We start from the raw sequence: 57,671 nt of genomic DNA, 5'->3' as shown, positions 1-57,671 counted from the left end.
CCTACCACTGGTTTACACCTTAGGTATGTACGCGCTAGTTAAACGTGGTTGGAGCCCACTGAAACTTATCGGTATCACGGTAACACTAGGTATTGTTGGTCGCTTTATGGGCTTCCTATAACCCCTACGCTCTCCAAACTATAAAAATGAAAAACGGGGCTGATGCGTCAGCCCCAATAAGGAAACAAAAATGATTGCTGTTATTTTATCTGGTCACGGTGGCTTTGCTTCAGGTATCGCTAAAGCGATTTTTCAGGTCATTGGTGAACAACCTCAATTTAAATTTATCGACTTCCCAGAAGAGGCAACCACTCCACAGCTTGAAGCGCAAATGCGTGAAGCGATTGCAGAAATCGACTCAGGTGAAGGCATTGTCTTCTTAACAGACTTACTGGGCGGTACGCCTTTCCGTACAGCATCTCTACTTAGCCAAGAGCGCAACGATATCGAAGTTGTGACTGGCACGAACTTACAAATGGCAGCAGAAATGTTGCTAGAGCGCGATGAACTTAAGCTTGTCGAATTTCGCGACCAAGCGGTGGAATGTGGTCATCGTGGTATTACTTCACTTGCTGCTGAAATGGCAGCCAAAGCGGAACATAAAGAAGCGGTAGAAGAAGATGGCATCTAATCGACTCTCACCAACTCATCAAAGCTATCGCGCTCAACGTGTGTTGCACGGTGCGACTTGGCTAAATGATGCACTAATTACCATCGACCAAGATGGAATTATCTGTGCAATCGAGCCATTTAACGCCCAACAACACAACAACTTTATCGACCTTGGTGAAGTGAGCTTACTTCCAGGCATGATTGATAGTCATGTCCATGGCGCGCAAGGCTGCGATGTGATGGATGCCAGTCACGCTAGCTTAAATACCATGTCGCAATACTTTGCCAGCCTTGGCGTAACAAGCTTTGTGGCAACAACCGTAACAGCGCCCGTTGCCAAGATTCGCTCAGCACTACAACAAGTGGCGAAGAGTATGAAACAAGGCGTTGACGGTGCAGAAATCCTCGGCGCTTATTTAGAGGGGCCTTACTTTACCGAAAAAAACAAAGGTGCTCACCCTACCACTTGGTTTCGTGACTTATCAGTGGAAGAGCTCGATAACTGGATCTCTTACGCAGACAACCACCTGATCACTGTCGCTCTGGCACCTGAAAAAGCAGGGGCAATCGAAGCGATTCGCTACTTACGTCAGCAAGGTATCAAAGTCATGCTCGGGCATACCGATGCCAGCTATGACCAAGTTCAACAAGCATTAGACGCTGGCGCGAATGGCATTGTGCATTGTTACAACGGTATGCGTGGTCTTCATCATCGCGACCCAGGCGTGGTTGGCGCAGGTCTGCTGCATACCAACAGCTATGTCGAAATGATTGCTGACGGTCACCATGTTCACCCTGCGGCAATTGATGTCGCTCATCGCTGCTGTGGCAATCGTCTCACGCTGATTACTGATGCAATGAGTGCGACTGGTATGCCAAACGGTGAATACATCCTCGGCGAATACACAGTGCATATGAAAGATGGTGTGGTCACTACCGATGCGGGCGGTTTAGCCGGTAGCACTCTGACTTTGCCTCGTGCAGTACAAAACATTCAACAGTGGCTCAACTTGCCACTGGAGCAAGCATGGCTGATGGCGTCTTTAACCCCAGCTCAATCTTTAGGCTTGCAAGACCAATTAGGCAGCTTAGAAGTAGGCAAACGCGCTTCTATGGTTGCAATTAAATCAGATTTCTCAATTGTTAAAACTTGGGTGGATGGACGCCTTGTCTTTAAGGCGCAACAACCAAGTCAGGAGGCTTTATGTATCTAATTTCTTCTCGTGAAATGCTAAAACGTGCTCAAAAAGGCGGTTACGCGGTTCCTGCATTCAATATCCACAACCTAGAGACTGTTCAAGTTATCGTTGAAACAGCATCTGAAATGGGATCTCCTGTCATTCTAGCTGGTACGCCAGGTACTTACGATTACGCTGGTACTGATTACCTGATCAATATTTGTAAGTCAGCGGCGCAAAAACATAAGATCCCTTTGGTGCTTCATCTTGATCACCATGAAGATCAGCAAGATATCTACAATAAAGTGCACCAAGGTATCCGTTCAGTCATGATTGATGGCTCACACCATGCCTTTGACCAAAACATCGAAATCGTACGTTCAGTGGTGGATTACTGTAACCGTTTTGATGCCAGCGTTGAAGCTGAGCTGGGCCGTCTAGGTGGCCAAGAAGATGATCTTATCGTCGACAGCGCAGATGCGCTTATGACAGACCCAGCATCAGCGGCTGAGTTTGTCCGCCGCACTGGCATTGACTCGCTAGCGGTCGCTATCGGTACAGCTCACGGTCTATATAAAGCCGAACCTAAACTGGATTTCGAGCGTCTAGAAAAAATCCGTTCAGTCGTGGATATCCCACTGGTACTACACGGCGCATCAGGTGTGCCAGATGAGATGGTTCGTCGCTGTATCGACCTAGGCATCTGCAAAGTAAACGTTGCAACTGAGCTGAAAATCGCTTTCGCAGATGCAGTAAAACACTACTTTGGCGATCACCCAGACGCAAATGACCCACGTAAATACATCATTCCAGGTAAAGCGGCAATGAAAGAAGTGGTGATGAGTAAGATCCGCGTTTGTGGCAGTGAAGGTCGTATCTAGGTCACTTCAATAAGCGGTTTTAAAATCCTCAAGCTATCTCTCCTGAAAGCTGTAGGTTAACACCCTCCCCCCCCTATAGTCGGTGTTATTTAAGGGAGCCTCTAGTCAAGGCTCCCTTTTTCTGTTTTATGCTTATCAAATGCTTGCCACGATGAAGGCTCACCTTCTAGCGTTAACGGATAAACCAATTTATCTGGCTTAGCGTAGCTAAGGCGATGCAATCGCTGCGTTGAGTGATAGCTATCAAGACCCGAAATGGTAACTAAATCTAGCGCCTCGACATCGATATAACCGTCAGGCATCACTGCTTTACGTGCTAGCCAAAGACGATCAATTTCACCAATCACAAGTTCGGTCTGGTTCGCCGCAATTGTGATGCGTTCAACCAAACGCATGCCCATTTTCAAACGGCTCTGCTGCACAAACGGGGCGGGAAAATCGGTGTCGTATTGAGCACTTAGCCCAACCATATCAAATTCTGATTGGCTTTTTTCATAACGCGCAGAGGTTTGATGTGCTTGCAAGGCAATGTCGTCCGAAACGGCATTAATCGTGTAATAGCCACTACTGATAATATTCTCTAAAGTATGTCGCTCAACAGAATGTGGGCGAGAGATAAAACCAATCAAAGCGGGTGAAGAACCCAAATGAATCACGGAAGAAACAATCGAGAGATTCTCATTTCCGTTGGCATCGACAGTACCAATCAAGTTCGCGCTTTTATAGCCAACCACCGAATTGATAAGTTTAACGCGACCAAGGTGGTCCATGCCTTTAATATCGTGTTGATTAAGTTTGGTTAATGTCATCATAAACACAAGCGACTCCACTACATTTGAGCAGAGTCGTTAGTCATCCTTTTGGTTATTTTGGCATGATCACAGTATCAATCACATGAATAACACCGTTGCTCGCTTTAACATCGGTCGCCACCACATTCGCATTGTCGACCATGACTTTGCCGTCATTAACCTTGATCATTACATCCTGCCCTTGCACTGTGGTGGCTTTATCTAGCTTGACTACATCGGCTGCCATCACTTTGCCCGGTACAACATGGTAGGTCAAAATCGCTATCAGCTTGTCTTTGTTTTCTGGCTTAAGCAACATTTCCACTGTGCCTTCTGGCAATTTTGCAAACGCGTCATCCGTTGGTGCAAATACCGTAAATGGACCTTCGCCTTTCAGTGTTTCAACCAGACCAGCAGCTTTCACCGCAGCGACCAAGGTAGTAAATGAACCATTTTCAACCGCGACATCAACAATGTCTGCTTTCTTCATTCCATGATCGTGAGCTTGTGCTGATGAGAGCATAACAAGCGTAGCAAACAAAGTGGTCATAGTGACTAAGATGCGTTTTAACATAGATACTTTCCTCTGTAATGAATTTGGAAACGACTGTTTCCATCCAATCGAAGGAGTTCTACGGCAGCCAGCTTTTAAGCGATCAATTGATCGTTTCAGCTAAAGTTGAGGTATCTGTTATCAGTTTGCATACTAAGGAGCAAAAAATGGCAATGTCGCTACGTACACTCGAACTGTTCTTCTATCTCGATAAATTAGTTGTCCACTCTTTAGATATGTCGCTTTATCAAGTCTCGGTTGAGGTCGATGGAGAGGAGCATTTTATTACCGATGATAAAGGGAAAATGCTGCGAGCATTCTCAATTGTTGAACTACAAAAACAGTGTGCCAATCTTAAAGCAGACAAATGGGTATTAAGGCAACAAAGCGCTTATGATGAAATGGTTGGGTCGCCGATTCGTCAGCAAGACAATACGCTGGAGGTGCCGCTTGGCAACAATAAGCTCTACTAGCCTCAGCAAAATAGAACTATGCCAAACACACAATAAAAAACCGCACTTTTATTAGTGCGGTTTAACATAGCCTTAGTTCAAACAACCATTAAACGATTGGTCGTTGACCTCTGTCGATCAGCTTCATCAATACATTGTCAGCCGCTTCGCCCATTAGAGCCGCAAGCTTTGAAGTGATCTTTTTCTTCTCAACATAGTGAATTGCTAGCACTGTCTTATCTTTACATGCTGCAACGACGATATCGTCGGAAGTTTTAATCTCATCCACTAAACCGAGTGTCAGAGCTTGTGAACCAAACCAGTGCTCACCCGTCGCCACTTTTTCAAGGTCTAAATCTGGGCGACGTTCACGGATAAAGTCTTTAAACAGCACATGAGTCTCTTCAAGCTCTTGCTTGAACTTCTCGCGCGCTTTATCGGTGTTTTCGCCAAACATGGTTAGAGTACGCTTGTACTCACCTGCGGTTAGCTGTTCATACTCAATATCATACTTTTTCAGTACTTTATTAAAATTAGGCAACTGAGCAATAACGCCAATTGAGCCCACAATGGCAAACGGCGCAGAAACAATTTTATCTGCGATACACGCCATCATATAGCCGCCGCTTGCCGCCACTTTATCTACCGAAATAGTTAAAGGCAGACCCGCAGCTTTAAGGCGATCCAGTTGTGATGATGCCAAACCGTAGCCATGCACCATACCACCGCCAGACTCCAGACGTAGCAACACTTCGTCACCTTCGCGCGCCACAGCCAGAATCGCTGTTACTTCTTCACGCAGAGAAGCGACTTCTTTGGCATCAATGCTGCCTTTGAAATCAAGCACAAACAGGTGCGGCTCACGCTTGCTCTCAAGCTCACCCTCTTTCGCGGCTTTTTTGATTTCTTTGTCGCGCGCTTTGCTCTTCTCTTTTTCGCTCTTTTTCTCTGCCTTATCACGAGCTTTAAGGAAAGCATCGTCATGCAGATGATGTTCTAACTGCTCAACCGTGTGTTTGTGTTGCTCTGTTAGGTTGGTGATTTCCAATTCACCTTTTGCAGCACCGCTTCTGCCACCAGCACTTTTAGCAATAATTAAAATCGCTACTAATGCGACTACTACTGTCACAATCTTGGCTAAAAATAACCCGTAGTCCAACAAAAATTCCAAGCTGAATATCCTCTCAATGTGCGAATTAGTGTATTGTAACCGAAGACGAAAAGCAGTTCATAACAATAAGGAAGCATAGCGTGGATTATTCAGTTTCTGATAACGCTCTCAAGGATAAAGTCATTCTAGTTACTGGGGCTGGAGCTGGCATCGGTAAACAAGCTGCAATCAGCTTTGCCAAGCATGGTGCAACCGTGATCTTACTCGGTCGTACTGTAAAGAAGCTTGAGCAAACTTATGATGAGATTGAGAGTGCTGGCTACCCTCAACCGGCAATCATTCCACTCGATATGAAAGGGGCGACAAAACAAAACTATCTGGATATGGTCGACACCATTGAAAGCCAGTTTGGTCGTTTAGATGGCGTACTGCACAATGCCAGTATTCTCGGTGTGATCAGTCCATTTGATCAAATCGGCGAAGACAGCTTTGACGATGTGATGCAAGTAAACGTCAAAGCACAGTTCCTACTGTCACAAGCCTTATTGCCTCTACTGCGCAAATCAGACGACGCACGCATGGTCTTTACCTCATCAACCGTTGGTCATATCGGTCGAGCTTTCTGGGGCACATACGCCATGTCTAAATTTGCGACCGAAGGCATGATGCAAGTACTGGCAGATGAGTTAAGCGATACTAATATCCGAGTTAATGCGATTAACCCAGGTGGTACACGTACTGGCATGCGCGCCAAAGCGTTCCCTGCCGAAGACACCGATTTGCTCAAGACACCAGCGGATATTATGCCGCTCTATCTTTACTTGATGGCGCCAGAAGGCAAACAAGTACATGGGCAATGTATCGACGCCCAACCTAAGAAATAGTTTACTTAAAATCAACGCCTTGCAACTCAGCAAGGCGTTTTTTTATTTCCGCCCTATTGCAGTGATTGCTAGATAAATTATACTGTATAAATATACAGGTACATTTATTCAACAACTGCCTATGTCCGAACTGATTGAACATCTAAAACAGAAGCACTGGCTATGGCAAGGTAATGCCCAAAATCAGCCAACAGAAACCTATTCAACAGGTTTTGCGCTGCTCGATAGCAAGCTGGAAGGCGGCTTTCCTAAGCATGGTGTGATTGAGCTACAAAGCGACTCTGGTATCGGTGAATTACGCTTATTGCTACCTCACCTACTGGCAAGTAGCGAAGAGCGCATGAGTGTATTTATTCAGCCTCCCGGCTACTTGTGCGCCGAGATGTTAGTGGAACAAGGCTTTGACCTCAACCAAATTTTACTTATCTATCCAGAGACCCCACAACACGCCTTGTGGGCAGCCGAGCAATGTTTAAAAAGTGGCACTTGTAGCAACGTTCTACTGTGGCAATCGGAACTGGAAGTTCACCAAGCACGCCGCTTACAAGTGGCAAGTGAAACCGGTCATTGCCTTCACTTTCTGTTTAAGCAAGCCCAGCAAGATATCTTCTCTCTACCCGTCAGTTTAAGTATGCGCTTAGAGCCGCACAATCATGGCTTAACCGTCACCATTACTAAACGTAAAGGCGGCTGGTCACACGGCAGTTTTGTGCTAGATATGCGCACGCGTTGGTCCCAACTCGCAGTCACACAACCAGAACCGGTGGTGATCCCTTTCCCGTTACGCAAACAAGGTTAAACCATGCAGTTGTGGCTTTACCTTCATTTTCCAGCTTTGCAGCTGGATGCCCTGTTTGCCGAACAAAACGATCCAGCGAATGTCGATGAGCAAGCTATGGTGATCGTCGATGGGCAACGTTTTCAAATCGTGCAGGCGAATCCAATGGCGCTCGAACATGGGATTAAAATTGGCATGGGATTGGGAAGTGCCAGCGCACTTTGCCATCAGTTGCAAGTCCATCCTTATCAAGTAGAGCAAGAGCAGCAAACCTTGGTTGATATTGCCCAGTGGCTCTATCTCGTCACCTCCGATATCGTCCTCGTGCCACCGCAAGGCATACTACTCAAAGTCAGTGACATGCTCTGCCTGTATGGCGGCATTGAACGCTATTGGCAAAGTTTGTCTCAGCACCTTAATCAACTGGGTTACCGTTATAGCTATTCCACCGGATTTTCTCCCTATTCGGCGATTTTACTCGCCAAGTCAGCGAAGATGCTTATTTCTAGCGACAAAGCACAACTATTGGAATGCATTAAAACTTACCCGCTGAGTGCCACTGAACTGGCGAGCAAGCAAGTAGCTGCGCTACAACGCGTTGGGGTTAACAACTTAGCCGAGCTGCTGAGTCTGCCGATGGCGGAATTAGCACGTCGTTTTGATATCGATTTGGTCAACTACGTAGGGCGTCTACTCGGGCAATTTAAGCACCCGCTCGATTTTTATCATCCACCAGAGAAGTTTCACAGCTATCTGGAGCTTTTGTATGAAATTGAGAATATTCAGTGGCTTGAGCGCCCACTGAAAAAACTGTTAGAGCGTTTAGAACTATTTCTTACCCTGCGTAATCATGTCGCTTATGAGTTGCAACTGACGCTGCATCAGCGTGATAAACAGAGTGACACTATCCGCTTTACCTCCGCCTGTGGTGATTATATGGCAAAGCACTGGCTCAAGTTGTGCCAGCTGACTTTAGAATCATTCAAGCTCAAAGCCCCGGTGCAAGGTCTAACCTTAGCGATCTTACGTGGCGGGGCGTTAGAGGCAACCAGTCGCGATATGTTTAATGGCCCACAAGGGCAGCAAACCCCACTGGAGTTGATCGGCTTATTGCAAGCCAAACTGGGCAAAGAAAATGTGCGCAAAGTCGCGCTTAGCCATGACCCACGACCAGAGAAAGCGACTCAACTGTGTGACCCAACACTACCTATACCAAGCAAACCGCACGTGGCTCGCTGTCGACCAAGTTTTCTGCTGCCGACTCCTGAGCCACTGCAAGAAAAAGTCTCAATCGTACAAGGTCCTGAGCGCTTTGTGACTGGTTGGTGGGATGGTGATGACATCACGCGAGATTACTTTATTGCCCGTAGCAATACCGGTCGCTGGTTATGGGTGTTTCGCAATCAAGATAAACAGTGGTTTCTCCACGGACAATTTAGTTAACACGGAGTCACCTCATGTCTTATGCCGAGTTATTTTGCCAAACCAATTTCTCTTTTCTCACTGGGGCATCTCATGCAGAAGAGCTGATCTTGCAAGCCGACTTTCTACGCTATCACTCACTGGCGATCACCGATGAATGCTCCGTCGCTGGCGTGGTACGCGCCCACACCGCGATTAAAAACCACCAGCTTGGCGTAAGGCTAATCATTGGCAGTATGTTTTGGCTCAACGGCGAGTGCCAAGTGGTATTACTCTGCCCCAACCGCCAAGCCTATGCGGAGTTGTGCCGTATTATCACCAATGCTCGCCGCCGCAGTGAAAAAGGAGAATATCAACTCTCCGAATGGGATTTGATGTCGATTCGCCACTGCTTAGTGATTTGGCTCCCTACCCATCAAGAGCCGGATCGTAAATGGGGATTGTGGCTCGCTCAGCATCACTCACGCCGTTTATGGCTAGGAGTACAACGTCACTTAAGCAGTGACGACCATGTTTACCTCAGTCATTGCCAGCAGCTCGCTGCAGAGCTACAACTGCCTGTTACTGCTTGTGGTGGGGTTTTAATGCACACCGCTACTCGCTTACCACTGCAACACACTCTTACTGCCATCAAACACGGTGACAGTGTGAGTAACCTAAGCGGGCACTTACTGGTTAATACTGAGCGTTCACTACGCAGCATCGATAAGCTCAATAAGCTGTTTAAGCCAGAGTGGTTACAACAAAGTGTGCAGATAGCGAAACGCTGCACCTTCAGCCTCAGTGAGCTTAAGTATGAGTACCCAAGCGAACTGATCCCTGACGGTGAAACACCGATGAGCTACCTGCGTAAACTGGTCGCTTACGGGAAGCAATTGCGTTTTCCTCATGGCGTACCCGAAGACATTGAACAGACCATTGAGAAAGAGCTAGGGCTAATCGAAGAGCTCAACTATCCGTTTTACTTTCTCACTATTCACGACATCGTGATGTTTGCCAAACGCAGTGACATTCTCTACCAAGGGCGCGGCTCAGCCGCAAACTCGGTGGTCTGTTATTGCTTGGAAATTACCTCGGTTGATCCAAGGCAAATCTCGGTATTGTTTGAACGCTTTATCAGTAAAGAGCGCGATGAGCCGCCGGATATTGATGTCGATTTTGAACATCAGCGCCGTGAAGAAGTGATTCAATACATTTACCAAAAGTACGGTCGTGAGCGAGCCGCCCTCGCCGCGACGGTTATCTCATATCGCTTTAAGAGCGCAGTGCGTGATGTGGGCAAAGCGCTTGGCATTGAAGAAAGTCAACTCGATTACTTTATTAAAAACGTTAATCGTCGTGATCGCGCACAAGGCTGGCAAGCACAAATCGTCCAACTCGGCATTGAGCCTAGCTCGCTCAAAGGTGAGCAGTTTATCCAATTGGTGAATGAGATCATGGGCTTTCCGCGCCATTTATCCCAGCACGTTGGCGGCTTTGTTATCTCCTCTGGTCCTCTTTATGAACTGGTGCCGGTCGAGAACGCTTCCATGACCGATCGCACCGTGATCCAATGGGACAAAGACGATCTTGAAAGCCTCGCTCTGCTTAAGGTCGACGTTTTAGCATTGGGTATGCTCAGCGCCATCCGCAAATGCTTTGCGCTGGTTAAGCGTTTTCATGGTGAAAAACTGTCGATTGCTGAGATCACGCGCCGTCAAGATGATGCGAACGTTTACGGCATGATTCAACGCGCCGATACGGTCGGTGTGTTTCAAATTGAGTCTCGAGCGCAAATGAGCATGTTGCCAAGATTAAGACCGGCTTGTTATTACGATCTGGTGATTCAAATCGCTATTGTTCGTCCCGGTCCCATTCAGGGCGATATGGTGCACCCCTTTCTTAAGCGCCGCAGCGGTGAAGAGGCAATCAGTTACCCTTCAGAAGAAGTCAAACAAGTGCTAAAACGCACCATGGGCGTGCCGATTTTCCAAGAGCAAGTGATCAAACTGGCGATGGTGGCAGCGGGTTTTAGCGGTGGTGAAGCAGACCAATTGCGCCGTGCGATGGCGGCGTGGAAAAAGAATGGCGACTTAGTTAAATTCCGCACTAAGTTGATTGAAGGTATGCTCAGCCGCGGCTATCAAGCTGAATTCGCTGAACGCATCTTTGATCAAATCCTTGGCTTTGGTGAATATGGCTTCCCTGAAAGTCACTCGGCTTCGTTTGCGGTGCTCGCCTACTGCTCTGCATGGCTTAAATTCTATTATCCTGAAGCATTCTATACCTCACTGCTTAATAGCCTACCTATGGGCTTCTACAGCGCTTCACAGTTGATTCAAGATGCGAAGCGACATGGACTAACTATCCTGCCCATATGCGTTAATCATTCGCAGTATGATCATCAAGTGGTGAGCACAAGCAATGGGTTCGCGATTCGCTTAGGGTTAAGACAGATTAAAGGACTCAGCACCGAAAGTGTTGAACGCTTACTAAGTGCACGCAGCGCGCAAGGTTTTACTCACCCTAACCAACTAAAGCACATTGGTTTGAATCGCAGAGACATCGAACTGCTCGCCTCCGCAAACGCACTGCAGAGCATTGCCAATAACCGCTATCAAGCGCGCTGGACAATGATGGACTCACTCTCGGATCTGCCGCTATTTCAGCACATCAATGACGAGCAAAATTGTACGCCTATCAGTACGCCGAGCGATATGCAAACCATGCTGGAAGATTATGGGGCAACTGGAGTGTCACTGAATCAGCATCCCATTACTCTGTTAGATAAAGCCGGGGTATTAGGGCGCTTTACTCGTATGACGCAGTTAATCGACAAACCACATCAATCACTGGTGACTGTCGTTGGTGTCGTGACTGGCAGACAATCACCGGGAACCGCTGCTGGCGTGACCTTCTTCACCCTCGAAGATGATACTGGCAATATTAATGTTGTGGTTTGGCGCGCCACAGCTCGGGCACAACAAAAAGCCTATCTGACCGCTAAGGTTCTACGCGTAAAAGGCATTCTCGAACGTGAAGGCGATGTTACCCATGTAATCGCGGGCAGATTAGAAGATCTCACCGATACACTACATGGCTTGCAAACCAAATCGCGCGATTTCCATTAGACAGGCGATCAAAAAAGGGAGCCTTAGCTCCCTTCTGTGCATGCTCTTGGCTTAATCCAAGCCTAACACCGTTTTTAAACGGTCTTGCGTAACACCAACCAACAGATCCGGTTGGAATTTAGAGATAAAGCGGTCACAACCAACCTTTTTTACCATCGCATCGTTAAAGCTACCACTCAATGAGGTATTGAGCACCACGTGCAGATCTTTCATGCGCGGGTCCATGCGAACTTCATGTGTTAGCTTGTAACCGTCCATTTCTGGCATTTCTGCATCGGTGATCATCAATAGCAGCTCTTCGGCAACATTTTTGCCTTCGTCACTCCAAGATTGCAGTAAACGCAGCGCTTGCAAACCGTCACAACATTCAATGATGTTTAAACCTAGTTGAGACAGGGTACCTTTCACCTGCGCGCGAGCAGTAGATGAATCATCAACAATCAATACATTACGACCAATCATTTGCCCTGCTAGCTGCTCATCGAGCACACCTTCAGAAATCGACACATCGTAATCGATGATCTCAGCCAACACTTTTTCCACATCAATGATTTCGATGATTTGCTCACCTTCATTATCTTTGATGCGGGTAATAGCGGTTAGATAGTTAGAACGTCCCGCCGTTTTCGGTGGCGGCTGAATATCGCTCCAAGTAGTATTGACGATATTGCGCACCTGACCAACCAAGAAACCTTGCACCGTACGGTTGTACTCGGTAATGATGAGGTTTTCTTCTTGATTCTCTAAACGAGATGGCGGAAAGCCAATTGCTGCACGTAAATCGATGATTGGAACCGACACACCACGCAACGAGGCAACACCAGTAATATTGTAATGCGCACCCGGCATTTTAGTTAGAGGCGGTACTTTAATTACTTCACGTACTTTAAACACGTTGATGGCGAACATTTGGCGGCTATTTAAACTAAATAGCAATAGCTCCAAACGGTTTTCACCTACCAGCTTGGTACGTTGGTCGACGGTGTTTAATACTCCGGTCATATCGAATCTCTGCAGCAATTATCTGGATTACATTATGCTTGAACTGCTCGTTGATGAGCCGTCAGTAGATAGCCAGACAGATCAACGAGATAAATTCATTACCCTTCTATCACTTTCATAAGCAATAAGCCATCATATAGTGCCTGTTTTACGAGAGCAGCACCAGTCATAGTTGCTTGTTTATAGAAGCGTGACTCAACTAGTTCCAAATCTTGATGGTAAACGGGCAAGCTTTGCTCACGGATACACTTATGGATAGCTGGGTAGAGAATATCTTTCGCTTGGTTAATCGCCCCGCCGATCAGTACTTTTTCAGGGTTAAATAAGTTAATCACCAGCGCTGCGGCTGCTCCCAGATAAGCACCGAGCTTTTCAATTACATCAACCGCCAGTGGGTCACCATTAACGGCGGCTTCACAAATATCTTCCACGGAAACATCATCAATCGCAGCTAGCGTAGATTCTTCGCCTTTCGCGATGCGCTCTTGCACCTCTGAACGAATCGCCTGAGAGCTGGCGACAGTTTCCAAGCAACCTCGGTTACCGCAATGGCAAAGCTTACCATTAGGATCAATTTGAATATGACCTAATTCACCGATGTTGCCATGACGCCCTTGCAGCACGCGACCATCAAGAATGATGCCGGCACCCAAGCCGTGGTGAATCGAAATCAGTACTGAGTTGTTGTTTTCCTGTGAGTGACCAAATAGCTTTTCAGCCAAAGCCCACGCTCGCGTGTCGTTGGCAATAAAAACAGGAAGACCAGTCGCTTTGTAGATCTCAGGACCGAGGGCAAGGTTTTCGACATTGTAGTGCGGCATTTGCAGCACTATCCCTTGCTCTGAATTGACCAGACCCGGCAGAGTAATCGCGATACTGGTCACACGATCTAGCTGATCTGAATAGGTCTGGAAGAACTCTTCGATTTCGTGCAGTAAACGTGCAAGTACATCTTCTTGATCGATCTCGTGAATATCGATTTTAGTATCAATCAGTACATCGCCGCCAAGCTCGTGCAGAGCGATGGTCAGATACCCACGACCAAGACGCATAGAGAGAAACTGCCAACCCTCGTTATTTACTTGCAAACCAACCGCAGGGCGACCACGACTGGTTGCCTCCTGAACGGTCGTTTCATGCACCAAGTGTGCTTCGATCAATTCTCGAGTAATTTTAGTGATACTTGCAGGAGCAAGCTCGCTCTCTTTCGATAAATCGATGCGAGAAATTGGACCTTTTTGATCAATGAGTTTATATACACGGCCAGCATTGACCTGCTTGATGTGATCAATATGGCCAGGTTGAGCCATGTACATAAAAGAAACTCCGAGAATCAATAACTAATTAATTTTTTTACTTTGCGAAGTAATTGTGAAGCGCCTTGGTAGATCGCCGTGACAAGCGTCACGTATAAGACTAATTGTTTGTGTTCCCTGTCATATAGCGCAGCAATAATTTACGCCGCTCTCACGTTATTTTGCGGATCGAAAAAATAGGTTTTTTAGACTTGACGCACACATTTGAATGGTTATTAATCAATAATTCATCAGGAAACTTGCACTCGATCGGTGCCTATTTGAAATTAGAAACAAGAGGAACTTGGGTTAAATTACACTGATCAAACATTTCAACACAACGTAGACCCGCATCTAAACCGAGTTGGTAGTCATGCAATAATTCCTCTCTATCGCTCATCAAAGAGCTCGAGAGTAAAGGCTGATCCGGTTTGATCTGCACGATATAGCAGTCGTCAGGAGGGGAATGAAGGAAATCCCGGGTCAGTGAATAAGTTTGATAGTGCACCATCAGCATATCCATCAAACTAGAATCAACATTGTCTCCGATTAAATGGCTTAAACGATAGATATCATCAGCGCCAAACAACCAACGACCACCATTTAGTGAGGCGAGCATTTTAGCCTGTTTATCTTGCTTGGAACGCTGAATACGTTCACTGAAAAACGTATTCCAATCGCTCTTCCACTGCCCAAGCTTTTGCTGCCAATGCTCTTGCACCAAGTTTAACGAATCACGATACCATTCCACCTGCGACTTTTGCGTCACCAAAGGCTCAGAGTTTGGTGTTTCATCACCTTCGGTGCGGATCACTACAATGCAACGTGCCCCTTGACGCCAAGCCTCTTGAACGGGAATTGAAGCAGATACACCACCATCAATGTAACGCCCATGGCTAAACTCAACCTCTTTCTCATACAGACGAGGAATAGCACAGCTTGCAATCAGCACTTTCTGCCAATCAGGACCAAGCATAGGTAGATATCGGTCGATTAGTTGACTGGACTCTGTTACCGCAGCAAATGCTTGGCGATTATTGCCAAGCACGCGCCTACCCATATCAACATCAAGCCGATAGGGATAATCACATATCTTGTCTAACGCCCAATCCAGACCAAGGTACTGCTTACTACGGATGTAGCTAAACAAATGAAAAAACTCCGAAGAGGTAGTGAGGTCAAGAATAAATGAGCGACCTATCCCCTTCTGTCGACAAAGGAATGCCGCCAGGTTGAGTGCACCCGCTGAAGTGCCATAAAAACGGTGGAAAGGGTCAAAATCAGAAAGGAGAAACGCATCCAAAACACCAGCAGTAAAAATGCCTCGTTGCCCGCCTCCTTGGGCGACTAGCGCATTCACGCCACTGGTGTATTTGGTTAATCGATCTATATCGACCGAATGAGCAGTGTTGGTAACCACACCGCTGTTATTCATCATGAATACCTGTTAAGCCGTCGCGATAGCGACTACGCCGAAGCCAATCAGTACAGCGAAAATCGTCGCAGTGATGATCAAAGCATACTTTAGATTTAGTTCCATAAGCACCTCCATATACGCTTAACAAAAAAATAACACTCGAACAGAAACCATTCAATTTATGCGCTTTTTTTGTATCCAAATATGACGTTGGTATCACAATTAGATTAGTTTAAATGAAAGGATATGCGTATAGGTAAAGTAAAATTAAGCATTTTACTCTGACCTTCATCCAAGCTACTTAGTTAAGCTAGCAAGCATTTTTGAATCTATCCCGAAAGCGTGCCTATCTAGTAAAAAAGCGAGATTGACGCTCAAAAATCAGTCAGACACACTAGAGAATGAAATAGTTTATTATTTCGACAATACCAAATATTCATAACAAATATCTCAAAACAAGCCCAAGCAATCACCACAAAACACTCAACAAATGTTCGATAAGCAATTTATTCACCATAAGAATACTATTTATTAACAGTTACAATCTATTGCCATAACCGAATTAAATCGTTAGTCTTTACCCCACGCGTAGCTGATAGTTTCAGAATGCGCAAACACACATCGTAAAATAAAGAACAATATTCTGAGTTTTCTACAGGCTAACAAAATTTTAATTTAAACTTTTGCTAGTTCACGGATGATAGAGCAAGGGTAATTGTGTGATTTTCAGCACATGATTTGTCTCAATCCGGAATTAGGCAATTTAGCCTAAGAAAAGCTTCATATCTCAGGGAGTTGTATACAGGAGTCAACTATGAAGCGAGAACAATGGGGATCCCGTGCTGGATTTATTCTAGCCGCAGTAGGATCTGCTATCGGATTGGGTAACATCTGGCGTTTCCCATATATGGCCTATGAGAATGGCGGCGGTGCCTTCTTCATTCCTTACCTATTTGCCATGCTGACTGCTGGTATTCCATTTATGATTTTGGAATTCAGTATGGGGCAAAAATATCGTGGCAGTGCACCAAAAACCTTATCCAAGATTCATGACAAATTTGAATGGTTGGGTTGGTTCCAAGTTGGTGTAGCAGCGGTGATTGGCGTCTACTACGTTGCGGTTATCGGTTGGGCAATTTCTTACTTTGGGATGTCGTTCACCCAAAGCTGGGGAAGCGACACTAACGCATTTTTCTTTGGTGAGTACCTTCAACTCGGTGGTGACAATTCACCGACCGCACTAGGTAGCATCCAGTGGAAAATCGCAGTAGCCATGTTAATTGCTTGGGCAATTACCTATGCTGCGATAGTAAGTGGTGTAAGAGCGGGTATTGAACGTGCATCTAAAATAATGATGCCAATTTTGTTTATCATGGTCTTGCTACTGATCGGTCGTATGATTTTCCTTCCTGGTGCATTAGATGGCGTCAACTACATGTTTGAGCCTGACTTTAGCAAAATCTGGGATGTGAAGGTGTGGGCCGCTGCTTATGGTCAGATCTTCTTTACGCTAAGTATCGGTTTTGCCATCATGCTGGCTTATTCAAGCTACCTGCCTGAAAAGTCAGACATCACCAATAACGCCTTCATGACGGTATTGATCAACTGTGGTTTCTCTATTCTAGCCGGTATCATGATCTTCTCTGTATTGGGTTATATGGCTCAAGAGCAAGGCAAGCCGCTAACAGAAGTGGTTTCCGCCGGCGTTGGTTTAGCTTTTGTTACGCTACCAGCCGCAATCAACTTGCTACCAGTACCTTACATCTTAGGTCCACTATTCTTCTTAGCGCTTGTTGTTGCCGGTTTAAGCTCACATATCTCGATTATGGAAGCAGTGACCTCAGCAATCATCGACAAGCTAAAATGGAGCCGTAAGAAAGCCGCTAATGTGGTAGTGGGTATCGGTGTTGTCGTCTCAATGGCGTTTGCAACCAACGGCGGTTTGTTACTGCTCGACCTCGTTGACCACTTTGCTAACAATGTCGGCATCATGGTCGGTGCTCTGGTTGAAGTTGTTCTGATGGCGTGGATGCTAAACAAGGTACCAAGTGTACGTGAATACGTTAACGCGACTTCTGATTTCACTATCGGTCAATGGTTTGATGTATGTATGCGCTTCGTAACTCCAGTTATGCTTGCAATCATCTTAGCGACAAAAATTCAGGCGCTGTTGACTGAAGGCTATGGCGGTTACGACCTAACTCTTGGTTGGGTAGTTATTGGGGCACTGTTTGTGTTCGGCTTACTTATCAACGGCACATCACGCAAACCTCAGGAGGCATAAACATGACAACTGGTGCAATTATTATGATGATCATTGGTCTGGGTATCACTTGGGGTGGCGCAGCAATCTGTATCAAACGAGCGATGAACAAACAGTAATTCGCTCCCTAGAGAAATAAAAATGCCGGCATATGCCGGCATTTTTATTCTTAGGTAACAAACAAAACTGAATTCAAAAATGGTATTTCGCACCTAATGCGGCACCGATGCCAAGCTCCCAGCCTTTGTGCATATCAAGTTCAGGCTGAACTTGGCCATACACCTGCCAACCATCACTCACTTGGTAGTTAATTCCTAAAGGTACACGCGCGCCAAAACCATCGTCCCACTCGCCCCATGCTCCTAAACCGACATACCACTCGACAGGCTCTTGGGTATCAAACTTTCCCGTCTTGGCTATATAGTCAAAAGCAGCGCCTTGATTACCGATAATAAAACGATACTGCTCATCAAGCTCAACAACGACGCTGAGCTGTTGGTCAACAGCCAGACCTACCGCTAAGTCAGTCGGTTTATCACTGTTGGCATGTGCCATAAAAGCAGCGGCGAAAAGCAGACTACCTAAAGCCAATTTTTTGTTTGTTGCGGTCATCCCATCACCCTTTTGGAAATTGCTATCTCATTGCCGTCTATTTTGAAGGATGAGAAGTCGAGCAAGTCAGAGCAACGTTAAGTGGCGGCTAAGATAGAGAAAGGAGTCGTGTTAGTTTGATCTTACAATATGCAACGAACGAGACGTGAGTTGAGAGCGTTGAAATGCAGCCAATGAAAAAGGAGGCCGAAGCCTCCTTTGTATACCTATAGGGGAAGGTATAATCTTTTTACGAATTAGTGGTTACGAATCCACTCATCCATATCTGTTTTTAGGTTGTCAGACTTAGTACCGAAGATAGCCTGAACACCACCCGCTACCACTACAACACCTGCAGCGCCTAGCTTCTTAAGCTGGTCTTGGTCAACCGCTGCTGTATCAGCAACTGCTACACGTAGACGAGTGATACATGCGTCTAGACCAGTGATGTTTTCTTTACCGCCGAATGCTGCAACTAGTTCACCAGCCATGTCTGAGCCAGAAGTTGCTGCTGCCGCATCTTCAGATTCGTCTTCACGACCAGGAGTCTTAAGGTCAAGAGCAGTGATTACTGTGCGGAATACTACGTAGTAGATCACAGCGTACACTAGACCAACCGCTACCATTAGACCCATCTTCTGAGAGTTACCCGATAGAACTAGGAAGTCGATTAGACCGTGTGAGAATGAAGTACCGTGCACAAAACCTAGAGTGTTAGCAACAACGTATGCAGAACCAGCTAGTAGAGCGTGGATACCGTATAGGATTGGAGCAACGAATAGGAATGAGAATTCGATTGGCTCAGTAATACCTGTTAGGAATGAAGTCAGAGCTGCTGACGCCATGATACCCATTACTTTCGCGCGGTTTTCTGGTTTAGCACAGTGAGCAATAGCGATTGCTGCAGCTGGTAGACCAAACATCTTGAACATGTAACCACCAGCTAGCTGACCGAAACCGTTGCCCGCTGCGCGAGAAGCTTCGTCTGCTACTAGGTAACAAGTTAGTACGCCGTTTTGAGTTTCGCCTGCTGCGTTCACACAAGTACCAGCTTCGAAGAAGAATGGTACGTTCCATACGTGGTGTAGACCGAATGGAATTAGAGAACGCTCAACTACGCCGTAGATACCGAACGCTAGTTGTGGGTTTTGGTGTGCAGCCCAGTCAGAGAATGCAGAGATTGCACCGCCGATTGGTGGCCATACGATAGATAGAACAACACCTAGGATGATAGCAGCAAAACCAGTGATGATTGGCACTGCACGCTTACCAGCAAAGAAGCCTAGGTATTCTGGAAGTTGGATCTTGAAGAAACGGTTGAATGCCCAAGCAGCCACACCACCGACAAGGATACCACCAAGTACACCTGTGTCGATTTTCTCAACGCCCATGATGCCAGCCATAACACTTAGCGTAGCAACCATGATGCCGTAACCAACGATAGCAGCAAGACCTGCTACACCGTCGTTGTTTGTGAAACCAAGCGCAACACCCACAGCAAATAGCAGAGCCATTTGACCGAATACTGAGCCGCCTGCTTGTTCCATTAGGTTAGAAACGATTTCTGGGATGAAACTTAGGTGAGCAGCACCTACACCAAGTAGGATACCTGCAACCGGTAGCACCGATACTGGAAGCATCAGAGCTTTACCGACTTTTTGCAGGTTAGCAAAAAGGTTCTTAAACATGATTATGCTCCTGAAAGATTATTAGAGTTATCTGGGCTCTAACGGCACACCCCCGTAGCCTAAATGTTAGCACCCAATGAAAATGTAACCACTTGTAACGTTATATTTTCTGCCTCTAAATATATCTTGAGGCTTATCGCATTTGCTAGTGCGCAAGTCATTTTAATTTCAAACTAATAGATAGATCACACGCAAAAACACAAATTTATAAACACAAAATCAACTTAAATCATTGTTTTTCAAAAACTAATTTCATAAAAACATTAATTTTAGCCATCGAATAAAATAAGTCGCAATGTTATTTTTTGTCACAAATTTACAAACGCTTATTTGATGAGCATATAAGTTAACAATGGGTGCTTGTAGGCAACATAAAATCGTTTACATCAAGTTTTGCGAACAAAAAAGGGGCTTTCGCCCCTTTTTTATTACTCAACCGTTTTTTTATCTCAAAAAAAGATTACGGAAGTTTTCGCTGGTTTTTTGCCCAACTTCTGACAGTGCCACGCCTTTTAGCTGTGCAATGTATGCCGCTACCTCAACTACATAAGCGGGTTGATTCTGCTTACCACGGTGAGGGACTGGAGCTAAATAAGGCGAGTCGGTCTCAATCAAGAGACGTTCTAGCGGAAGCGCCTGCACGACTGCTTTCAATTCGGTCGCTTGTCTAAATGTTACGATGCCAGAAATTGAGATATAGAAACCAAGATCCATTGCCGCCTCAGCAAAAGCAAGATCCTCAGTAAAACAGTGAATCACACCACCACACTTTTCTGCGCCGCCATTACGTAAGATATCGAGAGTATCCTGACGAGCATTACGCGTATGAATGATAAGCGGTTTGTTAAGCTCGACGGCTAACTCCACTTGCTGTTCAAAACGCTGCTGTTGCAAAGGTTTGGTTTCTGGTTGGTAGTGGTAATCTAAGCCTGTTTCGCCAATTGCCACTACTTTAGGGTGCTGGGCGTATTGACGCATCAACTCAAACGAAAAATCGCTTTCTACATCCAGTGGATGAACACCACACGATGCATACACGTTATCGAATGGCTCAATCATTTCGATCATATTCGGAAAAGCATCAAGGGTGACGCCAACCGACAATAACTCATTAACGTTCGCGGCTTTAGCTTTCGCCACCACATCTGCGATCCCTTGATGAAGATCTTGATAATCCAATTTATCAAGATGGCAGTGAGAATCTACAAACATGTGTCCCCATTAAATTTAAATAACCAGTCCAAAATCAATAGCTCACGGTTAAGCCCCGTGTGCTGCGTCAACTGCTCAATCAACGTCTGCAATGCTTGCGTCTGTTGGTAGAGTAAATTGTATTCAATTCGCTCAGCTAAAGCTTGTGCGCCGGGCACCGCAGAAGAAAGCTGAAGACCAAAGTGAACCTTCTGCGTATCGGTTAATAAATACCACAACCAAAGCAGAGATTTTTCGATGTCACCACTTAGATCTTTTGCCAGTTTAATCGCATCACCACCCTGACTAACAATCTCTACTAGCTGCTGCTCAATGGCGAGATAGCGCTTCTGCTCATCGTCTTCAATAAATTTAAGCGTACTCAGTGGCGCATTACCATTAATATGCGCGGCATAGCTTGGCACATTTTTCTGAGTTTGCTCAGTAAGCCATGTTGTCAACTCTGCCGCTTCTGGAGGCGAAATATGCCATTGCTGGCAGCGACTGGTGATGGTCGGCAACAACTGACTTGCAGCGCTGCTCACAAGCAAAAACAGACAGCTTGGCGATGGAGTTTCTAGTGTTTTGAGCAATGCGTTAGCAGCGGATTCGTTCATCGAATCCGCCGGTTGGATCACAATCACGCGATACCCCGCCAATTGCGAAGACTCTTGCGCGAGTCGATTGCATTGGCGAATTTGGTCAACAGTGATTGCTTTGCCCTCTTTCTCTGGTTTAATCCAGTGAAAATCCGGATGGTTGTTGGACTCCATCAACTGACAACTGTGGCAAAATCCACAAGGCTCTGCTGCAAAGTTGCTGCACATCACCGCGCGGCTAAATTGAGAGACCAGTTGATCCTCTCCAAAACCAGGCTTAGCGATCAACAAAGCAGCATTAGGAAAACGATCCGCTTCTAAATGCGCCTGCCACTGCTCCCACAATGGCGTTAACCAAGGGTAAAGCTGCGCCATTACAGGTTGTCCAGCCATTGTTCTAGTGCCGCTTGAATATCCGCAGCAACCTTGTCCATAGCCTGCTCGGCATTAATCACTACAATACTCTCGTCGCTATTGGCGATTTCAAGGTAACGTTCACGGGTGCGATCGAAAAAGCTCATATCCATTTTCTCGATACGGTCCAGCTCTCCGCGTCCACGAGCACGCTCTAGCCCTACTCGCGGATCTAGATCTAGGTATAAGGTAAAGTCGGGCTTAAACTCGCCTAGAGTCGTCTCACGCAACGCCTGCATAGTTTGGCGAGGGATCTGACGACCACCACCTTGGTAGGCTTGCGATGACATATCATGACGGTCACCCACTACCCACGTACCATTTGTTAGCGCAGGTTTAATCACATTTTCGACCAGTTGCACGCGTGATGCGTACATCATCAACAGCTCAGTCATATCTTGCAGAACTTCGCCTTCGTGCTCTTGCTTAACCAATTCACGTAACTTTTCTGCCAGAACAGTACCGCCCGGCTCGCGGGTGTGTTGGATAGACTCAATACCACTACGTTTTAATACGTCTAGTACCGCATTGATAGCCGTACTTTTTCCTGCGCCCTCAAGGCCTTCTACAACGATAAATTTAGCTTGTTTCATAAAATTATTTGTTACTTCTTAAATGGCGTAAATAAGCACGAACCGCGCGGTTATGATCGGCTAAGTTCTTCGAAAAGACATGACCACCTTTACCACTGGCAACAAAATAGAAGTAGTTGCTGTCCTCAGGGTTCAGTGCCGCTTTAATCGAGGCTTCGCCCGCCATCGCAATCGGTGTTGGTGGCAGACCAAAAATGACATAGGTATTGTAAGGTGTTGGCGTACGGAGATCTTTCTTGCGAATATTGCCATCGTAGTTGTCGCCCATGCCATAGATAACGGTTGGATCAGTTTGCAAGCGCATGCGCTTGTTAAGACGGTTAACAAATACCGATGCCACTCGCTCACGTTCAGATTCCACCGCCGTCTCTTTTTCAATAATAGAGGCCAAAATTAAGGCATCATACGGTGTTTTCAACGGCAGTTTGTCTTGGCGATTTTGCCAAGCTTCATCCAATACTGACTGCAGTTTATCCGCCGAACGTTTCAGAATGTCTAAATCGGACGTGCCGTATGTGTAATTGAACGTTTCAGCCAGAAATAGCCCTTCCAATTTACTGTGTGTAAGGCCAAGCGATTTCGCGATCTCTTCTTCTGACATCTCACTGGTTTTGTGTTCAAGGTACGGCGCATTTTCTAAAATCGTGCGCCACTCACTAAAACGAGAGCCTTCAACGAAGGTAATCGAAAACTGATGTTCTTTACCGGTTTTAAATAGCTCTAGCGCCTCGGTTAGGTTCATTTGCGGCGTGATAAGATAAGTACCAGCTCGCAGCTGAGTGAGTTCAGGATGGAAATGGCGGATCACTTTCACCACTTCACTACTGGTGATCAGTTTCTGCTCGTTCAACTGAGCTAACACACGCTGAAAACTGGTACCAGGCTTAACGGTAAAGATTTGTTCTTGAGTCAACTGCAACGGCTGGGTAACAAACTGCTCAACCTGCTTAGTTAAATAGAAAAATGCGCCAGCAGCCATAGCGGCAACTAGAACTAACAATAGAGTGATCTTCTTAATCACGGGGACAACATCTCCTGAATACTTCTTGTCAGCTTTCCAATAGGGAAAGACTGTCCTGCAATCCCCGTAATTGGGGCTACGCCTAAAATAGAGTTGGTGATAAACACTTCGTCAGCTCGCAAGAGTTCCTGTAAGCCAAACTCGCCCATCAGGACATGAATCTGATTGCGCTCGGCAAGTTCCAACACCCGCCTTCTGGCAACTCCAGCTACGCCTGACATCGACAAATCTGGCGTATAAAGCACATTGTCTTTACACCAGAAAAGATTCGCCATACTGGTTTCAATCACCTGTTCGGACAAATTTAACACCACACCGTCGGTTAACTGACGTTGATCAAGCTCAGCTTTCACCAACACCTGCTCTAAACGGTTGTTGTGCTTATGCCCGGCAAGCAAAGGATTGAGCCCCAAACGAGTCTGACAAACACCTAACTCTATCCCCTCTTGTTGCCACTGATAATAGTGAGAGGGGAACGCAAAGTCGCTAATAGTAACATTAGGAGCACTGACTTGAGTAGCGCTATAACCTCTGCCCCCTTCGCCACGACTAATATGAAGTTTTAGACCAGCAAGTGCATCGTGACTGGCCGCGCGAGCTAGCCATTTCTCGACCAATTGCCAATCGGGTTGGGCGATTGCCAACGCAGTTAAACAAGCTTGCATGCGCTGCAGATGATAACTCCACCCCTCCACTACTCCATGCCTAGTCAGCATGGTCGTGAAACAGCCGTCACCATATTGAAAAGAACGATCGAGTACAGAGATCGAGTCGGTGGGTTGTCCGTTAAGCCAATACACAATTTGTCCCTACGTATGTTGCCAACCAGAATAAGTATTTGGTCTTTCTTGCAGATCTCTCATTTGCCACATTGGGCAAAAAAAAGGCCTGATAGCAAAAGCATCAGGCCGTTTTATCACAGATTCGGATCAGTTTCTTGCTTAAATTTTCTTAAATACAAGTGAACCGTTAGTACCGCCGAAACCAAAAGAGTTACAGATAGCGTATTCCATATCGACTTTTTGAGCCACATGTGGAACTAGGTCGATATCTAGACCTTCTTCTGGGTTGTCTAGGTTGATCGTTGGTGGAACGATTTGGTCAACTAGAGACAACACGGTGATGATAGCTTCAACTGAACCCGCTGCACCTAGTAGGTGACCAGTCATTGATTTCGTTGAAGATACTTTAACTTGCTTCGCACCTTCTTCACCAAGTGCACGTTTAACGCCTTTGATTTCCGCTACATCGCCTGCTGGCGTTGATGTACCGTGAGCGTTCACGTAACCAACTTGAGTACCAACGATACCCGCGTCACGCATTGCCGCTTCCATCGCTAGCGCACCACCTGAACCGTCTTCACTTGGTGAAGTCATGTGGTAAGCATCGCCAGACATACCAAAGCCAACTAGCTCTGCGTAGATCTTAGCACCACGCGCTTTCGCGTGTTCGTACTCTTCAAGTACCATCATGCCAGCACCGTCACCTAGAACGAAACCGTCACGATCTTTATCCCATGGACGAGAAGCCTTTTGTGGCTCATCGTTACGAGTTGAAAGTGCTTTAGCCGCACCGAAACCCGCCATGCCTAGTGGCGTAGAAGCTTTTTCTGAGCCACCCGCTACCATTGCATCAGCATCACCGTAAGCGATCATACGCGCAGCATGACCGATGTTATGCAGACCTGTTGTACACGCTGTTGAGATAGCGATATTAGGACCACGAAGACCACGCATGATAGATAGGTTACCTGCAACCATGTTTACGATGGTTGATGGTACGAAGAATGGGCTAACTTTACGTGGACCTTTATCAACTAGTGCTGTGTGACCAGTTTCAATTAGGTCTAGACCGCCGATGCCTGAACCGATCGCAACACCGATGCGCGCTGCGTTTTCTTCGTTAACTTGTAAGCCTGAATCGTCTAGAGCTTGGATACCAGCTGCAATGCCGTATTGGATGAATAGATCCATTTTACGAGCATCTTTTTTAGACATGTACTCTTCGCAGTTAAAATCTTTAACTAGACCTGCAAAGCGAGTAGAGAAATTAGTAGCATCAAAGTGCTCGATATTAACGATACCACTTTGACCTTCTAGCAGGGCCTTCCATGATGATTCTACAGTGTTGCCTACCGGTGACAACATACCCATGCCAGTGACAACAACACGACGCTTGGACACGATTTTATTCTCCGGAAATGAAATGATTCTATGAGAGATATAGAAGAGTTATAAAAAAACTCAGGCGGCCAGAAGGCCGCCTGGGGGGAGATATTACTGAGCGCTGTTCACGTAGTCGATTGCAGCTTGAACAGTAGTGATCTTCTCAGCTTCTTCGTCTGGAATCTCAGTGTCGAATTCTTCTTCTAGAGCCATTACTAGTTCAACAGTGTCTAGAGAATCAGCACCTAGATCGTCAACAAATGAAGCTTCGTTTTTAACTTCTGCTTCGTCTACACCTAGCTGTTCAACAATGATTTTCTTTACGCGTTCTTCGATGTTGCTCATTTTTTCTTTTCCTTTACAGATTTCGCTCAATGCGATGATTCCGTAGTTTATTAGAACTATTGAAAGTTGCAAGGGGGACCTTGCTGGTCAAACCACAATTTTAGCGATTTTAACCGAAATTCAATACATTTTTGACTTATATCATGCACAAATCTTGTGCAAGCTAATAGCAAGTTTCACAGTTTTATGGCGAGAAGCTTACATATTTCCCGCCAGTTGTGTTCAAACTTAGCTATTAAACCATATACATGCCGCCGTTAACATGCAAAGTTTCACCTGTGATGTATGCCGCTTCTGGCGATGCTAAAAATGCAACAGCCGATGCAATCTCACGAGGGTCACCTAGACGACCTGCAGGTACGTTCGCTAACGTTGCTGCACGTTGGTCATCATTTAGCGCTTTAGTCATATCTGTTTCGATAAAACCAGGCGCTACAGTGTTAACCGTTACGCCACGAGAAGCCACTTCACGTGCCATAGATTTAGTAAAACCAATCACACCCGCTTTCGCTGCAGCATAGTTAGTTTGACCTGCGTTACCCATAGTACCAACAACTGAACCCACGTTGATGATGCGACCAGCGCGTTTTTTCATCATGCCACGTAGAACCGCTTTAGACATGCGGAAGATTGGCGTTAGGTTAGTATCGATGATGTCATTCCACTCATCATCTTTCATGCGCATCAGTAGGTTATCGCGTGTGATACCTGCGTTGTTCACTAGGATATCAATCACACCAAACTCATCATTGATGGTTTTTAGTGTTGCTTCAATAGACTCAACGTCAGTTACGTTTAGAGCAAGACCTTTACCGTTCTCACCTAGGTACTCACTGATAGCAGCTGCGCCGCTTTCAGAGGTTGCCGTACCGATTACTGTTGCGCCACGCTCAACCAAAAGTTCAGCGATTGCACGACCAATACCACGGCTAGCACCAGTTACTAGGGCAATCTTGCCTTCTAGATTCATCATTTTTGCGTTCCTTATGCTTACGTCAGCTGATTATTTTGCCGCTTCTAGAGAAGCCACATCGTTTACAGCCGCTGCATCTAGCGTTTTAACGATACGTTTAGTTAGACCAGTTAACACTTTGCCTGGACCTACTTCTAGCAATTTCTCAACGCCTTGCTCGCTCATTAGCTGCACGCTCTCAGTCCAACGTACTGGGCTGTATAGCTGACGAACTAGTGCATTTTTGATCTTCGCAGGATCAGTTTCTGCCACTACATCAACGTTGTTGATAACAGGTAGCTGAGGCGTGTTGAATTCGATCTCTTCTAGTGCAACAGCAAGCTTGTCTGCTGCTGGCTTCATTAGTGCACAGTGAGATGGAACTGAAACAGGAAGTGGTAGTGCACGTTTAGCACCCGCTTCTTTACAAAGTGCGCCAGCGCGCTCTACTGCTTCTTTGCTACCAGCAATAACTACTTGACCAGGAGAGTTGAAGTTTACTGGTGAAACAACATCACCTTGAGCCGCTTCTTCACAAGCTTTAGCAATTGACTCATCATCTAGACCGATGATCGCAAACATTGCGCCCGTACCCGCAGGTACTGCTTCTTGCATTAGTTGACCACGTAGCTCAACCAATTTGATTGCTTGTTTAAAATCGATAACACCCGCACATACTAGCGCTGAGTATTCACCTAGGCTGTGACCCGCTAGGTTTACAGGCTGCTCAAGACCAAGCTCTTGCCATACACGCCAAATCGCCACTGAAGAAGCCAGCAGTGCAGGTTGTGTGCGGTGAGTTTGGTTAAGATCTTCTGCAGGACCATTTTGAACCAATGCCCATAGATCGTAACCTAGTGCATCAGACGCCTCAGCAAAAGTTTGTTTTACTACGTCATATTGTTCGCCAAGCTCAGCAAGCATACCTACAGCTTGTGAACCTTGACCTGGAAATACGATAGCAAACTTGCTCATGTTGTTTTCCTTAAAACAAAGAGAAGAAAGAAGATGCACCTAAGTGCATCTTAAATTGAAATCCTGTACTTAGAACTTAACTAGCGCTGAGCCCCAAGTAAAACCGCCACCAAACGCTTCAAGTAGAAGAGTTTGACCGCGTTTAATACGACCATCACGTACCGCTTCATCTAGTGCCGTAGGCACAGTTGCTGCTGAAGTGTTGCCGTGTTTATCAAGGGTTAGCACCACCTGATCAAGCGACATAGAAAGCTTCTTCGCTGTCGCAGAAATAATGCGGTAGTTTGCTTGGTGAGGCACCAACCAATCTAACTCAGATTTGTGCATGTTGTTGGCTTCAAGCGTGTCTTTCACTAGCTTAGAAAGCTGTGTGACTGCCACTTTGAAAACTTCGTTACCCGCCATGTGCAGCCACTTATCGGCATCTTTACCGCGTTCAGGGACAGGCAGGCTTAACAGGTCACCGAATGCACCATCAGCAAAGATGTGTGTAGAGATGATTCCTGGCTCTTCACTCGCGCCCAGTACCACTGCACCAGCTGCATCACCAAACAAAATGATGGTTGAGCGGTCAGTTGGGTCACAGGTTTTTGAAAGCGCGTCGGCACCAATCACTAGCACATTTTTACACATGCCCGTTTTAATGTGCTGGTCTGCAACTGACAGCGCATAAACAAAGCCTGAACAAGCCGCTGCCAAATCGAATGCTGGGCAACCTTTAATATCCAGTTGCGCTTGAACCTGACAGGCAGCAGAAGGGAAAGTGTGGCTACCACTGGTTGTCGCAACGATAATAAGATCGATGTCATTTTTATCGATGCCTGCCATATCAATCGCATTCACAGCAGCATGATAACCCATGTCGGCAACGGTTTCGTTTTCAGCAGCGATGCGGCGCTCTTTGATGCCCGTACGTGCAACGATCCACTCGTCGGTTGTATCTACCATTTTCTCTAAGTCTGCGTTAGTACGCACTTGAGATGGCAAGTAGCTGCCAGTACCTAAAATTTTGCTAAACATGAAGACTAATAATGCCTCTCGAGTAAAACCGCTTCCAAACGATCGCTTATACGGCTTGGTACCTGTCGTTTGACCTCGTGTAGGGCTTCGCCGATGGCATTCACGACCGCCTCTACATCTGCACTTCCGTGGCTTTTTATTACAATGCCGCGCAATCCTAGCAAACTTGCACCGTTATACTGGTCGGGGTTCAATGCTTTTAGTTCATTAATTAACCCAGAAAACAGTTTTCTTGCAATCCAACCCTTTATAGATGAGGCCATCATATAGTTTTTCAACTTATCTATAAAAAGCTGGGCTGTTCCTTCGCTGGTCTTGAGACAAATGTTGCCTACAAAGCCATCACACACTACGACATCCGCGTAATCATTAAACAACTGATTACCTTCAATATAACCAATGAAATTCACCGATTCAGTCTGTGATAACATTTCTGCACAGCGTTTGACAAGATCATTGCCTTTAATTTCTTCCGCACCAATATTTAAGATCGCCACTTTCGGTGGTCTGCCTAAATACTGCTCAGCCAAGGCACTTCCCATCACAGCAAACTGAAACAACGAGTCGGCATCACTTGATACATTCGCGCCAAGATCAAGCATCCATGTGCGATTGCCTGAAACCGTTGGCAATGCTGAAATCAACGCTGGACGTTCGATACCCGGTAACAGTTTAAGACGAAAACGCGACAGTGCCATTAACGCGCCAGTATTGCCCGCGCTAACACACGCGTCCGCCTGACCAACAGAAACGAGATCAATGGCTTTGCCCATCGAGCTATTTTGGCCGTTACGAAGTGCGAGGGAAGGTTTTTCCGAATTGGAGATCACTCGGTCACAGTGTTTAATACTCAAGCGAGTATCTGGCTGATAACCAAGAGAGGATAATTGAGTTGTGATCGAAGTCCGATCACCTAATAAGATCACTTTTAGCTCTGGGAAATGCGACAGTGCCTGCACGGCGGCAGGCACTGTTACGCGAGGACCGAAATCCCCGCCCATTGCATCAAGTGCAACGGTAATATTTTGCAAAGGTCAACCTTACTTGTTGATAACCTTCTTGCCGCGGTAGAAACCTTCAGCAGTCACGTTGTGACGTAGGTGAGTTTCACCTGAAGTTGCGTCAACTGATAGTGCAGCTGTAGTTAGCGCATCGTGTGAACGACGCATACCACGCTTAGAACGTGTTTTACGGTTTTGTTGTACGGCCATGGACCCTACTCCTATGTTAGTTCCTAAAGAATTACTTCTTTAAGCTTTTCAAAACATCGAATGGATTCGGTTTCTCTTCCACTACCTCTTCTGGAAGTTCGCCAAACACCATGTTATCTGAATCAACGCTACAGTCCGCATCATCGTGCATCGCCACTTGAGGCAAGTTTAGAATGAACTCGTCTTCAACTAACTGTATTAGGTCAATTTCACCGTACTCGTTCAGATCTACCAAATCGTACTCTTCCGGTGCGTCCTCTTCACTTTTCTCGTTATAGTAAGGAGTATAAGTGAATTGAACTTCGCACTCATGTGCGAAAACCTCATTACAGCGTTGACACTCTAAATCAACTTCGATGTTAGCTTTACCAGAGATAACAACGAGTCGCTGTTCATCTAACCCAAATGACAGTGACACTTGAGCGTCGCGTTTAACGCCTTCGACCGATTCCTCTAAGCGCTTAAAAAGACTGACCTGAATAATACCTTCATAATCTAGTCGTTTCTGAGCTGCTCGTGCCGGATCAACCGTTCGCGGTATTTTTACCTTTTGCATAGGGCGCGAATTCTATCTTCCAAATCGTTTAGAGTCAAAGAAAAAGGGTAAAAAGTTGTACTTTTTTTCCTTTCTGCTGCTAAGGCTAGGCTAACAGTCATAACTTCGATTATGCTGCTTTCCAAGCAAGGTTCGATTGTAAATTAAAATGACAAATTACCAACTAGTTTTAGCCTCCACTTCGCCATTTCGTCAGCAACTGCTCAATAAACTAGCAGTGCCATTTATCACCGCGACACCAAATTGCGATGAAACGCCACTCAATAATGAAACGCCGATTGAGCTCGTACTGCGTCTTGCCGAGGGCAAAGCGAAGTCTTGTCAGGTCGAACACGAAAGCTTAGTGATTGGCAGTGATCAAGTGTGTGTTATCGATGGTGAAATTATTGGTAAACCTCATACGCGCGGCAAAGCGATTGAGCAATTAACTCGCCAAAGTGGCAAAAGCATCACTTTTTACACCGGTCTTGCGCTGTATAACTCAAAAACCGACACAGTCACGTCTAAGCTAGACACTTTTACCGTGCACTTTCGCCAATTAACTCAACCGCAGATCGAAAATTACGTCGATAAAGAAGAGCCGTTCTTCTGTGCTGGTAGTTTTAAAAGCGAAGGGCTTGGTATTGCCCTATTCGAGCGCTTAGAAGGTAAAGACCCAAATACGTTAGTTGGGCTACCGCTGATTGATTTGATTGATATGCTTGAGGCGGAAGGTTTCAAGGTTTTGTAAAAAGAAAGGTCGCTTGATGCGACCTTTCTTTTTTTGATGAGGGAAGACAGAACGCTTCACTACGGAACACTTCGTTACGGGTAAGACGCTATCTATTCCGTTACCCGTGAGTCAGTATTATTGCTGACGTTCTGTAAACCAGCGCCAATGCGCTGAGCGTTCGCTAGTCAAGCAAGCTTTCTCAGCCCTACCAACACTTTCTCAAGCTTGTCGCCCATTGGCGCGTTGATTTCCATCTGCTCTTCGCTGCCTGGGTGAACAAACTTAATATTTGCTGCGTGCAGGAACAAACGGTTGAGACCCACTTTAGCGGTGTAGGCATCAAAGCGGCGATCGCCATAACGATCATCCCATGCAATTGGGTGACCCGCATATTGGGTGTGCACACGAATTTGGTGGGTACGACCGGTAATTGGACTTGCTTCGATCAAGGTTGCGTCAGCAAATTTTTCCAGCACTTTAAAACGGGTTTCCGACGGTTTGCCGTTCGGGTTAACACGAACAATGCTGTTGACTTCATTTTTAAGCAGCGGCGCGTTGACCACTTTACAGCTTGGCTTCCACTCGCCCATGACCAATGCAAAGTAGTACTTCTGTACCGTTTTCTCACGGAACTGTGCTTGCAGGTGACGCAGCGCTGAACGCTTTTTCGCTACCAACAAGATACCTGAGGTATCACGGTCAATACGATGCACCAACTCCAAAAAACGGGCTTGTGGGCGCAGCGCGCGCAATGCTTCAATCGCACCGAACTTCAAACCGCTACCGCCATGCACTGCAGTACCTGATGGTTTGTTAAGAATCAACATATGTTCATCTTCATAGATAATCATATGCTCTAACTCTGCCACCTTGTTTAGCTTGGTACTTGGTGCTGTTTCTTCCGCTTTTTCTTCCACAGTGACTGGTGGAATACGCACAAGATCGCCAGCTTGCAGTTTGTATTCAGCTTTGACACGTTTTTTGTTTACGCGTACTTCTCCTTTACGAAGGATGCGGTAAACCATGCTTTTTGGGATGCTTTTTAGATGATTGCGTAGAAAATTATCAATACGCTGACCAGCCATGTCAGAATCGATGTCGACAAACTGGACTTGGGTTCTTATTTCACTCATGCGGCTATTCTATCACTCAATGGTGCGCAAAATCACATTTTCTTGGCAACAAACGGTCAGTTTACTTGTTTTCGATCGAACTACGAACTGTTTTTCAGCCACCCAATTATAAAACCGATGTTATCTCAACCAAAAGCATTAAAATACAGCCAGTTAGTAAAAATAAAACCAGATTATTTAGCGATTTATTATAAAGCAGATTGCTGTGTTTAGTGGGTACTGCTATAGTTCACACCTGCATTGATTGATTTGGTTGACTTTTGTACTAACCAAACCAACAAAGCGATAAAAAGAGTAGATTGCTAATAAATAGAAAGTGCAGCAAACGGCGTAAGACCTTTCGAACATTAGCTTACTTGTTGCTCTACTCGTCACCTTTCATGTTGAGTAAATTCCGCCGATATCGCGGCTCACAAGCAGAGTTTGTGAGAACTGGAGTGCCCCAGAGCATCCCTCCAGCCGGGAGGCTGCACCGTTCAAACCATGGGATCTGGCACCGTGAAAGAGAAAGCTAAGCAACAAGCACATAAAAAATGACAACGAGATTTTTAAATGAAAAGAATGCTAATCAACGCAACTCAAAAAGAAGAGTTGCGCGTTGCTTTAGTGGATGGTCAACGCCTATTCGATCTTGATATCGAAAGCCCTGGTCATGAATCCAAAAAAGCAAACATCTACAAAGGACGTATCACTCGAATCGAACCTAGTCTTGAAGCTGCCTTCGTAGACTACGGCGCAGAAAGACACGGTTTCCTCCCTCTCAAAGAAATTGCTCGCGAATACTTCCCTGAAGGTTACACCTACCAAGGCCGTCCAAGCATCAAAGAAGTGCTTACTGAAGGTCAAGAAGTAATCGTACAGGTAGAGAAAGAAGAACGTGGCAGCAAAGGCGCTGCACTAACTACGTTTATCTCTCTAGCGGGTAGTTACCTTGTATTAATGCCAAATAACCCTCGCGCTGGCGGTATCTCCCGCCGTATCGAAGGTGATGAGCGCACGCAACTAAAAGCGGCACTAAGCACTCTAGAACTGCCTCAAGGCATGGGTCTTATTGTTCGTACAGCTGGCGTTGGCAAAAGTGCAGAAGAGTTAGAGTGGGACTTAAATGTTCTTCTAAACCACTGGGGCGCAATTAAACAAGCGTCTGATTCGAACCCAGCACCTTTCCTAATTCACCAAGAAAGTAACGTTATCGTTCGCGCGATCCGGGATTACTTGCGTCGTGACATCGGTGAAATCCTAATCGACAGCAACACTATGTTTGAGCGTGCGCTTGACCATATCCGTTTAGTTCGTCCAGATTTCGTTAGCCGTGTTAAGAAGTACGATGGTGAAGTGCCGCTATTTAGCCACTACCAAATCGAAAGCCAGATTGAGTCTGCGTTCCAACGCGAAGTTCGTCTGCCTTCTGGTGGCTCTATCGTAATCGACCCAACTGAAGCACTAACTTCAATCGATATCAACTCTGCTCGCGCTACTAAAGGCGGCGATATCGAAGAGACAGCGCTGAACACCAACCTAGAAGCAGCCGATGAAATTGCTCGTCAGCTACGTCTACGTGACCTTGGTGGTCTAGTGGTTATCGACTTTATCGATATGACACCAGTTCGTCACCAACGCGAAGTTGAAAACCGTCTACGTGATGCTGTTCGTATGGACCGTGCACGCGTACAGATCGGTCGCATTTCTCGCTTTGGTCTACTTGAGATGTCTCGTCAACGTCTAAGCCCTTCTCTAGCAGAAGCAAGCCACCATATCTGTCCTCGCTGTACAGGTACTGGCGTTATTCGTGACAACGAATCTCTTGCACTTTCAGTTCTTCGTCTGATTGAAGAAGAAGCACTAAAAGACAATACGTCACAAGTTCTGGCTGTTGTTCCTGTGCCAATCGCTTCTTACCTACTGAACGAAAAACGTCGCTCGGTAAACCATATCGAACGTAACCAAGAAGTGAAAATTACGGTTGTTCCTAACTCTGATATGGAAACACCGCACTTTGAAGTGATTCGTGTTCGTGAAGGCGAAGAAGTTGATCTACTTTCTTACCTACTTCCTAAAAAGCTTGAAGCAATGAAGGAAGCAGAAGGTAAAGAAACACCTGACACAGAATACAAACCGAAGAAGATTGAAGAGCCAGCACTGAAAGGTTTTGCAGCTCCTGCTCAATCTGCGCCAGCGCCAGCACCAGTCGCAAAAGCTCCAGCAGCCAAAGCACCGGTGCAACAGGCAGAAGCTAAAGATGAGCAACCTGGTCTATTCGGACGTTTCTTTAAAGCTCTAGGTGACTTCCTATTTGGTTCTAACAAAACAGAAGAGCCGAAGAAAGAAGAAACGACTGAGAAAGAAAAACCAAATCGCAATAACCGCAATCGTCGCAACAACCGCAATGAGCGTGGTGATCAGCGCCGTCGCAACAACCGTGATGGTAACCGCGACTCTAATCGTGACAGCAACCGCGACAACCGTGAAGACAAACGCGATAACAAGCGTAAGCCAGCACGCGATGAAGCAAACACTGAGCAGAAACAAACTGAACGTAAACAGCAAAACCGTAAGCCTAAGCAAGAGCGTCGTAACAAGCGTGAAGATGCTAAGCCAAGCAAAGTTGCTGAAGAAGGTCTAAAACTTGCTGCTGAAGCGCAAGTTGAAAAGCCTGAAGCTCGCGTTGAAGAGAAAGCTGCGAAAGTAAAAGAGCGTCGCCAACGTCGTAAGCTTAACAAGCAAGTACGCGTTAAAGACCAACAAGCCGCAGCGGAACAAGTGGAAGAAACTCCAGTTGAGCAAGTAGTTGAAACGGCAGCGTTTGAAGCAACTCAAGCACCAGTGAAAGCTGAGCCAGTTGTTGAAGCAAACGACAACGACAATGAAGCACAAGAAGGCAAACAACGTCGTAACCGTCGTTCTCCACGTCACCTACGTGCAAGTGGTCAGCGCCGCCGTCGTGGTCGTGATCGTCGCCCTAACCCATTCCGCCTGCGTAAAGGTGGTGTAGCCTCTCCTGAGATGGCTATGGGTAAAGTAATGCCACGTTACGATCTAGCAAAACCAGCACCTCGCTCTCAACAACATAAAGAGCAGCCTGTTGTAGCCGCTGAAGTGGCAACAACTGAAGTGACCGCAGTTGCAAACGTCGCGACGCTAGGTGGCTTCGCGTGTCCTGAAATGGCAATGGGTAAAGTTATTATCCGTCGTGAGCAACCAGTGGTTGAAGCAGTGGTAGAAACGCCAGTTGAAGCTGTTGTTGAAACCGTCGTTGAGCCAATCGTTGCTGAGGTTTTAGAAACAGCACCAGTGGTTGAAGCGCCAGTTGTAGAAGCAGTAGAAGAAGTAGCTCCAGCAGTAGAAGAAGTTGTGACTTCTGAAGCAGTCGTTGAGCCAGCAGCAGAAACTGTCGCGCCGCAAGCAGTAGTTGAAGAAGTTGTTGAAACTCCGGCTGTCGCTGAAGCAGCAGTTAAAGCGCCGCTAGCACAAACTGTGAAAGCTCACGCAAGTGCACCAATGGCAAAAGCGCCAGGTACTCAAGAGCTTAAAGAAATCACTATCAATGCAGCGCCGTTACGCACTGAACGCTACCAGCCAAAAGGCGCAGGTAGCCAAGTAGCCAAAGCGCAAGCAGGTGCGGGAATGACGAAACCAGCAGGTTTCTAATCTCACAGCCCACTCTGAAAGGCTGCTAGCAATAGCAGCCTTTTCTTTTACTTAAAAATTCTCTTTATCGATAACAAATATTTAGCATTTTTATCGGTTTACATCTGGTTTATTCTTGAACTTAATCACAGTTTTCGGTAGCATGCGCCGACTCGAACTGAATTATGATTTAGTCACTCTGCTCTTTTAACTTCCATTTTGCTTCAGTGACTTATCTAGAATAAATTCACCCTATAACCGAGTAGTATCTCGATACTTGGATATAGTAATAAACACTTAGCCTAACTGAGCAAATATGTTTGAATTTCCACAATTTTCAAAACACTCTGTAAAAAACGACGTGTTGTCAGGCTTAACGGTTGCACTCGCTTTAGTTCCTGAAGCAGTAGCCTTTGCCTTTGTTGCTGGCGTTGACCCAATGGTTGGTCTTTACGCGGCATTTATCGTAGGTTTAGTTACCTCAATCTTTGGTGGTCGCCCAGGTATGATTTCTGGTGCAACAGGCGCGATGGCTGTTGTAATGGTTAGCCTAGTGGCAACGCATGGTGTGCAATACCTTTTTGCCGCGATCCTACTGGCAGGTATTCTGCAAATCACTGCTGGTCTGTTTAAGCTGGGTAAATTTATCCGTATGGTGCCGCATCCAGTAATGATCGGTTTCGTAAACGGCTTGGCGATTGTTATTTTCTTAGCTCAGCTTGGTCAGTTTAAAGCACCCGATCTCAGTGGCGCACTTACCTGGCTACCAGGCGACCAAATGGCGCTTATGCTAGGTCTGGTTGCGCTAACCATGGCAATTATCCACTTCTTGCCAAAACTGACTACTGCTGTACCGTCATCGCTGGTTGCGATCGTAACTGTTACTGCGCTCGTAGTTGGCTTGGATCTAGAAACGCGCACCGTGGTCGACTTCCTACGCACTATGTCTGGTGATGAGGCAGCGACGCTGGCTGGCACACTACCAACCTTCTCTATCCCAGAAGTACCGCTAACGCTTGAAACGCTGCAAATCATTCTGCCATACGCGATTATTCTTGCGGCAATCGGTCTAATAGAGTCACTACTGACACTGACCGTATTAGATGAGATGACCAACACACGTGGTCAATCGAACCGCGAATGTATGGGTCAAGGCCTTGCGAACATCACTTGTTCGGTATTCGGTGCGATGGGTGGTTGTGCAATGATCGGTCAATCGATGATCAACGTAAACTCGGGTGGTCGTGGTCGTCTATCCGGTATTGTTGCTGCGGTAATGCTACTGGTGTTTATCCTGTTTGCCTCGTCACTGATTGAAATGATCCCACTAGCAGCGCTGGTTGGCGTGATGTTTATGGTGGTAATCGGTACCTTTGAATGGGCAACCTTCAAGCTTGCGCGTCGCGTACCAAAACAAGACTTCTTTGTTATCGTACTAGTAACGGTAGTAACTGTACTGACTGACCTTGCGGTAGCTGTGGCAGTAGGTGTGATTGCTTCAGCACTGATGTTCGCTTGGGAACACGCGAAACACATTTACGCTTCAAGCAAAATCAACGAAGACGGTTCAAAAGAGTACAAAGTTCATGGTCCTATCTTCTTTGGTAGTGCGGCGAACTTCCTAGAACTGTTTGACGCGAAAAATGACCCAAGTGATGTGATTGTCGACTTCGCGAATTCGCGCGTCACCGACCACTCTGCAATCGAAGCAATTGAGACACTGGCAGAACGCTATGCTGCGGTAGGTAAAACGCTGCACTTGCGCCACCTAAGCCAAGATTGTCGTGCCCTGCTACATAAAGCAGGTAGCCTAGTGGAAATCAACGTTAAAGAAGACCCAAGCTACAAAGTCGCGACCGATGTTTTAGCAGGTTAACGGCTTCGCTCAAATTTAAAAGGCTTCCCTCGGGAAGCCTTTTTTGTGCATGTTGATTTAGCAAACCATTTGATCGACTACAGTTAGTGAGTAGCTCACAAATATAAGGATGGTCATAATGAAGGCAATGGTGCTTAATCAATACGGTGATGAAGCTCAATTTGAGTTAGCAGAGATAAAAACGCCAGATGTTTCTTCAGGACAAGTATTAATCCAAGTCGCCGCAAGTAGCGTCAATACGGTCGATACTATGATCAAACAATTGGGGGAAAACCTGCCCTTCTCGCCCCAATTACCTGCTCTTCTCGGTATGGATGTTGCTGGCACAGTAGCCGCTGTTGCTGATGATGTGACTAACTTTAAAGTCGGAGATGAAGTCTATGGCTGTGCAGGCGGACTAGCTAGCTTATCTGGCTCCCTTGCTGATTTCATGCCGGCGGATACTCGCCTCATTGCCCATAAGCCAAAAAATCTAAGCATGGCGCAAGCTGCTGCTTTACCTTTGGTCGGAATTACCGCTTTTGAAGGGTTACATCGTGCCGGAATAGCGCAAGGACAAAAAGTGCTTGTCCATGGCGGAGCAGGCGGTGTGGGTCATATCGCGGTACAACTCGCCAGATATTTTGGTGCTGATGTCTACACCACGATAGGTCGAGATGAACATGTCGCTTTAGTTGAAAATTTGGGTGCCACCGCGATTAATTATCGTAGTAGTGCCGTTGAGGAGTATGTTGATCAATACACAGGCGGTGAAGGATTTGATGTGATATTTGACTCCGTCGGTGGTGCCAATATGAGTAACTCCTTTCTCGCCGCCAAGTTAAACGGTCAAATTGCCTCAACCGTTGCGTTGTTAGAAATGGATTTATCGCTAGTACATATGAAAGGCTTATCGCTGCATATCGTCTTTATGTTGATTCAAATGATTCATAACGTAAGACGTGAAGAGCATGCGCATATTTTAACTGAACTAGCCAAGATTGCCGAAGCAGGACACCTGACACCAATCCTCGATGATAGCAACTATACTCTCGAGCAAGTAAACCAAGCCTACGCCAGACTTTCAAGCGGTCAGGCGACAGGTAAAGTTGTCATCATCAATGACTAACAAACAAAAAGCCCTGTTATAAAACAGGGCTTTCTCAATAAAGGTTTGTCGCTAATAGTTAGCCGCGATTTGCGCTTGCTGGGCGCGGCTTGCGGTTTTGTGCTGGCTTACGCGCTGCCTGACCATTGGGTTTGCCGCCATTGCGTGAGCGGTTACCACCATTGTTATCAGACGATTTCGCTCGGTTAGCTTGCCCGTTATTATTGCTTTTACCTTGCGTATTACTTTGACCAGCTTTGCTAGCAGGTTTGCCCTGACCTTTTGCTTTAGGCTTACCACCATTTGCATTTGGCTTTTTACCTTCGCTAGGTTTATCACCAAAATGGCGCTTATTCTTACCGGCTGGTTTATGACCGCGAGCATTGTCACCAGAGCGTTGACCATCAGCATGATCAGTCTTTGGCTTCTTCGGTTTTTTCGCTTTGATTGGACGCGTATCAAGTACCGACTCAGGCAGCTCATTCACCGCCTTATAGCCTTCTAACTCAAGGCGAGGCAACACTTGTTGAATCAAACGTTCAATACCAAATAGCTCAGCAACTTCTTCATTACACACCAATGAAATTGCCTTACCCACTTCGCCAGCACGACCCGTACGACCAATGCGGTGTACATAGTCTTCAGAGACATTTGGCAGTTCAAAGTTCACCACTTGTGGCAACTGAGGAATATCGATACCACGTGCAGCAATATCTGTTGCCACTAACACTCGCACTTCGCCTGATTTAAAATCAGCCAGCGCTCGAGTACGCGCACCTTGGCTCTTGTTACCATGAATTGGTGCTGCGGTAATGCCTTCACCGTTAAGATAGAACGCAAGACGGTTTGCCCCATGTTTAGTGCGGCAGAACACCAGAGTTTGGCGCCAATCACCATCTTTAATCAGCTTCACCAACATCGGCGCTTTCTTGCGCTTGTCTGCTGGGTAGATAAATTGCTCGATAGTTTTTGCTGTTGAGTTAGCTGGGTTGACTGAAATCTCAACTGGATTGTTCACTAACCCCTTAGCTAGCTCACGAATTTCGTTAGAGAAGGTCGCCGAAAACAGTAAGTTTTGGCGATCTTTTGGCAACAGATCGAGGATTTTACGAATATCGCGAATAAAGCCCATATCGAGCATACGGTCAGCTTCATCCAATACCAACACTTCTAGCTGGTCAAATTTAACCGCTTTTTGGTTGTAGAGATCCATTAGACGACCCGGCGTTGCCACCAGCACATCCACACCACGCGTCAGTTTTAACATCTGTGGGTTGATTTTAACCCCGCCGAATACAACGGCAGAGCTTAGATCTAGATAGCGGCTGTAGTTGTGTACATTCTCATGCACCTGCGCTGCCAATTCACGAGTTGGGGTTAAGATCAGTGCACGAATGTGATTGTTCTTCACACGTGGACCGTTATTAAGGCGCTCAAGAATTGGAAGCGTAAAGCCTGCTGTTTTACCTGTCCCGGTCTGAGCTGCTGCCATGACGTCGTTGCCTTCAAGAATAGCCGGAATCGCCTTAGCTTGAATAGGCGAAGGAGTATCGTAGCCTTGTTCTTTAATGGCTTTAAGAATTGCAGTAGAAAGAGCGAGTGAGGTAAAACCCATAAATTAGTTTCTCAATATAAAGTGGTTCATACCAAGCCAGATTGGTTAAATCTAGCTCAGGTTGAAAAGTGCGACATTCTGAGACTTTTGCCTGCATGCCGCAACCATTGTTTTGACTCGTCATTGCGAATCAACAGCATAAAAAATAAAAGGCTGGGTGTTTTGCCCAGCCTTTCCTTATGCAGAGTTTATTAAACAGTTCGTAGTGTGATTTACTTGATAAGCTTATCGAGTTTTTGACCAAGTAATTCTAGACGCCAGCCTTGCATCACATCTGGCAGTTTGTTCTCGTCACGATTGCGTTTCCATACCCAACTAATCACGCTGTTAAGCTGCTTTTTCGATGCCAAAAATTCGCTGGCTAAACCGCTGCTATCCGATGCTTTCTTCACTTCATCTTTCAGCACTTTAAATAGCTGTTTATAGCCCGGTTTATCCATCAAACGAACAATCTTCTCAGGATATTGATCCGCTGGGGTTGTTTTCGCCGCTTTGACTAGCGAGATAATACGCGCACTGTGTCGCTGCACAGAGCGAGGATCCATACCCTCTTGTTCCATCTGGTAGCGGTTAGTTAACCCTAAGCGAGCAATGGTCAACAAGTCGTTTTCTTTGAACACAAAGTTCAGCGCTAAGTCACGACGTAAGGCTTCTTTATAGCGCCATGTTGCCAAAGGCTTCAGGATCGCCAGTTCGCGCGGTTTAAGCTGCCACGCGCCTTTGATATCGAGGTAAGCGTTGTCAGCGTCAACCGTCTTAATACGTTTAGCCGCGATCAGTTCACACTCTTGTTTAGCCGCTTGCCACCAGCCTGCTTGCTCAACTTCAGCAAGTAACTTCTCATAAAGCGGTTTTAGGTAATAAACGTCTGCCGCCGCGTAATCAAGCTGCTTCTGAGACAGAGGACGCGCCATCCAGTCCGTACGTGATTCGCTCTTATCTAGAGCAACGCCAAGGTTAGCTTCAACTAATGCCGCAAAGCCTGTTGATAGACCATTACCAAGAAATGCCGCCATGATTTGTGTATCAACCATTGGCTGAGGCAAACACTTAAAGCTATTGAAGAATACCTCGAGGTCTTCACCACAAGCATGCAAAACCTTCATTACTGAAGTATCTTTCAGTAGCTCAACAAATGCGGTCATGTCTTCGATTTCGAGTGGGTCAATCAAAGAGAGTGTTTCACCATCAAACAACTGGATTAAGCCAAGTTGTGGGTAGTAAGTACGGGTACGAACGAACTCGGTATCGAGCATCACCGCGTCAACAGTTCGCGCTTTTTTGCACACAGCTTCTAGCTCTGCACTTTGAGTAATAATCTGATAGTTCACTTAATTCTCGCATTAAAAATGCCGGCATGGTCTGCCGGCATTCTATCATTATTTATTCAGGGGTGCTTGGCTTACTCAGCCTTCGCTTCTGCCTTCTGCGCTAAAATGGCATCGTTCTCTTCACGTAGAACGCGGCGCAGGATCTTACCAACGTTAGTTTTTGGTAGATCATCTTTAAACTCAACCAATTTAGGGATCTTGTAGCCAGTCAAATGTTGACGACAGTGAGCGATCACTTCTTCTTTGGTTAGGCTTGGGTCGCGCTTCACTACGTATAGCTTAACAATCTCACCAGAGACTTCGTGCGCTTGACCGATCGCTGCTACTTCTAGCACTTTGCCGTGTAGAGAAACCACGTCTTCGATTTCATTCGGGTATACGTTAAAGCCTGACACAAGAATCATGTCTTTCTTACGGTCAACAATATACAGCAAACCTTCATCGTCAAACTTAACGATGTCACCCGTCGATAGCCAACCATCTTCGGTCAAGACTTCTTTGGTCGCTTCGGTGCGCTGCCAGTAACCTTGCATCACTTGTGGACCACGTACTTGCAGTTCACCCACTTCAGTATTTGGCAATGGGTTACCTTCTTCATCAACAATGCGTACTTCGGTTGATGGTACAGGTAAACCAATCGCACCAGTATAGTCAGTCAAATCGTATGGGTTACCGGTTACTAGCGGTGCACACTCTGTCAGGCCATAGCCTTCAAGTAGATGCACGCCAGTGATCTTCTTCCAGCGCTCAGCAACACCACGCTGTACTGCCATACCGCCACCCACTGAAAGCTTCATTTTGCTAAAATCTAGCTCATGGAAGTCTTCATTGTTTACCAGCGCGTTAAACAAGGTATTTACCCCTGTCACAGCTGTAAATGGGTATTTTTGTAGCTCTTTGATAAAGCCAGGAATATCACGTGGGTTAGTAATAAGTAGGTTACGACCACCCATTTCAATAAACAGTAAGCAGTTCACTGTCAGTGCAAATACGTGGTAGAGCGGCAATGCCGTGACCACAAGCTCACGCCCTTCAGACAATACAGGACCATAAGCGCCCTTTGCTTGAAGAACGTTCGCCACCATGTTGCGGTGCGTTAGAATCGCGCCTTTGGCAACACCTGTGGTACCACCGGTGTACTGCAAAAATGCAATATCATCACCAGTCATAAATGGTTTCACGTATTGCAGACGACGACCTTTGTGCAGTGCTTTACGCATTGAAATTGCACCCGGTAGATCGTACTTAGGCACCATACCTTTAACGTATTTCACCACGAAATCAACAATCGTACCTTTAGCACGCGGTAGCATTTGGCCAAGACTAGTCAGAATGACGTGTTTAACTGGCGTATTCTCAACGATTTGCTCAAGCGTATTGGCAAAGTTAGACACGATAACAATTGCTTTGGCACCAGAGTCATTCAACTGGTGCTCAAGTTCACGTGGTGTGTAAAGTGGGTTGACGTTTACCGCAATAAGACCCGCTCGTAATACACCAAACAGCGCAACCGGATATTGCAGCAAGTTTGGCATCATCAGCGCAACACGGTCGCCTTTTTGTAATTTAAGATCGTTTTGTAGGTACGCGGCAAAAGCTCGGCTGCGCTCTTCCAACTTGCGGAAAGTCATGACCGAACCCATGTTCATAAATGCAGGCTGATCAGCGTATTTTTGTACTGATTGCTCGAACATTTCTACCAATGATGGATATTGGTCTGGGTTGATGTGCTCAGGCACTTCGCTTGGATAACGAGATAACCAAGGTTTATCCACGATACTACTCCTCGAATTAGACAGGTGTTGTAATACGTTACTGTGTAGCCGTAACGGTGCCGCATTTTAGATAAATTCACACGCTTTGTTGATGTGCATATCAGGTAATTACACACCGCATTACGTCGCTTTTTATGGCACGTTATTCATGCTGTATTACAACACAGGCTGAGTGTTCGAGCACCTAAAGCTCAAACACTTGTTTAAATTTTGTTAACTAAAGCAAAAATCTGTTGTGCGGCTAATGCTGGTTGCTGCAAATGGCAATGATGTCCGCCCGCAAAGTAGGCAACGTTAGCTAAGTTGTCGCTATCTTGCGCTAAGTGGGCATAGCCTTGCTCACCTAAAATTAGCTGATTGGGACAGGCTATTTGCTGGCGAATTTGCTCAGCATGCTCAAACGACATGCGATAAAGCGAGTCACTTTGCAGCTTAATATCATGCCTTAAGCGCCACCCCTTTTCGCTTGCTTCGCTACCACGCCAGACAATTGGCGCGATCTGCTCCGCTGTCACATGATTTACCGCAGCTCTGCGTTCAATGATCTCATCGATCGAAGAAAACTCTCGTGCTGGCTTATTGCGAATCCGACGGCGTTTAATCACGCCATCGCGCAACCTTTGCACGGTTTTTTCACTCGATTCAGCTAGCGGACCGTTGCCTTCAATCTGCACCAAAGCAGAGACTTGCTCAGGAAAGGCGGCACTATAGCAACTTGCAATCAAAGCACCAAGCGAATGTCCTACTAACACCAACTTGTTTGGCGAAAGATTGAGCAAAAACTGATAAAGGTCATCAATATAGTCATGAAATGGGTAGTAATTACCATCACACTTATGCTCGGACAGTCCATGACCAGGTAAGTCAATCGCGCACTGATGTATGTCAGGTGCTAGCTGGTGTAGCTCTAACATAACTGTCTCAAAGCTGGCTGCATTATCTAACCAACCATGTAAGTAAACGACCGTGAAATCCTCTTGGCTAGCTTGCCCAATTTCCCGTGCCGCGAGACGAACATCCAACAGCTGATAGTGAGTTTCTTGAAACATTATTTGACGTCTTGAATGATGCGACCTTGACGGGTGCTGTAGTTAAGATCACGACAGTAGATACCCCGACATGGGTAGAGATAACTGCCCGTCTCATTAACAATGACGCGCTCTTCGATTTTCCATAAGCGGTAACCTTGCACATTCATCACTGGGAAGTCGTAATCAAACTCGCCGACCTGCGCGACTTCACTGCCATTTGCCTCGCCTAATAGGGTGATCAAACGACCTGGAGCAAACGCGACTGGATCTTCAAAGCCTTGTAAGTAGGCGACAAAACGTCCTTTCGGTTCTTGGTCTATATCTGGCTTACCTACCGAATCAATCGGTAAGTTAACCACCTCGATGCGCGTGCGATCGACTTGGTTTTCCACACTGGCTATCACCCCACCCAAACGGACTTGATTGTTAACGGAGGCATTTTGCTGCCAAGTGGCATATTCGGTAATAACGTTGGGATTATCAGAAGCAAGCTGCTCAGGCAGTGACGAACAAGCGGTAAGAGCTAACAAAGCAACCGCACAAATGGCGGTCTTAATAAAACGCAGATTTTTCATTGGTTGGGTCTACTCATCTGGTCAGTTATCTAAAGTATAGCGAAGCGAATCATGAAGCTCGCTTACAAATCTTTATACTAATCTGGGTAGAAAACTGTTCAGGCAAGTCACCCGAACCTTATAGCGATTAGTTTATATATAGATATCGACACCCAGCATCTGAATCAGTTCATCACGCTTTGCCTGATTCATCACCCGCATGTACTCTTCCATTGCTTTACGGCTGCGACCTTCGGGAAGATCGTACTGGATTTGCGCCTTATGAATGTCAGATTCTTGTACATGTCGAATAGTATGGGCAACGGCATTAGCCACCTTGGAAGGTTGGGAAACATCTCCTTTCTGTTGGGCTTTTTTAACCTCATTCTTTTTACCGACTCGATTGGTTTTCCCCGAGCCCGGTATTGAAGGAGGCAATCCGTTAATTGACACCATACTATTCGCCTATCATCAGCAGGTTATGCGATTATTCACGACCCGGAAGCTTTTTCCATGCCACGTTATCACGTAGGTATACTGGGCTCGACTCTTCCACTGGCACTGTCTCACCTTTAGCAAACATGTGCTTGGCAACTTGCACGATATCTTGTGCATCTGGGAACAACACATCGCCCGCTGCGCGCGTTAGTGGCAATGCTGCCAACTCATCTTGGTATGCATCCCAACCTGTACCCGCTGTCGTCCATTGCTGCTCATCAGCAGCGATTTGTTCACACAGCGTTGCTGGCGGGATCACGCATTCAGCATCAACCGCTAACCACTGACCATTCTCTTGGCGGCTGTAGCGTCCCCAGTAGACTTCATTCATACGTGCATCAATAGCCGCTGCTACGTGAGTTGCGCCGTTAACGCGGAACGTGCCCTGCGCCATCGCTTCTAGTGTTGAGACACCAATCATTGGCAAATCGGCACCAAATGCCAAACCTTGCGCAATACCAATACCAATGCGCACACCAGTAAAGCTACCTGGACCACGACCAAACGCTAAAGCATCAAGCTCAGCTAGCGTTAAACCTGCTTCTTTAAGCACTTCGTCGACCATAGGTAGTACCAACTTAGTGTGGTCACGCGGAGCCACTTGGCTACGTGCATAAACTTGGTCGCCGACAAGCAGTGCAACTGAGCAGTTCTCAGTTGATGTATCTAGGGCAAGAATCTTTGCGCTCATTGAATTCTCTAATCTTGATTATTTGTTACTGAAATTTGGTGTAGAAAGTCCTCAATCACCCCTAAATCTCGGGTGCGAGGTATAGCCGGCAAACTGGCGAGAAATACTCCGCCATATTCACGTGTCACTAATCGGTTATCACAGATGATCAGCGCGCCTTTGTCTTTCTTATCACGAATTAATCGCCCCACCCCTTGCTTGAGCGTAATTACCGCATCGGGCAATTGCACTTGTGCAAACGGGTCACCACCTTTTAAGCGGCAATCCTCAATACGCGCTTTTAACAGCGGGTCATCGGGTGCGGTAAATGGTAATTTGTCGATAATAACACAGCTCAGCGTGTCACCTCTAACATCAATCCCTTCCCAGAATGCACCGGTGGCAACCAGCAGCGCATTACCCAGTTCCATAAACTCGGCAAGCGTCTTCTGTTTACTCGTTTCGCCTTGCATCAATACCGGCACGCTCAATACTTCACGAAAGCGCTCGCCTAACTCTCGCATCATGCTGTGCGACGTGCAGAGGAAGAAACAGCGTCCTTGGTTTTGTTCAATCACCGGCGCTAGCATAGTGACTAACTTATCCGCTAAGCCGGCACTGTTTGGCTCTGGCAAATAGCGCGGTACACACAAGCGAGCTTGTGTTTGATAATCAAATGGACTTGGCAGCGAAAATTGCGCTGAAGGTTTAAGCCCTAAACGGGAAGTAAAGTGACCAAAGTCATCATTAACCGCCAAGGTTGCCGACGTGAAAATCCACGTACCCTGCTTGAGTTCAATCTGCTCATGGAACTTATCGGCCACGCTAAGCGGCGTAATATGTAAACTGAAATGGCGCGGCGTGGTATCAAACCAATATGAATACCCGGTGATAGAGACATCACATACGCGATCAATACGCCCTTTGATGGTATGGGCGCGTTCAAACGCCACATCCAGCAGTTGACTACGCCCCAATGCTAACTTAAGCACTTCTATCGCAAAATCTATCGCTTCACGCACTCGCTCGACTTCGCGAGCAATCGAAGGAGAATTAATTGCTTCACGCCAGTTGCCGCGAAAGCCCGGTTCTCCCAAACAAATGCGCAAATCGCTTGCTGACTGCACCAGTTTATCTGCCACTTTTTGTAGCTGGCGCATATCTTTCGCTTCGGTGCGATAGCCAATCTCGATGTCTTTCGCCAGCTCTTGGATCTGACGGCTCGACACTGACTGACCAAAATATTGGCTGGCAATATCAGGAATTTGGTGCGCCTCATCAAAGATAAACACTTCCGCTTCAGGGATTAACTCACCAAAGCCGGTCTCTTTGATCGCCAAATCGGCCATAAACAGGTGGTGGTTAACCACCACCACGTCGGCATCTAAAGCTTTCTTGCGCGCTTTCAGGACAAAACATTCGGTATAATTGGGGCAGTCTTTACCTAAGCAGTTATCATTGGTCGAAGTGATTGTCGGAATCACTGGGCTATCTTCAGCAATCGCATCACATTCACCCAAATCTCCGGTTTTACTCTCCGATGCCCATGAACGCACTTTGACCAATTGTGTCAACAAAGTGGGATCGGTGTGCGTGCCGTGACTTTCAATCATCTGCCGACCAAGGCGCTCAATGCAAAGATAGTTTGCTCGCCCTTTCAAAAGCGCCACTTGACCATAGAAGCCCAGCGCAGAGGTCATTAGTGGAAGGTCGCGATGAAACAATTGCTCTTGGAGGTTTTTCGAACCGGTACTGATGATGGTCTTTTTGCCACTCAACAACGCAGGAACTAGGTAAGCAAAAGTTTTGCCGGTACCGGTTCCTGCCTCAATCACTAATTGGCTCTGATCTTTAATTGCTTTGCGTACAGCTTCTGCCATATCCAGCTGTGCCTGACGCGGCTGAAAGCCAGGAATTGCTTTGCCGAGCGCGCCGTCTTGTGAAAAAGTTTTTGTGATCATGGAAGTGCGAAGTTGAGCAAAAGAGTAATTATACTCTTGTTAGCGAAAAAAACGCGACTCCGAAGAGTCGCGTTAGAATTCGATTGATGAATTTAACTTAACGTTTTTGCAGATAACGAGAAAGCCATGCTGGTCCTTCAAATTCATTTTGGCTATCAATAATGGCTCTTGCCGCTTCACTCGGAGAGGCTTTTGATTCCCACTTTTCGGTCAGGATGGATTCGTCGATTTGACAGTCACCAAGTAGGCTCGTCACTCGTTCGCTGTATAGTTTACGGGCTAATAATTCTTTATCCATAACAACCACCTTAAGACGCTCAATGAGAAAAGAAACTTCAACACTAGCTAACCGACTCTGTTTTAAGTAGATTACTGGTTGAATACAATTCGATATTAGTTTAATTGTTAGCCGATTGTTGCGGGTTAAGTCACCCTTCAGAAGCCCCGAAAAATTTCAGAATACGAAAAAAATAATTCACGGAAGTAGATACGAAATGGAAAAGAAAACACTGCTGACGCACTGTAGCGACGCGCCAGGACTCATCTCAAAAATTACCAATATCTGTTACAAGCACCAACTCAACATTATCCATAACAGCGAATATGTGGATAACTCAAGTGGTCACTTTTTTATGCGTACCGAGTTGGAAGGCTATTTCAACGATCATACCTTCCTCGCTGATTTGGATCAGGCGCTACCAAGCGGTGCTCGACGTAAACTGGTTGATTCAAGCCGTAAGCGCGTGGTGATTCTCGTCACTAAAGAAGCGCACTGCTTAGGTGACATTCTGATGAAGACCTATGATGGCAGCCTTGATATTGAGATTGCAGCAGTGGTTGGCAACTACGATACGCTACAAGGTCTGACCGAGAAATTTGATATTCCTTATCACCATGTTAGCCACGAAGATTTGTCCCGTGAAGAACATGAGCAAGCCATGCTGAACGTTATCGACCAATATCAAGCGGATTATTTAGTGCTGGCAAAATATATGCGCGTGCTAACACCAGGCTTTGTTGAAAAATACCATCATAAGATCATCAATATTCACCACAGCTTCTTGCCTGCCTTCATCGGTGCAAAACCTTATCAACAAGCGTTTGATCGTGGGGTAAAAATCATTGGTGCGACCGCGCACTTTGTCACTAATGATTTAGATGAAGGACCAATCATCAAGCAAGATGTCATTCCGGTAGACCACACTTTTACTGCTAAAGACATGGCGCAAGCCGGACGTGACGTAGAGAAAAATGTTTTGAGTAAAGCGCTCAATAAAGTGGTTAACGACCACGTATTTGTCTACGGTAATAAAACCGTCATTCTTTAAGCTCAACATTCTGCTCTCTTAGCTGATTCCGATTCGGGATCAGCTTTTTTCCATCTCAAGAGAAATAATTGCATTTAGTTAGTGAAACGATTGCGTTCTGTGCCTATTATTGCCGCTCGTGATGCCAATCTCATCTGTGAGACAAACGAATCGCACGCTATATTTGCGGCGATAAACTGGCATAACTTGGCGAATAGCCAAGTTCAATTAACGACAATAACGAGCTACAAAAATGAAAAAAACATTGCTATTGGCTGCAATCTCAGCCGCGCTTTCTTTCCCAACTTTCGCATCGGCTGCCGATCCTGTTGAGTTTCAAAAAATCCCACAAATCATGCAGCAGTTTGACTCAGCTGAGCTGTACGTAAAAAAAGCGCCAACACTGGGTCGCTTGCCAAAACAAGAAGAACTGGGTCAACAATTCCCGACTTATGTTTCTGATGGTAAAGGCGGCTACTCACTAGAGACCAACAACGTCATGACAGACAATGTCGTGGTAGCGAGTATGCATAAACCAATCGTAGGCGATGTCTACAACCAATGGCTAGTGCCTAAAGATGTATGGACAGGCACTTACGGTGAGCTGCCTACATCAACTGAATTCAAACCTTTCAAACGTATCGCGACCATCAAGGCGATTAAGATCGACGCTGAAATGCTCGAACTGCTTGGCTCAACCGATGGCAAAACTGCTGTGATCAAAGTGAGCTGGGATGACAAAGGCATGAAGGTTTACAAAGATGGCTACCTTGCTGATTACGAGTACGGCATTGCGCCACAAGAGATGCAAGAAAACTACGAGCTAGCGAAATAACACTAAGCTCGCATCAAGTGTTTTGCCACACAGCAAATAGCCCGCCTTTGGAGGGCTATTAATTTTTCACTAGGCGCAGATGAGACCACTACAATTTCAATCCCAGCTCGACCCCTTGTCGAATTGCGCGTACCGCATCCAGCTCACCTGCATGATCTGCACCACCAATTACGTGTAGCTTGTCACCTAACTGTACCCATTTTTCTTCAAACGGTCGCACTGACACTTGCCCGGCACAAATCACGATACTGTCGGCATGAATGGTGGTCGACTCACCCTCATATTTGATTTGTAATCCTTCCTCTGTCACGCCTTGGTATTCCACACCGCCAAGTAGATTAACGCCGCGTTTTTCCAGTGTGCGTTTATGAATCCAACCAGTAGTCTTGCCCGGACCTTTACCTACTCGCCCTTTACGACGCTGCAGTACCCATACTTCTTTGTCACTGGCTGAATCTGGGTAAGGGTATAGACCACCGGGATGAGCAATCTCTTTATCAATGCCCCATTCATGCAGCCAATCATCAAGCTGTTGGTTTTCAGGTTCGGTGATCATGGTCGCGACATCAACGCCGATCCCACCAGCCCCAACGATCGCGACTTTATTGCCAAGGTAAGTTTTCTCTTTGATGAGCGTCTGGTAATCAATCACTTTGCTCGATTCTTCGCTCCCTTGCAGCGCGACTTTTCGCGGCTCGACACCAGATGCCATGATCACTTCGTCGTATTCACTGAGCAAATCGAAATTGGCTTCCGTCTCAAGGTGTAATTTAACGCCCGTTTCGTCAATTTGGTTGGCAAAATAACGAATCGTTTCACGAAACTCTTCTTTACCCGGAATTTGCATCGCTAAGCGGAACTGACCACCGATACGGTCGTTACGTTCAAACAGATCCACCTGATGCCCACGCCTTGCCAGTGTTGTCGCACAAGCAAGACCCGCCGGTCCTGCACCTACAACCGCAATATTTTTGCTTTGATGAGCGGGCTTTTCTAACAGTTCCGTTTCCCGACAAGCATATGGGTTAACCAAACAGCTCGCCGCTTTGCCTTTAAAGACATTATCTAAACATGCTTGATTACAACCGATACAGGTATTAATCAAACGAGACTGCTGCTTCTCTGCTTTGATCACAAAATGTGGATCAGCTAAAAATGGACGCGCCATCGACACCATATCCGCCTGCCCTGAGGCAAGGATCTGCTCTGCCTCTTCTGGCATATTGATGCGATTACAGGTGATAATTGGAATTGAGACATGTGGGCGCACTTTCTCAGTGACCCAAGTAAATGCGCCGCGCGGTACTTGCGTAGCAATGGTGGGTATCCGCGCTTCATGCCAGCCAATACCGGTGTTAATTAACGTTACGCCAACCTGCTCAAGCTGCTTTGCTAGTTCAATCACTTCATCAAAGGTGCTGCCTTGTTCAACGAGATCGAGCATAGATAGGCGGAAGATGATGATAAACTCTTCACCTACTTCTTGGCGTATTGCCTTGACTATCTCAAGTGGTAAACGAATACGATTCTGATAGCTACCACCCCACTCGTCATAACGGGTGTTGGTACGCTGACAGATAAATTGATTAATCAGATAGCCTTCCGAGCCCATGACCTCAACGCCATCATAACCAGCTTGCTGAGCGAGCGATGCGCTGTTAGAGAACGCTTTAATGGTTTTATTGATCTGTCTGACGCTCATTTCACTTGGTGCAAAGCGCGCGATGGGCGCTTTAATCGCCGAGGCACTCTGAGCAAATGGGTGCATCGCGTAGCGACCAGCATGAAGGAGTTGCAAAGCAATTTTACTGCCGTGCTCATGCACAGCTTGTGTCACCACTTTGTGCGCTGCGGCGTGTTTAGGTTTACTGAACTCAGCACTGAAAGGATGGAGACGTCCGCGCAAATTAGGCGAAAAACCCCCAGTGACAATAAGCCCAACACCGCCTTTCGCGCGCTCAGCGTAAAAAGCAGCAAGCTTATCAAGCCCCTGTTTGTCTTCTTCTAGCCCTGTATGCATTGACCCCATCAGCACACGATTCTTTAACTGGGTAAAACCTAAATCCAAAGGTTTGAGTAAGTTTGGGTACATGGCGGACATCACTCTCATTATTCTCATTGTGGTCTGACCAGATTATGCTTAGTTAACACAAAAATCAAACATGCGTTTACATAATTGCAACATCACTCACTTTATGACGTACAAAGAGCAATTCGTGCAATTGATACTGCTATTAACTAAATTTAATTGTGAATACGGACAAAGGCTCTGGTGATACCCTTTAAGATTCAGTAGGATGTGGGGCTAATCATAAGGACCTGTGGGGATCACAGCGGAGACAAGATGAAAACCATATTTAAATACATAGGACTATTTTTTAAAGGTATCTGGAAAGGAATTACCTTTATTCGCGTAGCACTGGCTAATCTGCTGTTTCTCGCTTTTATCGCCTTAATCTATTTTGCTTACACTAATGTGGAGTCTAGTGTGACCCCACCAGAGCCTAAGAAATCAGCCTTGATCGTCAATATTTCAGGTCCTATCGTAGAGCAATCCACCTACCAAAATCCGATGGATTCCTTAACCGGCTCCCTGTTTGGACAAGACCTACCGCGTGAAAACGTACTTTACGATATTGTCGCGGCGATTCGACATGCAAAAGACGACCAAAACATTACCGGCGTTGTATTAGCCCTGCGCGATATGCCAGAAACCAGCTTAACCAAGCTGCGCTATATTGCTAAAGCAATTAATGAATTTAAAGCATCGGGTAAACCAGTTTACGCGGTTGGTGATTTTTACAACCAAAGCCAGTACTACCTCGCTAGCTATGCCGACAAGATTTACCTCGCACCAGATGGCGCGGTATTGATTAAGGGCTACAGTGCGTACTCGATGTACTACAAAACCCTGCTAGAAAAACTGGATATCAACACCCATGTCTTTCGCGTCGGCACCTACAAATCTGCCATTGAGCCGTTTATTCGTAACGACATGTCTGACGAAGCGAAAGAATCTGCCTCTCGTTGGTTAGGACAGCTGTGGGGGGCTTTTGTCGATGACGTGGCAACCAACCGCTCAATCGATGCCAAGACACTTAATCCGAGCATGGATGAATTCGTTGAGTTGGTGAAAAGCGCTGACGGCGACCTAGCTCTATTGTCGAAGAAACTGGGCTTAGTAGATGAGCTCGCTACACGCCAGCAAGTTAGACAAGCCATGATCGAGGTGTTCGGTAGCGATGGCAATGATAGCTACCCTTACGTTGACTACTACGAATATCGTTCATCAATGCCAGCCAACTTTAACTTCAACGACAACGACGTCGCAATCGTGGTCGCAAGTGGCGCTATCATGGACGGTAGTCAGCCACGTGGCGCAGTTGGTGGTGACACTGTCGCGTCACTTCTACGTGAAGCTCACAATGACAACAAAGTAAAAGCAGTGGTTTTGCGCGTAGATAGCCCAGGAGGCAGCGCTTTCGCCTCTGAAGTGATCCGTAATGAAATTGAAGCGCTCAAGCAAGCCGGTAAACCGGTTGTGGTGTCGATGTCGAGCGTCGCAGCCTCTGGCGGTTACTGGATTGCGATGAGCGCGGACAAAATTGTTGCTCAGCCAACCACGATTACCGGTTCAATTGGTATCTTTAGTGTCATCACAACCTTTGAAAAAGGGCTCAACAACATTGGCGTTTATACCGATGGCATTGGTACTTCACCGCTCTCAGGCATTGGCATGACAACCGGCATTCCAGATAAAGCCGCTGATGCTATTCAGCTTGGCATTGAGCATGGTTATAACCGCTTTATTAATTTAGTCAGCAGCAATCGTGACATTCCGCTCAACAAAATGGAAGGCATTGCCGAAGGTCGCGTCTGGACAGGTCAAGATGCGATGAACTTAGGCTTAGTCGATAAAATGGGCGACTTTGACGATGCGATCGCGCTGGCAGCAGAATTGGCTGAACTTGAGAGTTACAACATCTATTGGGTGGAAGAGCCACTCACACCAGCTCAACAGTTCTTGCAAGACTTTATGAACCAAGTGCGTGTTTCGCTAGGTTTGGATATTTCAGCATTCATTCCAGCAGCATTGCAACCAGCAGCCAAACAGATCACACAAGACATGGGACTGTTAAACAGTTTCAACGATCCAAAAGGTCAGTACACCTTCTGTTTGAATTGCCAAGTGCAATAAGAATGAACGACTTAATTTAAGTTACATAGAATCATAAATCACCACTAAAGGGGCATGTCTCATCCACATGCCCCTTTTTATTGGCTAATATTTAGTTATAATCCTTCGCTCTGTTCCCCCTATAACAAAACTGGTTTCGAGCAATGGCAAGAAAACACATCTATATCGCTTACACGGGCGGCACTATTGGTATGCAAAAATCCCATGACCACGGCTACGTACCGGTTGCTGGTTTTATGGAAAAACAGCTCGCAAGCATGCCTGAATTCCACCGCTCTGAAATGCCGGAATACACCATTCACGAGTACGATCCACTGATCGACTCTTCCGATATGACACCTGCAGATTGGCAACAGATCGCCGATGATATCCGTGATAACTATGATAAATACGACGGTTTCGTGATCTTACATGGTACAGACACCATGGCGTATACCGCATCAGCGCTGTCATTTATGCTGGAAAACTTAGGTAAGCCGGTCATTATTACTGGCTCACAAATCCCACTTGCTGAGCTGCGCTCTGATGGTCAAGCTAACTTGCTTAATGCACTGCATCTTGCGGCAAACTACCCTATCAATGAAGTGACGCTATTTTTCAACAATAAGTTGATGCGCGGTAATCGCAGTACTAAATCACATGCTGACGGCTTTAATGCCTTCACCTCTCCGAACTTGCCACCTTTACTCGAAGCAGGGATCAATATTCAAGTCAGCAACCACGTAAAAGTCGGTGAAGTACCGCAAGGCGAATTTAAGGTACACGATATTACGCCGCAGCCAATTGGTGTAATTACCATGTACCCGGGCATTTCACATGAAGTGATCCGAAACACGCTGCTGCAACCAGTTAATGCAATGATTTTGCTTACCTTTGGTGTGGGCAATGCCCCGCAAAACCCTGAATTGCTTGCCCAGCTAAAAGATGCGTCTGAACGTGGCGTTATCGTGGTCAACCTCACGCAATGCTTGGCGGGTAAAGTCAATATGGGCGGCTACGCGACAGGCTGTGCGCTGGCTGAGGCTGGCGTCATCAGTGGCTACGATATGACGCCAGAAGCGGCGCTGGCAAAGCTGCATTACTTACTCAGCCAAGACCTTGGCTATGAGCAAGTAAAAGAAAAAATGCAGCAAATTCTGCGCGGTGAAATGAGTATTTAATCAAAAACCTTTTTAAGCCGATGTGAAACGTCGGCTTTATTGCCCCATAACGAACCTTCGTTCGTTAAATATATTTCTACAAAAACAGAGATAATATTTCCTTGTCGAGTCACTCATTTCGACTCATCATAACCTACTTACTACTCATTATTTTCTCATTATGCCTTTGTATCACGACTATCTGATATGGTTAGGACTCGGTATTGCTATTTGCTTTGCTTTCAACAACGAGAAAAACCTTTCATTAATAGCACTCGGTTGTAGTTTAATCGTAGCAATATTACTTGAACGACTAACTACAATTTCCGCTCTTAGTTTAGGGGCGGCATTCTTAGTTACTTGGCGACTAACTCGACTTCCTCAGCGCTACAATATAGTGGCTCATGCATTCATTATTTTACTTTGTGTAGCTTTATTCACTCACTCCGTACCAGGGATTCAAAACTTTTTGGTTCTCGACCAAGTTACTTCTGGTCCACAAAGCACTTCGTTCTCGATGTATTTAAATCTAGATAAACCTTTAGTTTTCTTCATATTGCTACTTTTTTATCCCTCCCTACTTGGAAAAAGAGGACAAATTCATTTCCAAGCAATCACTTACACTAGCTGCTATTTATTTTCGCTTCTCTTTATAGCTGTTTTCTTAGGCGCATTAAGATTTGAGTTATCATTCCCAAGTTGGTGGTGGCTATTTATATTCAACAATCTGTTTTTTACGTGTGTAGCTGAAGAGTCTCTATTTCGTGGTTACTTGCAGCAACTTCTATGTGATAAATGGGGAATCAATGCGGGCATCGGAATTGCAGCCACTCTATTTGGGCTTGCTCATATTTCCGGGGGCTTGTTATTGGTCATCTTCGCTACTCTGGCTGGTATTGGATACGGGTTAATTTTTCATTGGACTCAGCGGCTCTGGGCAGTAATCTTTGCACATTTCACGTTCAACTTTATTCACTTAGTTTTTTTCACTTACCCACTCACGTTAAATTGACTGTCTCGTCCTAAAATACGTTGACAGTTTTATGCTAAGCCAACTGCGTTAGCAGCTGGCTTTTTTCATGAACCTCATTTGGGGTTTTCATCCCGAGGCTAAGATGTGGTCTCATATTGTTATAGATACTAATAGACTCTTTTACTAGTTGGTTGAGCTCTTTGATGTCTTGACATCTATTGAGTAGGAACTCTTGTTTTAGTATCCCATTGACTCTCTCTGCTAACGCATTCTGGTAGC

Annotated in this window: 54 protein-coding genes (1 of these 54 running past the window's edge); 20 read left to right on the top strand and 34 right to left on the bottom strand. The window is 46.1% G+C overall.

Translation table 11 applies throughout. From position 1 onward, the window contains the following. The 4 genes from agaE to DPF93_RS17780 all read left to right on the top strand — a co-directional run. Positions 1–121, top strand: partial view of a PTS N-acetylgalactosamine transporter subunit IID gene (gene agaE, locus DPF93_RS17795; RefSeq protein WP_114767424.1) — the final stretch only. It extends 764 nt beyond the left edge of the window; 121 of the gene's 885 nt are visible here — the last part of the coding sequence; the start codon falls outside the window, past its left edge; its stop codon occupies positions 119–121. A 69-nt stretch (positions 122–190) separates the two neighbouring features. Beyond that, entirely contained in the window at positions 191–631 is a 441-nt protein-coding gene (agaF, locus tag DPF93_RS17790; protein ID WP_114767423.1) for a PTS galactosamine/N-acetylgalactosamine transporter subunit IIA, read from the top strand. Next, positions 621–1,826 (top strand): N-acetylglucosamine-6-phosphate deacetylase, encoded by a 1,206-nt coding sequence (gene nagA / locus DPF93_RS17785; protein WP_114767422.1) that lies wholly within the window; start codon positions 621–623, stop codon positions 1,824–1,826. Before agaF ends, nagA begins: the two co-directional genes overlap by 11 nt. Continuing rightward, on the top strand, positions 1,817–2,671 hold the full coding sequence (locus tag DPF93_RS17780; RefSeq protein WP_114767421.1) for a tagatose bisphosphate family class II aldolase: 855 nt from the start codon (positions 1,817–1,819) through the stop codon (positions 2,669–2,671). Before nagA ends, DPF93_RS17780 begins: the two co-directional genes overlap by 10 nt. 101 nt (positions 2,672–2,772) lie before the next feature. Here DPF93_RS17780 and DPF93_RS17775 read toward each other — a convergent pair whose 3' ends face one another. Beyond that, positions 2,773–3,480: a flavin reductase family protein gene (locus tag DPF93_RS17775; protein ID WP_114767444.1), complete on the bottom strand. Its 708-nt coding sequence runs from the start codon at positions 3,478–3,480 to the stop codon at positions 2,773–2,775. Positions 3,481–3,535: 55 nt separating this feature from the next. Beyond that, complete coding sequence (locus tag DPF93_RS17770) at positions 3,536–4,036, bottom strand: fasciclin domain-containing protein (RefSeq protein ID WP_114767420.1); 501 nt, start codon at positions 4,034–4,036, stop codon at positions 3,536–3,538. A 146-nt stretch (positions 4,037–4,182) separates the two neighbouring features. Here DPF93_RS17770 and DPF93_RS17765 point away from each other — a divergent pair, with 146 nt between their 5' ends. Continuing rightward, positions 4,183–4,488 (top strand): DUF6482 family protein, encoded by a 306-nt coding sequence (locus tag DPF93_RS17765; protein WP_114767443.1) that lies wholly within the window; start codon positions 4,183–4,185, stop codon positions 4,486–4,488. An 88-nt stretch (positions 4,489–4,576) separates the two neighbouring features. On the opposite strand, the gene sohB is transcribed toward DPF93_RS17765, so the two are convergent. Beyond that, on the bottom strand, positions 4,577–5,638 hold the full coding sequence (sohB, locus tag DPF93_RS17760) for a protease SohB (RefSeq protein WP_114767419.1): 1,062 nt from the start codon (positions 5,636–5,638) through the stop codon (positions 4,577–4,579). Between the two features lie 80 nt (positions 5,639–5,718). On the opposite strand from sohB, the gene DPF93_RS17755 reads away from it, so the two are divergent. The 4 genes from DPF93_RS17755 to DPF93_RS17740 all read left to right on the top strand — a co-directional run bounded on the left by DPF93_RS17755 (position 5,719) and on the right by DPF93_RS17740 (position 11,772). Then, the gene (locus DPF93_RS17755) at positions 5,719–6,462 is read left to right on the top strand and encodes a YciK family oxidoreductase (protein ID WP_114767418.1); all 744 of its coding nucleotides are present in this window, start codon (positions 5,719–5,721) and stop codon (positions 6,460–6,462) included. 121 nt (positions 6,463–6,583) lie between these two features. After that, positions 6,584–7,261 carry a translesion DNA synthesis-associated protein ImuA gene (gene imuA, locus DPF93_RS17750; RefSeq protein ID WP_114767417.1) on the top strand — a complete coding sequence of 226 codons (678 nt, stop codon included), beginning with the start codon at positions 6,584–6,586 and terminating at the stop codon, positions 7,259–7,261. A 3-nt stretch (positions 7,262–7,264) separates the two neighbouring features. Continuing rightward, positions 7,265–8,683 (top strand): Y-family DNA polymerase, encoded by a 1,419-nt coding sequence (locus DPF93_RS17745; RefSeq protein WP_114767416.1) that lies wholly within the window; start codon positions 7,265–7,267, stop codon positions 8,681–8,683. 14 nt (positions 8,684–8,697) lie between these two features. Further along, positions 8,698–11,772 carry an error-prone DNA polymerase gene (locus DPF93_RS17740; RefSeq protein ID WP_114767415.1) on the top strand — a complete coding sequence of 1,025 codons (3,075 nt, stop codon included), beginning with the start codon at positions 8,698–8,700 and terminating at the stop codon, positions 11,770–11,772. A 51-nt stretch (positions 11,773–11,823) separates the two neighbouring features. Here DPF93_RS17740 and DPF93_RS17735 read toward each other — a convergent pair whose 3' ends face one another. The 4 genes from DPF93_RS17735 to cydH all read right to left on the bottom strand — a co-directional run bounded on the left by DPF93_RS17735 (position 11,824) and on the right by cydH (position 15,609). Then, on the bottom strand, positions 11,824–12,774 hold the full coding sequence (locus tag DPF93_RS17735; RefSeq protein WP_114767414.1) for a chemotaxis protein CheV: 951 nt from the start codon (positions 12,772–12,774) through the stop codon (positions 11,824–11,826). 98 nt (positions 12,775–12,872) lie between these two features. Beyond that, positions 12,873–14,090 carry a sugar metabolism global transcriptional regulator Mlc gene (gene mlc / locus DPF93_RS17730; RefSeq protein ID WP_114767413.1) on the bottom strand — a complete coding sequence of 406 codons (1,218 nt, stop codon included), beginning with the start codon at positions 14,088–14,090 and terminating at the stop codon, positions 12,873–12,875. Positions 14,091–14,346: 256 nt separating this feature from the next. Then, on the bottom strand, positions 14,347–15,504 hold the full coding sequence (locus DPF93_RS17725) for a patatin-like phospholipase family protein (protein WP_114767412.1): 1,158 nt from the start codon (positions 15,502–15,504) through the stop codon (positions 14,347–14,349). A 12-nt stretch (positions 15,505–15,516) separates the two neighbouring features. Further along, entirely contained in the window at positions 15,517–15,609 is a 93-nt protein-coding gene (gene cydH, locus DPF93_RS17720; protein ID WP_114767411.1) for a cytochrome bd-I oxidase subunit CydH, read from the bottom strand. A gap of 691 nt (positions 15,610–16,300) precedes the next feature. On the opposite strand from cydH, the gene DPF93_RS17715 reads away from it, so the two are divergent. Beyond that, positions 16,301–17,770: a sodium-dependent transporter gene (locus DPF93_RS17715; RefSeq protein WP_114767410.1), complete on the top strand. Its 1,470-nt coding sequence runs from the start codon at positions 16,301–16,303 to the stop codon at positions 17,768–17,770. A 2-nt stretch (positions 17,771–17,772) separates the two neighbouring features. Beyond that, on the top strand, positions 17,773–17,868 hold the full coding sequence (locus DPF93_RS17710; protein ID WP_114767409.1) for a MetS family NSS transporter small subunit: 96 nt from the start codon (positions 17,773–17,775) through the stop codon (positions 17,866–17,868). 73 nt (positions 17,869–17,941) lie between these two features. On the opposite strand, the gene DPF93_RS17705 is transcribed toward DPF93_RS17710, so the two are convergent. The 15 genes from DPF93_RS17705 to yceD all read right to left on the bottom strand — a co-directional run bounded on the left by DPF93_RS17705 (position 17,942) and on the right by yceD (position 31,070). After that, entirely contained in the window at positions 17,942–18,361 is a 420-nt protein-coding gene (locus tag DPF93_RS17705) for a hypothetical protein (RefSeq protein ID WP_114767408.1), read from the bottom strand. 236 nt (positions 18,362–18,597) lie between these two features. Beyond that, positions 18,598–20,028, bottom strand: coding sequence for a PTS glucose transporter subunit IIBC (gene ptsG, locus DPF93_RS17700; protein WP_114767407.1), 1,431 nt, complete (start codon positions 20,026–20,028; stop codon positions 18,598–18,600). Between the two features lie 444 nt (positions 20,029–20,472). Next, positions 20,473–21,240, bottom strand: coding sequence for a TatD family hydrolase (locus tag DPF93_RS17695; protein WP_114767406.1), 768 nt, complete (start codon positions 21,238–21,240; stop codon positions 20,473–20,475). Next, positions 21,231–22,193, bottom strand: coding sequence for a DNA polymerase III subunit delta' (gene holB / locus DPF93_RS17690; protein ID WP_114767405.1), 963 nt, complete (start codon positions 22,191–22,193; stop codon positions 21,231–21,233). Before holB ends, DPF93_RS17695 begins: the two co-directional genes overlap by 10 nt. Then, positions 22,193–22,825, bottom strand: a complete 633-nt coding sequence (gene tmk / locus DPF93_RS17685; RefSeq protein ID WP_114767404.1) for a dTMP kinase — start codon at positions 22,823–22,825, stop codon at positions 22,193–22,195. The genes holB and tmk overlap by 1 nt, the downstream gene beginning before the upstream one ends. 4 nt (positions 22,826–22,829) lie before the next feature. Continuing rightward, complete coding sequence (gene mltG, locus DPF93_RS17680) at positions 22,830–23,846, bottom strand: endolytic transglycosylase MltG (protein ID WP_114767403.1); 1,017 nt, start codon at positions 23,844–23,846, stop codon at positions 22,830–22,832. Further along, positions 23,843–24,646 (bottom strand): aminodeoxychorismate lyase, encoded by an 804-nt coding sequence (gene pabC, locus DPF93_RS17675; RefSeq protein WP_114767402.1) that lies wholly within the window; start codon positions 24,644–24,646, stop codon positions 23,843–23,845. The genes mltG and pabC overlap by 4 nt, the downstream gene beginning before the upstream one ends. Positions 24,647–24,787: 141 nt before the next feature. Further along, a complete protein-coding gene (gene fabF / locus DPF93_RS17670; protein WP_114767401.1) occupies positions 24,788–26,029 on the bottom strand; it encodes a beta-ketoacyl-ACP synthase II in 1,242 nt (413 codons plus the stop codon). A gap of 93 nt (positions 26,030–26,122) precedes the next feature. Next, on the bottom strand, positions 26,123–26,356 hold the full coding sequence (gene acpP / locus DPF93_RS17665) for an acyl carrier protein (protein WP_004406112.1): 234 nt from the start codon (positions 26,354–26,356) through the stop codon (positions 26,123–26,125). Positions 26,357–26,591: 235 nt separating this feature from the next. After that, entirely contained in the window at positions 26,592–27,326 is a 735-nt protein-coding gene (gene fabG / locus DPF93_RS17660) for a 3-oxoacyl-ACP reductase FabG (protein WP_075648780.1), read from the bottom strand. Positions 27,327–27,359: 33 nt separating this feature from the next. Continuing rightward, on the bottom strand, positions 27,360–28,283 hold the full coding sequence (gene fabD / locus DPF93_RS17655) for an ACP S-malonyltransferase (protein ID WP_114767399.1): 924 nt from the start codon (positions 28,281–28,283) through the stop codon (positions 27,360–27,362). Between the two features lie 69 nt (positions 28,284–28,352). After that, positions 28,353–29,303 (bottom strand): beta-ketoacyl-ACP synthase III, encoded by a 951-nt coding sequence (locus DPF93_RS17650; protein ID WP_114767398.1) that lies wholly within the window; start codon positions 29,301–29,303, stop codon positions 28,353–28,355. 5 nt (positions 29,304–29,308) lie between these two features. Further along, positions 29,309–30,334, bottom strand: a complete 1,026-nt coding sequence (plsX, locus tag DPF93_RS17645; protein WP_114767397.1) for a phosphate acyltransferase PlsX — start codon at positions 30,332–30,334, stop codon at positions 29,309–29,311. A 9-nt stretch (positions 30,335–30,343) separates the two neighbouring features. Then, complete coding sequence (gene rpmF / locus DPF93_RS17640) at positions 30,344–30,514, bottom strand: 50S ribosomal protein L32 (RefSeq protein ID WP_114767396.1); 171 nt, start codon at positions 30,512–30,514, stop codon at positions 30,344–30,346. A gap of 31 nt (positions 30,515–30,545) precedes the next feature. Next, the gene (gene yceD / locus DPF93_RS17635; protein WP_114767395.1) at positions 30,546–31,070 is read right to left on the bottom strand and encodes a 23S rRNA accumulation protein YceD; all 525 of its coding nucleotides are present in this window, start codon (positions 31,068–31,070) and stop codon (positions 30,546–30,548) included. 148 nt (positions 31,071–31,218) lie between these two features. Here yceD and DPF93_RS17630 point away from each other — a divergent pair, with 148 nt between their 5' ends. Next, on the top strand, positions 31,219–31,800 hold the full coding sequence (locus tag DPF93_RS17630; protein ID WP_114767394.1) for a Maf family protein: 582 nt from the start codon (positions 31,219–31,221) through the stop codon (positions 31,798–31,800). Positions 31,801–31,967: 167 nt separating this feature from the next. Here DPF93_RS17630 and rluC read toward each other — a convergent pair whose 3' ends face one another. Then, positions 31,968–32,915: a 23S rRNA pseudouridine(955/2504/2580) synthase RluC gene (gene rluC / locus DPF93_RS17625; RefSeq protein WP_114767393.1), complete on the bottom strand. Its 948-nt coding sequence runs from the start codon at positions 32,913–32,915 to the stop codon at positions 31,968–31,970. 552 nt (positions 32,916–33,467) lie between these two features. Between rluC and rne the strand changes: the two genes are divergently transcribed. The 3 genes from rne (at position 33,468) to DPF93_RS17610 (ending at position 39,526) form a co-directional block, all read left to right on the top strand. Then, the gene (rne, locus tag DPF93_RS17620; RefSeq protein ID WP_114767392.1) at positions 33,468–36,563 is read left to right on the top strand and encodes a ribonuclease E; all 3,096 of its coding nucleotides are present in this window, start codon (positions 33,468–33,470) and stop codon (positions 36,561–36,563) included. A gap of 295 nt (positions 36,564–36,858) precedes the next feature. After that, entirely contained in the window at positions 36,859–38,418 is a 1,560-nt protein-coding gene (locus DPF93_RS17615; RefSeq protein WP_075648746.1) for a SulP family inorganic anion transporter, read from the top strand. Positions 38,419–38,536: 118 nt separating this feature from the next. Then, positions 38,537–39,526, top strand: coding sequence for a zinc-dependent alcohol dehydrogenase family protein (locus DPF93_RS17610; RefSeq protein ID WP_114767391.1), 990 nt, complete (start codon positions 38,537–38,539; stop codon positions 39,524–39,526). 58 nt (positions 39,527–39,584) lie between these two features. Here the strand turns inward: DPF93_RS17610 and DPF93_RS17605 are convergent, their stop codons facing one another. From DPF93_RS17605 to DPF93_RS17565, 9 genes are all read right to left on the bottom strand, one after another. Next, positions 39,585–41,120: a DEAD/DEAH box helicase gene (locus tag DPF93_RS17605; RefSeq protein ID WP_114767390.1), complete on the bottom strand. Its 1,536-nt coding sequence runs from the start codon at positions 41,118–41,120 to the stop codon at positions 39,585–39,587. Between the two features lie 212 nt (positions 41,121–41,332). Then, a complete protein-coding gene (gene rnd, locus DPF93_RS17600; RefSeq protein ID WP_114767389.1) occupies positions 41,333–42,451 on the bottom strand; it encodes a ribonuclease D in 1,119 nt (372 codons plus the stop codon). Positions 42,452–42,522: 71 nt separating this feature from the next. Continuing rightward, the gene (gene fadD, locus DPF93_RS17595; RefSeq protein ID WP_114767388.1) at positions 42,523–44,226 is read right to left on the bottom strand and encodes a long-chain-fatty-acid--CoA ligase FadD; all 1,704 of its coding nucleotides are present in this window, start codon (positions 44,224–44,226) and stop codon (positions 42,523–42,525) included. A 203-nt stretch (positions 44,227–44,429) separates the two neighbouring features. Then, a complete protein-coding gene (locus DPF93_RS17590) occupies positions 44,430–45,275 on the bottom strand; it encodes an alpha/beta fold hydrolase (protein WP_114767387.1) in 846 nt (281 codons plus the stop codon). Continuing rightward, positions 45,275–45,832 (bottom strand): Slp family lipoprotein, encoded by a 558-nt coding sequence (locus DPF93_RS17585; protein ID WP_114767386.1) that lies wholly within the window; start codon positions 45,830–45,832, stop codon positions 45,275–45,277. The genes DPF93_RS17590 and DPF93_RS17585 overlap by 1 nt, the downstream gene beginning before the upstream one ends. A gap of 132 nt (positions 45,833–45,964) precedes the next feature. Then, entirely contained in the window at positions 45,965–46,267 is a 303-nt protein-coding gene (locus DPF93_RS17580) for a chromosome partitioning protein ParA (RefSeq protein ID WP_114767385.1), read from the bottom strand. A 31-nt stretch (positions 46,268–46,298) separates the two neighbouring features. Continuing rightward, positions 46,299–47,000, bottom strand: coding sequence for a tRNA (adenosine(37)-N6)-threonylcarbamoyltransferase complex dimerization subunit type 1 TsaB (gene tsaB / locus DPF93_RS17575; protein ID WP_114767384.1), 702 nt, complete (start codon positions 46,998–47,000; stop codon positions 46,299–46,301). Between the two features lie 8 nt (positions 47,001–47,008). Further along, complete coding sequence (gene yoaA / locus DPF93_RS17570; protein ID WP_114767383.1) at positions 47,009–48,940, bottom strand: DNA repair helicase YoaA; 1,932 nt, start codon at positions 48,938–48,940, stop codon at positions 47,009–47,011. A gap of 97 nt (positions 48,941–49,037) precedes the next feature. Next, on the bottom strand, positions 49,038–49,238 hold the full coding sequence (locus DPF93_RS17565) for a hypothetical protein (RefSeq protein WP_114767382.1): 201 nt from the start codon (positions 49,236–49,238) through the stop codon (positions 49,038–49,040). A 196-nt stretch (positions 49,239–49,434) separates the two neighbouring features. Here DPF93_RS17565 and purU point away from each other — a divergent pair, with 196 nt between their 5' ends. Both purU and DPF93_RS17555 read left to right on the top strand, forming a co-directional pair. After that, positions 49,435–50,268, top strand: a complete 834-nt coding sequence (purU, locus tag DPF93_RS17560; RefSeq protein WP_114767381.1) for a formyltetrahydrofolate deformylase — start codon at positions 49,435–49,437, stop codon at positions 50,266–50,268. Positions 50,269–50,500: 232 nt separating this feature from the next. Continuing rightward, positions 50,501–51,082, top strand: a complete 582-nt coding sequence (locus DPF93_RS17555; RefSeq protein WP_114767380.1) for a hypothetical protein — start codon at positions 50,501–50,503, stop codon at positions 51,080–51,082. 88 nt (positions 51,083–51,170) lie between these two features. Here DPF93_RS17555 and DPF93_RS17550 read toward each other — a convergent pair whose 3' ends face one another. After that, positions 51,171–53,183, bottom strand: coding sequence for an NADPH-dependent 2,4-dienoyl-CoA reductase (locus tag DPF93_RS17550; RefSeq protein ID WP_208638802.1), 2,013 nt, complete (start codon positions 53,181–53,183; stop codon positions 51,171–51,173). 243 nt (positions 53,184–53,426) lie between these two features. On the opposite strand from DPF93_RS17550, the gene sppA reads away from it, so the two are divergent. The 3 genes from sppA to DPF93_RS17535 all read left to right on the top strand — a co-directional run bounded on the left by sppA (position 53,427) and on the right by DPF93_RS17535 (position 57,431). Then, positions 53,427–55,280 carry a signal peptide peptidase SppA gene (sppA, locus tag DPF93_RS17545; protein ID WP_114767378.1) on the top strand — a complete coding sequence of 618 codons (1,854 nt, stop codon included), beginning with the start codon at positions 53,427–53,429 and terminating at the stop codon, positions 55,278–55,280. A gap of 143 nt (positions 55,281–55,423) precedes the next feature. Continuing rightward, a complete protein-coding gene (gene ansA / locus DPF93_RS17540) occupies positions 55,424–56,440 on the top strand; it encodes an asparaginase (protein WP_114767377.1) in 1,017 nt (338 codons plus the stop codon). A 160-nt stretch (positions 56,441–56,600) separates the two neighbouring features. Then, a complete protein-coding gene (locus DPF93_RS17535; RefSeq protein WP_114767376.1) occupies positions 56,601–57,431 on the top strand; it encodes a CPBP family intramembrane glutamic endopeptidase in 831 nt (276 codons plus the stop codon). Between the two features lie 34 nt (positions 57,432–57,465). Here DPF93_RS17535 and DPF93_RS17530 read toward each other — a convergent pair. Further along, on the bottom strand, positions 57,466–57,671 hold a 206-nt coding region (locus DPF93_RS17530; RefSeq protein WP_164675328.1), incomplete at its 5' end, for an integrase core domain-containing protein.

It is taken from the genome of Vibrio rhodolitus (assembly GCF_003350325.1).
Taxonomy (GTDB): domain Bacteria; phylum Pseudomonadota; class Gammaproteobacteria; order Enterobacterales; family Vibrionaceae; genus Vibrio; species Vibrio rhodolitus.
The sequence above is the reverse complement of the archived record's forward strand: the minus strand, read 5'-3'. Positions and strand labels throughout refer to the sequence as shown.

Excerpts from the sequence above, each read along its gene's own strand:
- agaF (WP_114767423.1), top strand. The coding sequence starts at position 191 with ATGATTGCTGTTATTTTATCTGGTCACGGTGGCTTTGCTTCAGGTATC.
- nagA (WP_114767422.1), top strand. The coding sequence starts at position 621 with ATGGCATCTAATCGACTCTCACCAACTCATCAAAGCTATCGCGCTCAA.
- DPF93_RS17780 (WP_114767421.1), top strand. The coding sequence starts at position 1,817 with ATGTATCTAATTTCTTCTCGTGAAATGCTAAAACGTGCTCAAAAAGGC.
- DPF93_RS17775 (WP_114767444.1), bottom strand. The coding sequence starts at position 3,480 with ATGACATTAACCAAACTTAATCAACACGATATTAAAGGCATGGACCAC.
- DPF93_RS17770 (WP_114767420.1), bottom strand. The coding sequence starts at position 4,036 with ATGTTAAAACGCATCTTAGTCACTATGACCACTTTGTTTGCTACGCTT.
- DPF93_RS17765 (WP_114767443.1), top strand. The coding sequence starts at position 4,183 with ATGGCAATGTCGCTACGTACACTCGAACTGTTCTTCTATCTCGATAAA.
- imuA (WP_114767417.1), top strand. The coding sequence starts at position 6,584 with ATGTCCGAACTGATTGAACATCTAAAACAGAAGCACTGGCTATGGCAA.
- DPF93_RS17745 (WP_114767416.1), top strand. The coding sequence starts at position 7,265 with ATGCAGTTGTGGCTTTACCTTCATTTTCCAGCTTTGCAGCTGGATGCC.
- DPF93_RS17740 (WP_114767415.1), top strand. The coding sequence starts at position 8,698 with ATGTCTTATGCCGAGTTATTTTGCCAAACCAATTTCTCTTTTCTCACT.
- DPF93_RS17735 (WP_114767414.1), bottom strand. The coding sequence starts at position 12,774 with ATGACCGGAGTATTAAACACCGTCGACCAACGTACCAAGCTGGTAGGT.
- mlc (WP_114767413.1), bottom strand. The coding sequence starts at position 14,090 with ATGTACATGGCTCAACCTGGCCATATTGATCACATCAAGCAGGTCAAT.
- DPF93_RS17725 (WP_114767412.1), bottom strand. The coding sequence starts at position 15,504 with ATGAATAACAGCGGTGTGGTTACCAACACTGCTCATTCGGTCGATATA.
- cydH (WP_114767411.1), bottom strand. The coding sequence starts at position 15,609 with ATGGAACTAAATCTAAAGTATGCTTTGATCATCACTGCGACGATTTTC.
- DPF93_RS17715 (WP_114767410.1), top strand. The coding sequence starts at position 16,301 with ATGAAGCGAGAACAATGGGGATCCCGTGCTGGATTTATTCTAGCCGCA.
- DPF93_RS17710 (WP_114767409.1), top strand. The coding sequence starts at position 17,773 with ATGACAACTGGTGCAATTATTATGATGATCATTGGTCTGGGTATCACT.
- DPF93_RS17705 (WP_114767408.1), bottom strand. The coding sequence starts at position 18,361 with ATGACCGCAACAAACAAAAAATTGGCTTTAGGTAGTCTGCTTTTCGCC.
- ptsG (WP_114767407.1), bottom strand. The coding sequence starts at position 20,028 with ATGTTTAAGAACCTTTTTGCTAACCTGCAAAAAGTCGGTAAAGCTCTG.
- DPF93_RS17695 (WP_114767406.1), bottom strand. The coding sequence starts at position 21,240 with ATGTTTGTAGATTCTCACTGCCATCTTGATAAATTGGATTATCAAGAT.
- holB (WP_114767405.1), bottom strand. The coding sequence starts at position 22,193 with ATGGCGCAGCTTTACCCTTGGTTAACGCCATTGTGGGAGCAGTGGCAG.
- tmk (WP_114767404.1), bottom strand. The coding sequence starts at position 22,825 with ATGAAACAAGCTAAATTTATCGTTGTAGAAGGCCTTGAGGGCGCAGGA.
- acpP (WP_004406112.1), bottom strand. The coding sequence starts at position 26,356 with ATGAGCAACATCGAAGAACGCGTAAAGAAAATCATTGTTGAACAGCTA.
- fabG (WP_075648780.1), bottom strand. The coding sequence starts at position 27,326 with ATGAATCTAGAAGGCAAGATTGCCCTAGTAACTGGTGCTAGCCGTGGT.
- fabD (WP_114767399.1), bottom strand. The coding sequence starts at position 28,283 with ATGAGCAAGTTTGCTATCGTATTTCCAGGTCAAGGTTCACAAGCTGTA.
- DPF93_RS17650 (WP_114767398.1), bottom strand. The coding sequence starts at position 29,303 with ATGTTTAGCAAAATTTTAGGTACTGGCAGCTACTTGCCATCTCAAGTG.
- rpmF (WP_114767396.1), bottom strand. The coding sequence starts at position 30,514 with ATGGCCGTACAACAAAACCGTAAAACACGTTCTAAGCGTGGTATGCGT.
- yceD (WP_114767395.1), bottom strand. The coding sequence starts at position 31,070 with ATGCAAAAGGTAAAAATACCGCGAACGGTTGATCCGGCACGAGCAGCT.
- DPF93_RS17630 (WP_114767394.1), top strand. The coding sequence starts at position 31,219 with ATGACAAATTACCAACTAGTTTTAGCCTCCACTTCGCCATTTCGTCAG.
- rluC (WP_114767393.1), bottom strand. The coding sequence starts at position 32,915 with ATGAGTGAAATAAGAACCCAAGTCCAGTTTGTCGACATCGATTCTGAC.
- rne (WP_114767392.1), top strand. The coding sequence starts at position 33,468 with ATGAAAAGAATGCTAATCAACGCAACTCAAAAAGAAGAGTTGCGCGTT.
- DPF93_RS17615 (WP_075648746.1), top strand. The coding sequence starts at position 36,859 with ATGTTTGAATTTCCACAATTTTCAAAACACTCTGTAAAAAACGACGTG.
- DPF93_RS17610 (WP_114767391.1), top strand. The coding sequence starts at position 38,537 with ATGAAGGCAATGGTGCTTAATCAATACGGTGATGAAGCTCAATTTGAG.
- DPF93_RS17605 (WP_114767390.1), bottom strand. The coding sequence starts at position 41,120 with ATGGGTTTTACCTCACTCGCTCTTTCTACTGCAATTCTTAAAGCCATT.
- DPF93_RS17590 (WP_114767387.1), bottom strand. The coding sequence starts at position 45,275 with ATGTTTCAAGAAACTCACTATCAGCTGTTGGATGTTCGTCTCGCGGCA.
- DPF93_RS17585 (WP_114767386.1), bottom strand. The coding sequence starts at position 45,832 with ATGAAAAATCTGCGTTTTATTAAGACCGCCATTTGTGCGGTTGCTTTG.
- DPF93_RS17580 (WP_114767385.1), bottom strand. The coding sequence starts at position 46,267 with ATGGTGTCAATTAACGGATTGCCTCCTTCAATACCGGGCTCGGGGAAA.
- tsaB (WP_114767384.1), bottom strand. The coding sequence starts at position 47,000 with ATGAGCGCAAAGATTCTTGCCCTAGATACATCAACTGAGAACTGCTCA.
- yoaA (WP_114767383.1), bottom strand. The coding sequence starts at position 48,940 with ATGATCACAAAAACTTTTTCACAAGACGGCGCGCTCGGCAAAGCAATT.
- DPF93_RS17565 (WP_114767382.1), bottom strand. The coding sequence starts at position 49,238 with ATGGATAAAGAATTATTAGCCCGTAAACTATACAGCGAACGAGTGACG.
- purU (WP_114767381.1), top strand. The coding sequence starts at position 49,435 with ATGGAAAAGAAAACACTGCTGACGCACTGTAGCGACGCGCCAGGACTC.
- DPF93_RS17555 (WP_114767380.1), top strand. The coding sequence starts at position 50,501 with ATGAAAAAAACATTGCTATTGGCTGCAATCTCAGCCGCGCTTTCTTTC.
- DPF93_RS17550 (WP_208638802.1), bottom strand. The coding sequence starts at position 53,183 with ATGTCCGCCATGTACCCAAACTTACTCAAACCTTTGGATTTAGGTTTT.
- sppA (WP_114767378.1), top strand. The coding sequence starts at position 53,427 with ATGAAAACCATATTTAAATACATAGGACTATTTTTTAAAGGTATCTGG.
- ansA (WP_114767377.1), top strand. The coding sequence starts at position 55,424 with ATGGCAAGAAAACACATCTATATCGCTTACACGGGCGGCACTATTGGT.
- DPF93_RS17535 (WP_114767376.1), top strand. The coding sequence starts at position 56,601 with ATGCCTTTGTATCACGACTATCTGATATGGTTAGGACTCGGTATTGCT.